52 protein-coding genes and 4 tRNA genes (1 of these 56 cut by a window edge) are annotated in these 56137 nt (G+C 68.5%); 30 read left to right on the forward strand and 26 right to left on the reverse strand.

What is annotated here, in order from left to right; all coding sequences use genetic code 11:
• Window positions 1-187: 187 nt before the first annotated feature.
• The gene (locus WFM69_RS11565) at window positions 188-412 is read left to right on the forward strand and encodes a hypothetical protein (protein ID WP_337004786.1); all 225 of its coding nucleotides are present in this window, start codon (window positions 188-190) and stop codon (window positions 410-412) included.
• 3 nt (window positions 413-415) lie between these two features.
• On the opposite strand, the gene WFM69_RS11570 is transcribed toward WFM69_RS11565, so the two are convergent.
• The 4 genes from WFM69_RS11570 to WFM69_RS11585 form a co-directional block, all read right to left on the reverse strand.
• Window positions 416-964 (reverse strand): HIT family protein, encoded by a 549-nt coding sequence (locus WFM69_RS11570; RefSeq protein ID WP_337004788.1) that lies wholly within the window; start codon window positions 962-964, stop codon window positions 416-418.
• Window positions 961-2886 carry a threonine--tRNA ligase gene (gene thrS / locus WFM69_RS11575; RefSeq protein ID WP_337005292.1) on the reverse strand — a complete coding sequence of 642 codons (1926 nt, stop codon included), beginning with the start codon at window positions 2884-2886 and terminating at the stop codon, window positions 961-963. Before thrS ends, WFM69_RS11570 begins: the two co-directional genes overlap by 4 nt.
• A 149-nt stretch (window positions 2887-3035) precedes the next feature.
• Window positions 3036-3701, reverse strand: coding sequence for a response regulator transcription factor (locus WFM69_RS11580; protein WP_337004790.1), 666 nt, complete (start codon window positions 3699-3701; stop codon window positions 3036-3038).
• Window positions 3698-4858, reverse strand: a complete 1161-nt coding sequence (locus WFM69_RS11585; protein WP_337004792.1) for a sensor histidine kinase — start codon at window positions 4856-4858, stop codon at window positions 3698-3700. Before WFM69_RS11585 ends, WFM69_RS11580 begins: the two co-directional genes overlap by 4 nt.
• Before the next feature lie 164 nt (window positions 4859-5022).
• Here WFM69_RS11585 and WFM69_RS11590 point away from each other — a divergent pair, with 164 nt between their 5' ends.
• The 7 genes from WFM69_RS11590 to WFM69_RS11620 all read left to right on the forward strand — a co-directional run bounded on the left by WFM69_RS11590 (window position 5023) and on the right by WFM69_RS11620 (window position 10918).
• Window positions 5023-5991: an alpha/beta fold hydrolase gene (locus WFM69_RS11590; RefSeq protein WP_337004794.1), complete on the forward strand. Its 969-nt coding sequence runs from the start codon at window positions 5023-5025 to the stop codon at window positions 5989-5991.
• A gap of 9 nt (window positions 5992-6000) precedes the next feature.
• A complete protein-coding gene (locus tag WFM69_RS11595) occupies window positions 6001-6393 on the forward strand; it encodes a DoxX family protein (RefSeq protein WP_337004796.1) in 393 nt (130 codons plus the stop codon).
• A gap of 37 nt (window positions 6394-6430) precedes the next feature.
• Entirely contained in the window at window positions 6431-7780 is a 1350-nt protein-coding gene (locus tag WFM69_RS11600; protein WP_337004798.1) for a cryptochrome/photolyase family protein, read from the forward strand.
• A 28-nt stretch (window positions 7781-7808) separates the two neighbouring features.
• On the forward strand, window positions 7809-8414 hold the full coding sequence (locus WFM69_RS11605) for a hypothetical protein (RefSeq protein WP_337004800.1): 606 nt from the start codon (window positions 7809-7811) through the stop codon (window positions 8412-8414).
• Between the two features lie 118 nt (window positions 8415-8532).
• Entirely contained in the window at window positions 8533-9147 is a 615-nt protein-coding gene (locus tag WFM69_RS11610) for a copper resistance CopC family protein (protein ID WP_337004802.1), read from the forward strand.
• Between the two features lie 11 nt (window positions 9148-9158).
• Window positions 9159-9692, forward strand: a complete 534-nt coding sequence (locus tag WFM69_RS11615) for a copper chaperone PCu(A)C (RefSeq protein ID WP_337004804.1) — start codon at window positions 9159-9161, stop codon at window positions 9690-9692.
• On the forward strand, window positions 9692-10918 hold the full coding sequence (locus WFM69_RS11620) for a Dyp-type peroxidase (protein WP_337004806.1): 1227 nt from the start codon (window positions 9692-9694) through the stop codon (window positions 10916-10918). The genes WFM69_RS11615 and WFM69_RS11620 overlap by 1 nt, the downstream gene beginning before the upstream one ends.
• 18 nt (window positions 10919-10936) lie before the next feature.
• Here WFM69_RS11620 and WFM69_RS11625 read toward each other — a convergent pair whose 3' ends face one another.
• The 4 genes from WFM69_RS11625 to WFM69_RS11640 all read right to left on the reverse strand — a co-directional run bounded on the left by WFM69_RS11625 (window position 10937) and on the right by WFM69_RS11640 (window position 11956).
• Entirely contained in the window at window positions 10937-11512 is a 576-nt protein-coding gene (locus WFM69_RS11625) for a dihydrofolate reductase family protein (protein WP_337004808.1), read from the reverse strand.
• Window positions 11513-11658: 146 nt separating this feature from the next.
• Window positions 11659-11730 (reverse strand) — tRNA-Val (locus WFM69_RS11630).
• Between the two features lie 28 nt (window positions 11731-11758).
• Window positions 11759-11829, reverse strand: a tRNA-Cys gene (locus WFM69_RS11635).
• Window positions 11830-11883: 54 nt separating this feature from the next.
• Window positions 11884-11956, reverse strand: a tRNA-Gly gene (locus tag WFM69_RS11640).
• A gap of 151 nt (window positions 11957-12107) precedes the next feature.
• Between WFM69_RS11640 and WFM69_RS11645 the strand changes: the two genes are divergently transcribed.
• Window positions 12108-12180 (forward strand) — tRNA-Val (locus tag WFM69_RS11645).
• Window positions 12181-12238: 58 nt separating this feature from the next.
• Here the strand turns inward: WFM69_RS11645 and WFM69_RS11650 are convergent.
• The gene (locus WFM69_RS11650; RefSeq protein ID WP_337004810.1) at window positions 12239-13312 is read right to left on the reverse strand and encodes a PQQ-dependent sugar dehydrogenase; all 1074 of its coding nucleotides are present in this window, start codon (window positions 13310-13312) and stop codon (window positions 12239-12241) included.
• 134 nt (window positions 13313-13446) lie between these two features.
• On the opposite strand from WFM69_RS11650, the gene WFM69_RS11655 reads away from it, so the two are divergent.
• Window positions 13447-13902, forward strand: coding sequence for a GIY-YIG nuclease family protein (locus tag WFM69_RS11655; RefSeq protein WP_337004812.1), 456 nt, complete (start codon window positions 13447-13449; stop codon window positions 13900-13902).
• Window positions 13903-13959: 57 nt separating this feature from the next.
• Here the strand turns inward: WFM69_RS11655 and WFM69_RS11660 are convergent, their stop codons facing one another.
• Window positions 13960-14346, reverse strand: a complete 387-nt coding sequence (locus WFM69_RS11660) for an SPW repeat domain-containing protein (protein ID WP_337004814.1) — start codon at window positions 14344-14346, stop codon at window positions 13960-13962.
• Between the two features lie 192 nt (window positions 14347-14538).
• Between WFM69_RS11660 and WFM69_RS11665 the strand changes: the two genes are divergently transcribed.
• Genes WFM69_RS11665 through WFM69_RS11690 form a run of 6 tightly spaced genes read left to right on the forward strand, consistent with a single transcriptional unit; the run spans window position 14539 to window position 20415 of the window.
• Window positions 14539-15600 (forward strand): ABC transporter substrate-binding protein, encoded by a 1062-nt coding sequence (locus tag WFM69_RS11665; RefSeq protein WP_337004816.1) that lies wholly within the window; start codon window positions 14539-14541, stop codon window positions 15598-15600.
• Window positions 15597-16361 carry an ABC transporter ATP-binding protein gene (locus WFM69_RS11670; protein WP_337004818.1) on the forward strand — a complete coding sequence of 255 codons (765 nt, stop codon included), beginning with the start codon at window positions 15597-15599 and terminating at the stop codon, window positions 16359-16361. Before WFM69_RS11665 ends, WFM69_RS11670 begins: the two co-directional genes overlap by 4 nt.
• Window positions 16358-17173, forward strand: coding sequence for an ABC transporter permease (locus WFM69_RS11675; RefSeq protein ID WP_337004820.1), 816 nt, complete (start codon window positions 16358-16360; stop codon window positions 17171-17173). Before WFM69_RS11670 ends, WFM69_RS11675 begins: the two co-directional genes overlap by 4 nt.
• 13 nt (window positions 17174-17186) lie before the next feature.
• A complete protein-coding gene (locus WFM69_RS11680) occupies window positions 17187-18164 on the forward strand; it encodes an Ldh family oxidoreductase (protein WP_337004822.1) in 978 nt (325 codons plus the stop codon).
• A complete protein-coding gene (locus tag WFM69_RS11685; protein ID WP_337004824.1) occupies window positions 18161-19537 on the forward strand; it encodes an acyl-CoA thioester hydrolase/BAAT C-terminal domain-containing protein in 1377 nt (458 codons plus the stop codon). Before WFM69_RS11680 ends, WFM69_RS11685 begins: the two co-directional genes overlap by 4 nt.
• A gap of 2 nt (window positions 19538-19539) precedes the next feature.
• Window positions 19540-20415 carry a DUF1684 domain-containing protein gene (locus tag WFM69_RS11690; RefSeq protein WP_337004826.1) on the forward strand — a complete coding sequence of 292 codons (876 nt, stop codon included), beginning with the start codon at window positions 19540-19542 and terminating at the stop codon, window positions 20413-20415.
• A gap of 16 nt (window positions 20416-20431) precedes the next feature.
• On the opposite strand, the gene WFM69_RS11695 is transcribed toward WFM69_RS11690, so the two are convergent.
• Window positions 20432-21007 carry a type II toxin-antitoxin system PemK/MazF family toxin gene (locus WFM69_RS11695; protein WP_337004828.1) on the reverse strand — a complete coding sequence of 192 codons (576 nt, stop codon included), beginning with the start codon at window positions 21005-21007 and terminating at the stop codon, window positions 20432-20434.
• A 176-nt stretch (window positions 21008-21183) separates the two neighbouring features.
• On the opposite strand from WFM69_RS11695, the gene WFM69_RS11700 reads away from it, so the two are divergent.
• Window positions 21184-22641: a pyridoxal phosphate-dependent decarboxylase family protein gene (locus tag WFM69_RS11700; protein ID WP_337004830.1), complete on the forward strand. Its 1458-nt coding sequence runs from the start codon at window positions 21184-21186 to the stop codon at window positions 22639-22641.
• A 67-nt stretch (window positions 22642-22708) separates the two neighbouring features.
• On the opposite strand, the gene WFM69_RS11705 is transcribed toward WFM69_RS11700, so the two are convergent.
• Together WFM69_RS11705 and zapE are read right to left on the reverse strand one after the other, a co-directional pair.
• Window positions 22709-23947 (reverse strand): ammonium transporter, encoded by a 1239-nt coding sequence (locus WFM69_RS11705; RefSeq protein ID WP_337004832.1) that lies wholly within the window; start codon window positions 23945-23947, stop codon window positions 22709-22711.
• A 134-nt stretch (window positions 23948-24081) separates the two neighbouring features.
• Window positions 24082-25119 carry a cell division protein ZapE gene (gene zapE, locus WFM69_RS11710; protein ID WP_337004834.1) on the reverse strand — a complete coding sequence of 346 codons (1038 nt, stop codon included), beginning with the start codon at window positions 25117-25119 and terminating at the stop codon, window positions 24082-24084.
• A gap of 144 nt (window positions 25120-25263) precedes the next feature.
• Here zapE and WFM69_RS11715 point away from each other — a divergent pair, with 144 nt between their 5' ends.
• Window positions 25264-26157 carry a sulfurtransferase gene (locus tag WFM69_RS11715; RefSeq protein ID WP_337004836.1) on the forward strand — a complete coding sequence of 298 codons (894 nt, stop codon included), beginning with the start codon at window positions 25264-25266 and terminating at the stop codon, window positions 26155-26157.
• Between the two features lie 19 nt (window positions 26158-26176).
• The gene (locus WFM69_RS11720; protein ID WP_337004838.1) at window positions 26177-26608 is read left to right on the forward strand and encodes a SufE family protein; all 432 of its coding nucleotides are present in this window, start codon (window positions 26177-26179) and stop codon (window positions 26606-26608) included.
• Here WFM69_RS11720 and WFM69_RS11725 read toward each other — a convergent pair.
• Entirely contained in the window at window positions 26592-27746 is a 1155-nt protein-coding gene (locus WFM69_RS11725; RefSeq protein ID WP_337004840.1) for an alpha/beta hydrolase family protein, read from the reverse strand. The two genes, WFM69_RS11720 and WFM69_RS11725, sit on opposite strands and share 17 nt — an antisense overlap.
• A 25-nt stretch (window positions 27747-27771) precedes the next feature.
• Between WFM69_RS11725 and WFM69_RS11730 the strand changes: the two genes are divergently transcribed.
• The 4 genes from WFM69_RS11730 (at window position 27772) to WFM69_RS11745 (ending at window position 32968) form a co-directional block, all read left to right on the forward strand.
• A complete protein-coding gene (locus WFM69_RS11730; protein WP_337004841.1) occupies window positions 27772-28353 on the forward strand; it encodes a DUF3000 domain-containing protein in 582 nt (193 codons plus the stop codon).
• The gene (locus WFM69_RS11735) at window positions 28346-29539 is read left to right on the forward strand and encodes a ribonuclease D (RefSeq protein WP_337004842.1); all 1194 of its coding nucleotides are present in this window, start codon (window positions 28346-28348) and stop codon (window positions 29537-29539) included. Before WFM69_RS11730 ends, WFM69_RS11735 begins: the two co-directional genes overlap by 8 nt.
• Window positions 29540-29611: 72 nt before the next feature.
• The gene (locus WFM69_RS11740) at window positions 29612-30817 is read left to right on the forward strand and encodes a thiolase family protein (RefSeq protein ID WP_337004843.1); all 1206 of its coding nucleotides are present in this window, start codon (window positions 29612-29614) and stop codon (window positions 30815-30817) included.
• A gap of 6 nt (window positions 30818-30823) precedes the next feature.
• Complete coding sequence (locus tag WFM69_RS11745; RefSeq protein ID WP_337004845.1) at window positions 30824-32968, forward strand: 3-hydroxyacyl-CoA dehydrogenase NAD-binding domain-containing protein; 2145 nt, start codon at window positions 30824-30826, stop codon at window positions 32966-32968.
• Window positions 32969-33013: 45 nt separating this feature from the next.
• Here WFM69_RS11745 and WFM69_RS11750 read toward each other — a convergent pair whose 3' ends face one another.
• The 3 genes from WFM69_RS11750 to WFM69_RS11760 are packed head-to-tail and all read right to left on the reverse strand — an operon-like array spanning window position 33014 to window position 37158.
• On the reverse strand, window positions 33014-34636 hold the full coding sequence (locus tag WFM69_RS11750) for a GMC family oxidoreductase (RefSeq protein ID WP_337004847.1): 1623 nt from the start codon (window positions 34634-34636) through the stop codon (window positions 33014-33016).
• Window positions 34629-35534 (reverse strand): YegS/Rv2252/BmrU family lipid kinase, encoded by a 906-nt coding sequence (locus tag WFM69_RS11755; protein ID WP_337004849.1) that lies wholly within the window; start codon window positions 35532-35534, stop codon window positions 34629-34631. Before WFM69_RS11755 ends, WFM69_RS11750 begins: the two co-directional genes overlap by 8 nt.
• Window position 35535: 1 nt before the next feature.
• The gene (locus WFM69_RS11760; protein WP_337004851.1) at window positions 35536-37158 is read right to left on the reverse strand and encodes an FAD-binding oxidoreductase; all 1623 of its coding nucleotides are present in this window, start codon (window positions 37156-37158) and stop codon (window positions 35536-35538) included.
• A 20-nt stretch (window positions 37159-37178) separates the two neighbouring features.
• Between WFM69_RS11760 and WFM69_RS11765 the strand changes: the two genes are divergently transcribed.
• From WFM69_RS11765 to WFM69_RS11775, 3 genes are all read left to right on the forward strand, one after another.
• Window positions 37179-37757 (forward strand): TetR/AcrR family transcriptional regulator, encoded by a 579-nt coding sequence (locus tag WFM69_RS11765; RefSeq protein WP_337004853.1) that lies wholly within the window; start codon window positions 37179-37181, stop codon window positions 37755-37757.
• Window positions 37754-39205: a glycerol-3-phosphate dehydrogenase/oxidase gene (locus WFM69_RS11770; protein WP_337004855.1), complete on the forward strand. Its 1452-nt coding sequence runs from the start codon at window positions 37754-37756 to the stop codon at window positions 39203-39205. The genes WFM69_RS11765 and WFM69_RS11770 overlap by 4 nt, the downstream gene beginning before the upstream one ends.
• A 138-nt stretch (window positions 39206-39343) precedes the next feature.
• Entirely contained in the window at window positions 39344-40039 is a 696-nt protein-coding gene (locus WFM69_RS11775; RefSeq protein WP_337004857.1) for an SPFH domain-containing protein, read from the forward strand.
• Between the two features lie 26 nt (window positions 40040-40065).
• Here the strand turns inward: WFM69_RS11775 and dxs are convergent, their stop codons facing one another.
• The 5 genes from dxs to dut all read right to left on the reverse strand — a co-directional run bounded on the left by dxs (window position 40066) and on the right by dut (window position 46936).
• A complete protein-coding gene (gene dxs, locus WFM69_RS11780) occupies window positions 40066-42006 on the reverse strand; it encodes a 1-deoxy-D-xylulose-5-phosphate synthase (RefSeq protein WP_337004859.1) in 1941 nt (646 codons plus the stop codon).
• Between the two features lie 156 nt (window positions 42007-42162).
• Window positions 42163-44997 (reverse strand): aconitate hydratase, encoded by a 2835-nt coding sequence (locus tag WFM69_RS11785; RefSeq protein WP_337004861.1) that lies wholly within the window; start codon window positions 44995-44997, stop codon window positions 42163-42165.
• A gap of 153 nt (window positions 44998-45150) precedes the next feature.
• Window positions 45151-45885 carry a DUF3159 domain-containing protein gene (locus tag WFM69_RS11790; protein ID WP_337004863.1) on the reverse strand — a complete coding sequence of 245 codons (735 nt, stop codon included), beginning with the start codon at window positions 45883-45885 and terminating at the stop codon, window positions 45151-45153.
• Window positions 45882-46469: a DUF3710 domain-containing protein gene (locus tag WFM69_RS11795; RefSeq protein WP_337004865.1), complete on the reverse strand. Its 588-nt coding sequence runs from the start codon at window positions 46467-46469 to the stop codon at window positions 45882-45884. The genes WFM69_RS11790 and WFM69_RS11795 overlap by 4 nt, the downstream gene beginning before the upstream one ends.
• Window positions 46469-46936: a dUTP diphosphatase gene (gene dut / locus WFM69_RS11800; protein ID WP_337004867.1), complete on the reverse strand. Its 468-nt coding sequence runs from the start codon at window positions 46934-46936 to the stop codon at window positions 46469-46471. The genes WFM69_RS11795 and dut overlap by 1 nt, the downstream gene beginning before the upstream one ends.
• Window positions 46937-46948: 12 nt before the next feature.
• Here dut and WFM69_RS11805 point away from each other — a divergent pair, with 12 nt between their 5' ends.
• Window positions 46949-47413 carry a DUF3093 domain-containing protein gene (locus WFM69_RS11805; protein ID WP_337004869.1) on the forward strand — a complete coding sequence of 155 codons (465 nt, stop codon included), beginning with the start codon at window positions 46949-46951 and terminating at the stop codon, window positions 47411-47413.
• Window positions 47414-47488: 75 nt separating this feature from the next.
• On the opposite strand, the gene WFM69_RS11810 is transcribed toward WFM69_RS11805, so the two are convergent.
• On the reverse strand, window positions 47489-47782 hold the full coding sequence (locus WFM69_RS11810) for a DUF4193 domain-containing protein (RefSeq protein ID WP_046747247.1): 294 nt from the start codon (window positions 47780-47782) through the stop codon (window positions 47489-47491).
• Window positions 47783-47980: 198 nt separating this feature from the next.
• Between WFM69_RS11810 and sepH the strand changes: the two genes are divergently transcribed.
• Entirely contained in the window at window positions 47981-49027 is a 1047-nt protein-coding gene (gene sepH / locus WFM69_RS11815; RefSeq protein ID WP_337004872.1) for a septation protein SepH, read from the forward strand.
• A 23-nt stretch (window positions 49028-49050) separates the two neighbouring features.
• On the opposite strand, the gene WFM69_RS11820 is transcribed toward sepH, so the two are convergent.
• The gene (locus WFM69_RS11820; RefSeq protein WP_337004874.1) at window positions 49051-50172 is read right to left on the reverse strand and encodes an alkaline phosphatase family protein; all 1122 of its coding nucleotides are present in this window, start codon (window positions 50170-50172) and stop codon (window positions 49051-49053) included.
• Window positions 50173-50216: 44 nt separating this feature from the next.
• Here WFM69_RS11820 and WFM69_RS11825 point away from each other — a divergent pair, with 44 nt between their 5' ends.
• Window positions 50217-52658, forward strand: coding sequence for a DNA gyrase/topoisomerase IV subunit A (locus WFM69_RS11825; protein ID WP_337004876.1), 2442 nt, complete (start codon window positions 50217-50219; stop codon window positions 52656-52658).
• 46 nt (window positions 52659-52704) lie between these two features.
• Here WFM69_RS11825 and WFM69_RS11830 read toward each other — a convergent pair whose 3' ends face one another.
• Entirely contained in the window at window positions 52705-54831 is a 2127-nt protein-coding gene (locus WFM69_RS11830; protein WP_337004878.1) for a DNA gyrase/topoisomerase IV subunit B, read from the reverse strand.
• 182 nt (window positions 54832-55013) lie between these two features.
• On the opposite strand from WFM69_RS11830, the gene WFM69_RS11835 reads away from it, so the two are divergent.
• Window positions 55014-55232: a DUF7455 domain-containing protein gene (locus WFM69_RS11835; protein WP_047519411.1), complete on the forward strand. Its 219-nt coding sequence runs from the start codon at window positions 55014-55016 to the stop codon at window positions 55230-55232.
• Window positions 55233-55250: 18 nt separating this feature from the next.
• Here WFM69_RS11835 and WFM69_RS11840 read toward each other — a convergent pair whose 3' ends face one another.
• A protein-coding gene (locus WFM69_RS11840; protein WP_337004882.1) for an alanine racemase crosses the window boundary here: on the reverse strand, window positions 55251-56137 show its 3' portion. Its footprint extends 154 nt past the window's final position; 887 of the gene's 1041 nt are visible here — the last part of the coding sequence; the start codon falls outside the window, past its right edge; the stop codon is at window positions 55251-55253.

Raw genomic sequence — 56137 nt, forward strand, 5'->3', positions numbered from 1 at the left:
CTAGGTGATCTCGGCGCAGTAGGAGCCGAAATCGGTGCAGTGAACACTAGCCAAGATCGTCCGGAGCGAGGAAATGGGCCCGCGCGCGTTGCTCGTCATGCACGTAAAGGGCCCGGACCGCGAGAAGGGGACGTTCGAGGTGTAGACAGCCGCCGACGAGCGCGAATGAATCGTGCAGACACCACCCGTGCCGATGAAGGCGAACGGCTCGGGCGACGTCACCGCCGCGCTGTTCACGGCGCACTACGTCGAGACCGGCAGCGCCAAGACGGCACTCGAGCGCACCGCGTCCAGCGTGTACGACCTGCTCAAGGCGACCCTGGAGTCGGGCGAGCGCGAGCTGCAGCTCGTCGAGGCGCAGGAGTTCTACGCGAACCCGCAGCTGCAGTTCACCGCCCGCCAGGTGCGGTGAGCGTCACTCCGGCCAGGCGTTCGCGACGGCCTCCCGCACCTCGCCGAGGAGCTGCGGGAGCGCCTTGGTCTTGGCGATGATCGGGAAGAAATTGGCGTCCGAGGTCCACCGCGGCACCACGTGCTGGTGCAGGTGCGCGTCGACGCCCGCCCCCGCGACCGCTCCCTGGTTCATCCCCAGATTGAATCCGTCGCAGCGTGAAACCTCGCGCAGGACGCGCATCGCGGTCTGCGTGAGCGCGCCGATCTCGGCCACTTCCTCCGGCGTCGCCTGATCGTACGTGCCGATGTGGCGGTACGGGCACACCAGCAGGTGGCCCGAGTTGTACGGGAACAGGTTCAGCAGCACATAGACGGTCCTGCCGCGCGCCACGACCAGGCGCTCCGCATCGGGGAACTTCGGCGCCTCGCAGAACGGGCATTCCTCGCGGAGCGGCTCCGGCCCCGCCTGGATGTACGCCATCCGGTGCGGGGTCCACAGTCGCTGGAACTCGTCCGGCACGCCCGCGAGGCGGCCTGCGTCTTCCAGCGACTGCTCCGGAGCGTCGGTCACGCCAAGTCCCCTGCTGTCTGCACGAGGGCATGGGAGACGATGGCGGCACGGATGCGTGCCACGGCGTCGGCGATCGGGACGCCGTTCTCCTGCGCGCCGTCGCGGAAGCGGAACGAGACCGTGCCGGCGGCACGATCCTGCTCGCCGGCGATCAGCAGCAGCGGCACCTTGCCGGTCGTGTGCGTGCGGATCTTCTTCTGCATCCGGTCGTCGGACACGTCGAGCTCAGCACGCACGCCCTCGGCGCGCAGCGTGTCGATCACCTCGCCGAGGTAGTCGGCGAAGTCCTCCGCGACGGGGATGCCGACCACCTGCACGGGCGACAGCCACACCGGGAAGTCGCCGGCGTAGTGCTCGAGCAGGATCGCGAAGAACCGCTCGATCGAGCCGAACAGCGCACGGTGGATCATGATCGGACGCTTCTTCTGCCCGTCCTTGTCCATGAACTCGAGGTCGAAGCGCTCGGGAAGGTTCGGATCGACCTGCACCGTCGACAGCTGCCAGACGCGGCCGATCGCATCCCGGGTCTTCAGGTCGATCTTCGGACCGTAGAACGCGGCCTCACCGGGAACCTCGGTGAGCTTGAGACCGGACGCCACAGCGACGCGGCGCAAAGCATCGGTCGACGACTCCCAGAACTCGTCGGAGCCGATCCACTTCGACTTCTCGTCGTCCTTCATCGAGAGCTCGAGCTCGAAGTCGCTCAGACCGAAGTCGCGCAGCATCGAGAGGATGAACTCCAGCACCTTGGCGACCTCGGCCTCGAGCTGGTCGGGCGTGACGAACAGGTGCGAGTCGTCCTGGGTGAAGCCGCGCACGCGGGTCAGGCCGTGCAGCGCACCGGAGAGCTCGTTGCGGTAGACCGTGCCGTTCTCGGCGAACCGCAGCGGCAAGTCGCGGTAACTGCGCGCACGCTCCTTGTAGATGAGGATGTGCATCGGGCAGTTCATGGGCTTCAGGTAGTAGTCCTGGCCCTGCTTGGTGATGTTGCCCTCGTCGTCGCGCTCCTCATCCATGACGATCGGCGGGAACATGCCCTCCTTGTACGTGACAAGGTGGTTCGACGTGAGGAAGAGGTCTTCTTTCGAGATGTGCGGGGTGTACACGTAGGTGTAGCCGCCCTCGATATGACGCTTGCGCGCGTGCTGCTCCATCTCGCCGCGGATCACACCGCCGCGCGGGTGCCAGACCGAGAGACCCGAGCCGATCTCCTCCGGGAACGAGAACAGGTCGAGCTCCTTGCCCAGGCGGCGGTGATCGCGCTTGGCGGCTTCCTCGAGGCGGTGCTGGTACTCGCGCAGCTCGTCCTTGGTCGGCCACGCCGTGCCGTAGATGCGCTGCAGCTGCGGGTTCTTCTCGCTACCTCGCCAGTACGCGGCGGCGATGCGGGTGAGATCCCAGCCGTTGCCGATCATGCGCGTGTTGGGCAGGTGGGGACCGCGGCAGAGGTCCTTCCAGACCACCTCGCCGTCGCGGGTGGTGTTGTCGTAGATCGTGAGTTCACCCTCGCCGACCTCGACCGATGCGCCCTCGGCCGCTTCCTTCCCACCCTTGAGGCCGATGAGCTCCAGCTTGAACGGCTCGTTCGCGAGCTCGGCACGCGCCTCGTCGTCGGTCACCACTCGGCGCACGAACCGCTGACCCTCACGGACGATGCGCTGCATCTCCTTGGTGATGGCCTTGATGTCTTCGGGCGTGAACGGGGTCTCGACGCCGAAGTCGTAGTAGAAGCCGTCGGTGATGGGAGGGCCGATGCCGAGGTTCGCCTGCGGGTTGATGCGCTGCACCGCCTGAGCGAGCACATGGGCCGCGGAGTGGCGGAGGATGTTCAGTCCGTCCTGGCTGTCGATCGTGACCGGCTCGACCTCGTCGGTGTCGGTCACGGTCGTGGCGAGATCCTGGAGATCGCCGTTGACGCGCATCGCGACGACGTTTCGGTCAGTGAACAGGGCGAAGCCGTCATTCGGCCGGGCGTTTTCAGGCACAGAAACTCTCCATCTGGGTCGGTACCCAGGTTACTCGCATGATCACCCCGTCCCGACCGCTGCCACGCGGCCCGATCGGTGCGGGTTCAGGCCCCTGCGACGACGATGCCGGCCTCGTAGGCGAGGATCACGAGCTGCGCGCGGTCGCGGGCATCGACCTTCGACATGATCCGGTTCACATGCGTCTTCGCGGTGTGCGGCGAGATCGTGAGCGCGACGGCGATCTCCTGATTCGTGCATCCCGAAGCGACCAGTTCCAGCACCTCGCGTTCACGGGCGGTCAATCGCGCGAGGACCTCCAGATGAGCGGCGGGGATCGGCCGCTCTGCACCGCGCACTGACCGCTGGATGAGAGAACGCGTCGCGGCCGAGGACAGCAGCGACTCCCCCGCGTCGATCGTGCGCACCGCACGGACGATGTCGGCGGGCTCGGCGCCCTTGCCGATGAACCCGCTCGCTCCCGCGCGAAGTGCCGCCACCACGTACTCGTCCTCCTCGAACGTCGTGAGGATGAGCACACGAGGCGGGCCCGCCGGGCGACCGGCGCAGATCTGCGCGGTCGCGTCGATGCCGTCACCGTCCGGCATCCGGATGTCCATCAGGATCACGTCGGGGGCGAGGTCGGCCGAAGCAGCGACGGCGGCTCGACCGGTCGCCGCCTCCCCCACCACTCGCAGGCCGCCATCGGTGAGGATGTCTCGCACGGCCTGCCGGACCAGGGGCTGGTCGTCGACGACGAGGACCGAGATCATGGGGAAGCACTCTCCTCTGCCGGCGGGATACGCACGGTGAGGACGAACTGCGCGCCCGTCCGTTCGGTCGACACGGCGCCGCGCACGGCGGACACCCGCTCGCGCAATCCACGCAACCCGTGCCCGCTCGGAGGAGACGGGCGAATGCTGGTCGACGCGGGATTCTCCACACGCAGCAGAAGCGACTGCCCCTCGTGGGCAACGGTCACGGTGACGGGCCCGGCTGCACCGTGCTTGTGGGCGTTGGTGAGCCCCTCCTGCAGCGCCAGGTAGGCGACGTGGTTCCCCGCGGGCGACATCGCCGGCAGCTCGGGAGACCGCCGCAGGTCGACCGCCAGACCCGCCGCGCGAAAGCCGTCCACGAGGGCATCGAGGTCGGCGAGACCGTGCTGCGGACGCAGATCGGACGTGTCGACGGCATCGTCAGAGCGGAGCAGGGACAGCAGCCCGCCGATGTCGGCGAGGACGGTGCGCGATGCGTGGCGAATGGTCGTCAAAGCCTCCTGCGCACGCTCCGGGCGGGTCTCCAGCGCGGAGGACGCCGCGCCGGCATTGAGGCTGATCACCGAGATCTGGTGGGCGACGACGTCGTGGAGATCTCGGGCGATCCGCACCCGCTCCTCTGCCACCCGTCGTCGCGCCTCGTCGTCGCGGCTCCGCTCGGCCCGCTCCGCGCGTTCCGTCATCGCGACCTCGAACTCCCGTCGCGAACGGGCCGCGTCGCCGAGCGCGCCGGCGAGCAGGATGAACAGCACGAACTGCAGGGCCGTCGCGTCGAACAGTTCACCCCCCAGCGCGAGACCGTTGGAGAAGAACACGACCAGGGCCGCGGTGATCACCGTGACGAGTCCTCTCGGTCGGCCACGGCGGTCGACGACCACGTAGCAGCTGACGGCGGCCGCGAGGAGGGCGCTGGGCGACACGACCGCGACCGTGGCGAGAGCGACCGCACACGCCAGACTCACGCACAGTGCCACGAACGGCAGGCGCCGACGGATGAGCATCGTCACCGCGGGCAGCAGCGCGGGGACGAGGAGCCATCCGGTTGCGCGGTAGGTGGTGTCGGGGAAGGGCAGGACCGCGAAGAGCACGACGACCGCGATGATCACGGCGTCGCGCAGCGGTGCCGCGATCCCAGGACCACGGAATGCCGACATCCCTCCAGTATTCCGCTGCGGTCCGGAGTGCGAATCCTCCGACGGGACGACATGCGTCTACCGCGTTCGCAGTACAGGAGTGTCCACGTCGAGGCGACGCGCTGCCGAGGGGCAGGCGAAACGCTGGATACCTGAGCACAGAGCGTGCTCGAGGGAAGGCATCCATGAAGAAGTTCCTGAAGAGGACACTCGTCACCGTCGCAGCAGTCGGCGCAGTCCTGGGGCTCGGGCTCACGACGACGTCCATCGTCAACGCGGTGGCCACGGGAGCGGAGCAGGAGCGGATCGAGCCCTACGGCGAGACCGTGAGCGTCGACGGCCGCGATATGAACGTGCTCGTCGCAGGGCAGGGCGCGCAGACCGTCGTGTTGCTCCCCGGATTCGGCACCGCCTCCCCCGTGCTCGACTTCGAACCACTCGTGGCCGACCTCGCGAAGGATCATCGTGTGGTCGTGGTCGAGCCGTTCGGGTACGGACTGAGCGACGGCACCGACCGCGAACGGACCACCGCGAACATCGTGACCGAGGTGCATGACGCACTGCAGGACCTCGAGGTGGACGACTACATCCTCATGGGGCACTCGATCGCCGGCATCTACGGCATCGAGTTCGCGCAGCGCTACCCGAATGAAGTGCGCGCCTTCGTCGGCATCGACACGAGCGTCCCCGGCCAGCCCCACATGGACGCAGTGTTCCCGACAGATCTGATGGCCGCGGCGAAGAACCTCGGACTCGTCCGGCTGCTGACATCGTTCGGCGGTTCGGCGTACGATCTGCCCGCGTACTCCGCGCAGGCGCAGGAGCAGCTCGGCCTGATCAGCAACCGCAACTCCCTGAGCCCCACCTACCTGAACGAGATGGCGCATATCCGCACCAACTTCGCCGCCGCGCTCGACACCGCGTTCCCGACGGACCTTCCGCTGCTGCTGTTCGTCGAGGCCGACAACGCGAACAACCCCGACTGGCTCGCGCTCCACGAGCGCCAGGCGGCGGCCGCCACCGACGGCACGGTCATCCCGATCGACGGCGAGCACTATCTCCACCACACCCACTCCGCCGAGATCGCCGACGACTTCCGCGCCTGGGAGCAGGAGCGGAACCTGAGCGGTGACCGCGTCGGTGCTCCCCTGTAGCGTGAGCGGATGAGCAGAACGGTCGCGCGCTGGATCCTCGCCGTCTCCCTCGGCGCCATCGGTATCACGCACTTCGTGAGCACCAGAGGGTTCCGAGTCGTCGTCCCCGACTGGGCGACGCGACTGACGCGTCTCGACAAGGACGCGATCGTGATCGCCTCGGGCGCGGCGGAGGTCGCGCTCGCGGCCGGCCTCATCGCCCTTCCCCGAGAGCGGAGGCGGATCGGCTGGGCGACCGCAGCGTTCTTCGTGGCAGTCCTCCCGGGGAACATCCATCAGTGGCGCACGCGGCGTTCGACGCCGGGGCTCGACACGGATGCGCGTCGACTCGGCCGCCTCTTCCTGCAACCGCTCCTCGTCGCCTGGGCGCTGTGGGCGACCGACGACCGCGACCGCCGCTAGGCCGCCGATGATCGAGCACGTCCGAGAGAATGGGCCGGTGCCCTCCCCTTCGCTCGTCTGGTTCCGCGACGATCTCCGTCTGGCGGACAATCCTGCCCTGCGGGCTGCCGTCGATCGCGGAGCTCCGATCGTGGCGGTGTTCGTGCTCGATGAGGAGTCCCCGGGAATCCGCCCCCTCGGCGGAGCGGCACGCTGGTGGCTGCATCACTCCCTGGCTTCCCTCGGTGCACGGCTCAGGCAACGCGGCGGCGACCTGGTGCTGCGTCGAGGCCCGGCCGACCGCGTGATCCCGCAGCTGGTCACCGATGTCGACGCCGGAGCGGTGTTCTGGAACCGTCGCTACGGCGGTCCGGAGCGCACGATCGATGCGGGGATCAAGAGTGCGCTGCGTGCAGAGGGCATCGAGGTGACGTCGTTCGCCGCCTCACTGCTGCACGAGCCCTGGACCGTCACGACCGGAGGCGGCACGCACTACTCGGTCTTCACGCCGTACTGGCGCGCCTGCCTCGCCCTCCCGGCACCGCGGTCACCGCTCCCCGAGCCGCGCGAGATCCCCGGGGCGAAGCCCGGCACCGCTTCCGACGCTCTCGACGATTGGCAACTCCTGCCCACGGCCCCCGACTGGGCGGGGGGACTGCGTGAGACATGGGCGCCGGGCGAGCCCGCCGCCCGGCAGCGACTGAGAGAGTTCCTGACGGAAGATCTCCCCCAGTACGACCGTGCTCGCGACGAACCCTCCGCAGGAGCGACGTCGTTGCTCTCCCCGCGGTTGCGCTGGGGCGAGCTGAGCCCGTTCACGGTCTGGCACGAGGCGGTCGGCGTCGACGGTGCCGGCGGGTTCCTGTCCGAGTTGGGGTGGCGCGAGTTCGCGTGGCACACGCTGTATCACTCCCCCGACCTGGCGACCGAGAACCTGCGGCCCGCGTTCGACGCGTTCCCGTGGCCGCCCCTCGATCCCGCACGCCTCGAGGCCTGGCAGCACGGAGAGACGGGTGTGCCGCTGGTCGACGCCGGGATGCGCGAGCTCTGGCACACGGGCTTCATGCACAACCGGGTCCGCATGGTCGCCGCGTCCTTCCTCATCAAGAACCTCCTGATCGACTGGCGGCTGGGCGAGCAGTGGTTCTGGGACACGCTCGTCGACGCCGACGAGGCCAACAACCCGTTCAACTGGCAGTGGGTCGCCGGCTCCGGCGCAGATGCCGCGCCCTACTTCCGCGTGTTCAACCCGGAACTCCAGGCGAAGAAGTTCGACCCGCAGGGCCGGTACATCGCCCGGTGGGCGGCTGAGGCGCCGACCGAACCGATCGTCGATCTGGGCGAGACGCGCAAGGCAGCGCTCGCCGCGTACGACATCGTGAAGGGCGCGGGACCGCAGGGCAGGTGACGGACGCGGTCCATGCCAGACTGGTGGCGTGACCGAGTCCAGGAAGCCAGCCGTCATCCGCGGCTTCGCTGCTTCCTCCCTCGCGATCTTCGTCGCGCTCGCCGGCCATGTGTCGGGTGGAGGGCAGATGCCCGGAGCCCTCGGCATCCTCGTCCCGTGGGTGTTCTCCTTCATGATCAGTGTGCTCCTCGCCGGGCGCTCGCTGTCGCTGGTCCGACTCGGCATCTCGGTCGTCGTGAGCCAGTTCCTGTTCCATGCGCTCTTCGTGCTAGGCACAGTCGCCCCGTCCGGGGTAGCGATCCCCCACGTGCACGGCGCACCGCTCGTCCTGCCGGCCTCCGGCACCATCCCCGAAGCGGTGGCCGCTGATGCGTCCATGTGGCTCGGCCATGGCCTCGCCGCGCTGTTGACCGTGCTCGCCCTCTACCGGGGCGAGCGACTGCTCGTCGCGGTATGCGAGCTCGCCGCGCAGCTGGTGCGGTGGGTGCGCCGCCGTGCCGACCTCGTTCTGGTGCTGCCATCGCGCGACACCGCATTCCGCCTCCGTGGTCGGTTCGAGGTGGAGCGCGCCGAAGACCTCATGCTCCTCGCCACCCTTCGGGGTCGCGCTCCGCCTCTCTCCGCAGCGATCTGATCCGCATCCCGGGCGACGTCCGTCCCGGTGATGTGTCTTCCGCGCGCGTCGGACGCGCGCGTGTTCTGCACGCATGCATGCACGTCGCTCGCGCGACGTCTGAAGAGAGGCCATCCCCATGTCCCCTGTCCGCAGGTTCGCGGCCGGGTTGGCGGTGGCGGCAGTCGTGACCTTCACGATCGCCACCCCCGCCTCCGCCCACGATCAGCTGGTGTCCAGCTCGCCCGCCGCCGATGAACAGCTGGCGTCCCCACCCGAGAGCATCACGATGACGTTCTCGGGTGACCTCCTCGTTCTCGACGATTCGCTGACCGGGGCTGTCGTCCTGGTCGTCGATGCGTCGGGCAGGGATTGGGTCTCCGGTGATGTCACCGTGGTGGGCCGCACGGTCACCGCGCCTCTCGCACCTGGGATGCCGACCGCCGGCTACCAGGTGCGCTGGCAAGTGGTGTCCGAGGACGGACACCCGATCGCCGGTGTCGTCCCCTTCACGGTCGGCGATGCCGCACCGATGGAGACGGCCTCGACCGGGGCGACGACGGAGACACCGGCAGCATCCGCAGAACAGACGGATCAGAACGCAGATTCGAGCAGCCCCGTCAGGACGCTGCTGATCGGCGCGGGCGGGGCGGCGCTTGCCGTCCTGGCGCTCGTGCTCCTTCGTTTCCTTCGTCGTCCTCGGACGGCAGCCGCCCCGCCGGAAACCGGCGGTTCCGCGGCAGATGACCTGTGAAAGGCACCATTGTGAACACCCTCAAAACCCTTCCCCGCCTCGCCGTCGTGATCGCGGTCTCGCTTCTCGCTCTGACCGGATGTGCGGGAGAGCAGGCCCCCGCAGACACGGTCACGGCCCCGGCCGGCGACGTCGTCACCATTCAGGACGCGTGGGTGAAGTCCGCCGCGGAGGGCATGTCCGCCGCATTCGGCACCCTCTCGAACACCGGAGACGAGGATGTGACCGTCGTCTCGGTCGCGTCCGAGGCCTCGCCCATGATCGAGCTCCACGAGACGGTCGAGAACGACGCCGGCGAGATGGTGATGCGCCCCATCGAGGGCGGATTCGTCATCCCGGCCGGCGGGAAGCTCGCCCTGGAGCCCGGAGCGAATCACATCATGCTCATGGATCTCGCCGCCCCGCTGACCGCGGGCGGCGAGGTCACGTTCACGCTCACCTTCTCCGACGACTCGACGTACGAGTTCACCGCCCCGGTCAAGGACTACTCGGGCGCGAACGAGAACTACGAGGGCGGCGAAGAGCACCAGGGTATGGACCACTGATGCCGGCGCCCGTCGAGGGCGCCCGCTCCCGTCGTGCCGGGTCGACCCGGCGACAGTTCCTCCTCGGAGGAGCTGTCGCCGGAGTCGGCGCGGTCGCGGCCGTCGGAGCGGACCTCGCCCTGAATCGTGCGGACCCCGATCCCGCACCGACCTCGACACCGATGAACGGCGAGCAGACCGTCCCATTCTTCGGCGTGCATCAAGCCGGGGTCGATACCGCGGCGCAGGCGCACGGCGTCTTCCTCGCTCTCGATCTGCACGACGATGTCGACCGCGATGCTCTCACCCGGCTGCTGCGCATCCTGACCGACGATGCGGCACGACTGACCCAGGGGCGGCCGGCTCTGGCGGACTCCGAGCCGGAACTCGCCCTGTCGCCGGCACGCCTCACGGTCACGTTCGGGTTCGGCCCCGCCCTGGTGGCGCGAGCGGGCGCGACGGGTCCCAGCTGGCTCGGTCCGCTCCCCGCCTTCCGGGTCGATCAGCTGCGTCCGGAGTTCTCCGATGGCGACCTGCTGCTGCAGGTCGCCGGCGACGATCCGCTGACGGTCGCCCATGCGACGCGCATGCTGTTGAAGGATGCGCGCGGCTTCACGAGCGTCCGCTGGACGCAGCAGGGGTTCCGGCGCGCATACGGCACCGAACGCCCCGGCACGACCATGCGCAACCTGTTCGGCCAGGTGGACGGCACGACCAACCCGGAGCCGGGCACCACGGACTTCGACCGAGTGGTGTGGGGCGATGAGGGATGGCTCGCTGGCGGCACCGGGATGGTTGTCCGACGTATCCGCATGGATCTCGACAAGTGGGACCGCCTGGATCGCAGCGGGCGGGATGCTTCTGTCGGCAGGACGCTCGCCAACGGCGCCCCGCTCACCGGCAGTGAGGAGTTCGACGAGCCGGACTTCGGGGCCACGACGGCGATCGGCTTCCCGGTGATCCCGCAGTTCGCGCACATCCGTCGTGCCCGAGGGGACGGCAAGGAGCGCATCTTCCGACGCGCGTACAACTACGACGAGAGACCGCTCGGCGGCGAGGTGTCGGAGTCGGGGCTGATCTTCGTGTCGTTCCAGGCCGACATCGAGCGGCAGTTCGTGCCGATGCAACGGCGACTCGATGAGCTCGACCTGCTCAACGAGTGGACCGTGCCGATCGGCTCGGCGGTCTTCGCGATACCACCCGGATGCGAGGAGGGCGGATTCATCGGGGAGACGCTCCTCGCCTGAGTCGGTGTGCGAGGCGGGTCACGTCATCACGCGGGCGGGTCGGTATCTCAGGGCGAACGCCCCCGACCCGAACGCGTGGTGGGCGACGAGCTCGAGCGGGATCCGCTCCCGCAACCCGGCGAGGAGCGTCGGGCCGTGCCCCGCGACCACCGGTTGCACGAGGAACTCGTACTCGTCGATGAGGCCGAGGTCGGCCAAGGCCACAGGAAGCGTCACGCCGCCCACCCACAACCTCTCGCCGGTGTCGTGTTTGAGGCGCTCGACGGCCTGGCCCAGGTCGCCGCGCACCAGCTCGGCGTTCCAGTCGACGTCGCTGTCGCTCAGTGTGCTCGAAACGACGTGCTTCTTCGCCGCGTGGATGGCTTCGGCGAACGGCACCTCCCAGTCGCTCATCCAGTCCGGCCACACGCCGGAGGCGGGTTTCCGCCACGCTTCCTGCATCATCTCGTAGGTGACCCGGCCGAAGAGCAGGGCGTCCGCCTGCTCCATCTCCGCCGTCCAGTAGCGCATCGACTCCTCGTCCGGTGGAAGCCCCGCCTCGTGGTGGCAGCAGCCGTCGAGCGTGACGTTGATCGAGTATCGGAGTGTGCTCATGGTCGATCTCCCTGCGGCAAGCCCGCATCGTCGCGGATCGCCTCACCCTAACGCGGTGGTCTCGCCCTCGGATAGAGGATCGAGGCGCCACCGGTGCGGATGCCCGCAACCACGAAAAAACCCCCGGAGAACCGGGGGTTTGTCTGTGCGCGATACTGGGATCGAACCAGTGACCTCTTCCGTGTCAGGGAAGCGCGCTACCGCTGCGCCAATCGCGCCCGTTGGGGCTTATTCAGTTTTCCCGTGAGGTGGCGACGGGATTCGAACCCGTGTAAACGGCTTTGCAGGCCGGTGCCTAGCCGCTCGGCCACGCCACCGTGTGGATTGACCCCACGTGCTGCAGATCTTCCGAAGAAGAACTACTTCACTCGAGCGGATGACGAGACTCGAACTCGCGACCCCAACCTTGGCAAGGTTGTGCGCTACCAACTGCGCTACATCCGCATTTCGTTCCCGGTTGTCCCGGGCACTCATGAAACATTAGCCGATGATCCGCCCTCCGCCAAACCGGCAGCGAATCTCGCGCGTGTCTCCCCGAGTGGTCCGCACACCCTCCGAGCGTCCGGTAGTATCGGTTGACGTACCCCGCGGGTATGGGCGATTGGCGCAGTTGGTAGCGCGCTTCCTTCACACGGAAGAGGTCATCGGTTCGAGTCCGGTATCGCCCACTCAGAACCTCCGATTCGTTCGGAGGTTCTTCTGTTTCAGGAGCGTCCGCCCGTCGCGCTAGTCGACAGGGATGCGGATGATCCGATCGTCGCCCGCCTGCGGATCCCCCCGGCCATCCGTGTTGTTGGTGAGCACCCAGAGCGCACCATCCGGGGCCACAGTGACGTCGCGCAACCGCCCGAACGTGCCGGAGAGGTATTCGGCGGAGACGGCCACATCGTCGAGGGGCACCTCTCGCAGGCGTTCGCCCCGTAGGTTCGCGATGAAGATCGACCCCGCTGTGATCGCCACGCCACTGGGGCTCGCCGTGGCCGGAGCCCACTGCTGCACCGGGTCGACGAAGCCCTCCGCGCTCGCGACGCCCTCCACGTCCGGCCAGCCGTAGTTGCTCCCCGGCTCGATCACGTTCAGCTCGTCCCAGGTGTCCTGCCCGAACTCGCTCGCATACATGCTGCCGTCGTCATCCCACGCGATGCCCTGCGGGTTGCGATGTCCGAGACTGTAGATCGGAGACCCCTCGAACGGGTTGTCCGTCGGGATCGCGCCGTCCGGGGTGAGTCGGAGGATCTTGCCCGACAGGGAGTCCGGGTCCTGCGCACTCTCACGATCCCCGGCATCGCCGACCGTCACGTAAAGCATTCCGTCGGGCCCGAAGGCGATCCTGCCGCCGTTGTGGTTCGTCGAAGCGGGAAGTCCCTCGATGATCGTCTCGCCCGGTCCGATCGAGGTCTCACCGGGATTGCCCGCCAGCCTGTAGCGCTCGACGCGGTTCTCTCCCGCAGCAGTGAAGTACGCATAGAGGTCGCCCTCCCGCACCGCGATGCCGAGGAGACCGCCCTCCCCACGCGGCTCCGCGCCGTCGATCACCGCGACCTCGCGTGTGGAGCCGTCTTCCGAGACCTCCAGGATCCGGGCCGTGTCGCGCTCGCTGACAAGCGCGACGTCGCCGTGGAACGCGAGCGACCACGGCACTTCGAGACCTTCCACCAACACGCTCGGCTCCCCCAGCTTGCGGTCAGCGAGGGGTGCCGACGTCGGCGCCGGAGGCATCGGCGATGAACACGACACCAGCACCACCGAGACGAGGAGCGCAGCGAGAGGCAGGAGACTGCGCCGGATGATCCGTGACATGATCACTCCTCTGCTCGCCGGAAGCCGATTTCCTCTTCGACACTATGCGCGTCACCGCCCTCACAGAAGCCCGCCTCCATCTGCGCGCCGACGCCATCTGCCTCACTGTCGGAGGGCGCGCGTAGTCTGCCTCGGTGCCGACCACACGCGCCCTTCCCGGCCCCTGCTCCCTGTGCGGTGGAGCCCAGGGCGTCCGCTCCCGCGATGCGTGGAGCTGCGCGACGTGCGGGTGGCGCTACGGCGACGCACCCGACCCCGATCTGCCACTCTCCCGTGTCGACATCGTCTACTACATCCGCTTCGACGCACGGGTGAAGATCGGAACGAGCAGGCGGCCGCGTCAGCGCCTCTCGAGCATCCGGCACGAGGAGCTCCTGGCTTTCGAGCGGGGCGACCGCGCCGTGGAGCAGCAGCGACACCGCGAGTTCGCCGCCGTACGCGAGGGCGGCGAGTGGTTCACCCTCACGGATGAGCTCCGTACCCACATCGCCTCGCTGCGCAGAATGGGCGATCCGTGGGAGCTCTATGCGCGTTGGCTCAGCAGTGCGCTGCGCGGCGACGACGGCTCGCTCGACGACGAGCAGACATGACGATGCCGGGTGACTGCTTCGGGAAGTCCAGTCACCCGGCATCGCGTCTCGGGGAGGTCACGCCGTCGCGGCACGACCCCGGGTGGTCGCCGGCTGCGGCTGCGAGAACAGCACGACGAGGATCACGGCCACGCCGACCACGACATGCGGAAGCCACACGTTGAGCGCCTCACCCGAGAATCCGAAGATCCACGGCGACAGCGCGAGGAACAGGCTGGCGACGATGTCGAACACCAGGTGGACCGGCATCGGGATGAAGCCGAAGGGGCCCCACTCGTACTTGGTGAACAGGCTGTAGACGATGAGCCCGACGCCGAGGACGATCGGGATGATGACGGCTGCTCCGCCCACACTGGCGAAGCCGAACAGCCAGGGCGCGGCGATCAACGCGATGCCGACGATGTAGTCGAGGGCTCCGTGGACCTTGGTGGGGATGAAACGCATGATTCCTCCTTGTGTGGCGCCGCTGATCGCGACTCACCAGTGGTTCGACGCCCTCCTCGGATCGGATTGCTCCTCTCGGATCTCCGTCGGTGACGGAATATGACGAAAGCGAAATATTGGTATGCCGAACACTCGATAGATTCGAGAGCACGTGCTTCCCGCGCACATCACCCGAACCCCTGGAGCAAGATCATGACCTCTCGTCGCCGTGCCCTCGCGGGCGCCGCTCTCGTCCTCGCCAGCGCGTTCCTGGTGACCGCCTGCAGCTCGTCCGGATCGGGCGACGCGGCGACCGAGACCGCCGAGGACGCACCCAAGATCACGTTCCTCTACTCGCCCTACGCCGACTACGCCCCGTTCTTTCTCGCCGAGGAGAAGGGCTACTTCGAAGACGCCGGACTCGACGTCGAACTCGTCGCCAAGGGCGGCAGCTCCGGCGAGACGTACCAGCAGGTCTCGACCGGCAACATCACCGCCGGTGGAGCGACCTGGGGCGCAGGGCTGTTCAACGCGACGAAGGCCGGCGCATCGATCTCCGTGATCGCCAGCGTCTCGCGCATCCCGGAGTCAGGTCCCAACCCGTCGCCGCTGATCGCCTCCACCTCCTCCGACGTCGAGGAGGCCGCAGACCTCAAGGGCAAGAAGATCGGCATCCCCGGCGACGGCGGCTTCGGCATCTACTCCGTCGCACTGGCGCTGGAGTCGGCCGGGCTGAGCGTCGACGACGTCGACCTCGTGAACCTGAGCCCCGGCGACATCCCCGCTGCTCTCGCCAACGGCTCGGTGGACGCGAGCTGGTCGATCGAGCCGATCTCCTCCGCCGTCATCTCGAAGGGCATCGCCCACGAGCTGCTGCCCATCGACTACCAGGCTGGCGTCGAGCTCGGCGCCATGGTCTTCAACACCGAGTACGTCGAGAAGCACCCGGCCGCCGTCACCGCCTTCACCGCCGCCTACCTGAAGGCGGTCAAGGAGCTCGAGGACGGCGGATGGCAGGACCCGGCCACGCAGAAGATCATCGCGGAGTACACCGACCTCCCCGTCGAGACCCTCACCTCGATCGCCCTCACCACACAGGACCCGAGCGGCGCGATCGACTGGACGGATGTCGCCCGCCAGGAGAAGTTCTTCCGCGATCGTGGCGCGCTCGAGTTCGACGGCGACTCGGGCATCGAGGACATCTACCGCGAAGACATCCTGAAGGACGCGATCGCGCTGCAGGAGAGCGGCGACCTGGCGTCCTCGAAGAAATGACCGGGCTCCGCGTCCAGGGACTCTGGAAGGCCTACCCGAACGCCGAGCGCAAGGACGAGCTGCTCGTGGCCCTCCAGGACATCGACCTGGAGATCGCCGACAACGAGTTCGTGTGCGTGCTGGGGCCTTCGGGATGTGGCAAGAGCACCCTGCTGCGCCTGGCCGCCGGGCTCGAGAAGCCGAGCCTCGGCACGATCGAGACCTCGAGCCGTCCGTCCGTGGTCTTCCAGGAGCACGGTGTGTTCCCGTGGCTGACCGTCGCGCAGAACATCGGATATCCGCTCAAGCTGCGCGGGCTCTCGAGGGCACAGCGGACGGAGCGGGTGGATCAGCTGCTCGACCTCGTCGGTCTGTCGGACTTCGGGAGCTACTACCCCGCCCAGATCTCCGGCGGCATGCGCCAGCGCACCTCGGTCGCTCGCGCACTCGCCGACGACGGAGATCTGCTGCTGATGGATGAGCCGTTCGGCGCCCTCGACGAGCAGACCAGGGTCACGCTTCAGCAGGAGCTCCTGGAGATCTGGGAGCGCACCTCCAAGGCGGTCATGTTCATCACTCACAGCGTCGATGAGGCACTGATGCTCGCTGACCGCGTGGTCGTGATGTCCCACCGTCCCGGTCGGATCATCGACGACATCGAGGTGCCGTTCGCACGCCCCCGCGACATCGCCGGTCTGCGCCGCGACCCCCGGTACGGCGAGATCACGGCACGGCTGTGGTCGCTGCTGGAGAATGCGACCGCAGAGGAGCTGGCCTCATGAGCACGATCGCCGACCCGGACATCGAAGCCCAGCTCAAGGAGGCCGTGAAGGCGGAGCGCGGATCCGTCTGGGTGCGCCGACTCGGTCCGTACACCCCGCTCCTGATCCTGATCGTCTGGGAGATCGCGAGTCGCACCGGCCTCCTCGACGCCCGGTTCTTCCCCGCCCCGACCTCGATCATCGAGACGTTCTTCGGGCTCCTGATCTCGGGCGTGCTCCTGGAGAACATCGGGATCACACTGTCGCGCATCGCCATCGGATTCGTGCTCGGCGCGATCCCGGGGATCGTGCTCGGCGTCCTGCTCGGTTCCGTGCGTACCCTGCGACTGCTCCTCGAGCCGATCTTCTCCGCGCTGCTGCCGGTGCCGAAGGTCGCCATCTTCCCGCTGCTGCTGCTCATCTTCGGACTCGGCGAGACGAGCAAGTACGTCATCGTCGCGATCGGGGTCTTCTTCTACCTGCTCTTCAACACGCTCGGCGGAGTGATGCAGACTCCACCGCTGCTCAACGACGTCGCCAACGCGAACGGTGCGACGCGGGTGCAGCGCTGGATGACGGTGTCGTTCCCCTACGCGCTTCCGTCGATCTTCACCGGCATCAAGCTCGCCACCGGCGGTGCATTCGTGATCATCGCGGCCTCGGAGTTCGTGGGCGCCAACAGCGGACTCGGCTACATGATCTGGAGTTCATGGGGCACGTTCGCGGTGTCGAAGATGTATGTCGGCATCGTCACGATCTCGGTCCTCGGCTACGGCGCCACCGCACTGTGGGCGCTCCTCGAACGTCGTGTCGTGCCCTGGGTGAAGTACTGAACGAGGAATCCTCATGATCGTCGAGACCTCAGCGGCCCTCTCCGCCCTGCACCGGAAGCTGCATGCGGCTGTGCCGTCCGGGAGCCCGGATGACCTCGCCCTCGCGGCGCTCTGGCTCATCCAGGCGGAACAGCTCGGGTTACCCGAGTTCGGTGTCCGGATGCTGATGCGTGACCTGGAACGCCTCGCGGGAACGGGCGAGGCTGCGGCAATCGACACCGCCGACGAGGGATCCGCGATCGGCGCGGTCGATGCGACCGGCGTGCCCGGAGTCGTCGCCCTCGCGACGGCGGTGCGGCAGGCGGGACAGGCCGTCGACGCGCACGGTCTCGCGATCGTCGGCGTCCGTGGCGCAGGAGCCCTCGGCATCCTCGGTCTCGCCGCACGCGTGCTCGCATCACGCGGAGCGGTGGCGCTCATCGCCGCGCAGTCGCCGCCCGCCGTCACACCGTGGGGTGCGCGCGCCGCCGCGATCGGCACGAATCCGCTCGCGGTGGGAGTCCCCCGGGCCGAGGCGCCTCCCCTGGTGATCGATTACGCCACCTCGTCCCTCACGCTCGCCGCTGTCCGTGAGGCGCGCAGTTCCGGGGCCTCGCTTCCTGAAGGGGCGGCACTCGACAGCGCCGGCGCGGCGACCACCGACCCCGCAGCGGTCGCCGCCCTGCTGCCGACCGGTCTCGTCGGCTCGCTCACGGGCCTGGTGGTCGAGGTCCTTGCGGGGGTCGCCGTCGGCGGACGTGTGACCGACCCGAGCGCTCCCTCCACCCGCGGTGCCGTCGTCATCGCGTTCGACCCCGCCCGAGCCGGTGGAGCAGACGCGGCGGCCTCGGCATCCGTCCTCGACCGCGATTGGCGGGCCGCCGGCGGGCATCTCCCCGCACGCTTCGACGTGCTCTCGGACGATCCGGCGCACCTGCCCACGTCGATCGAGCTCGCCGACGACGCGCTCGCGTGGCTCGGTCAGGGCATAGACGACGGGCCGTCACGATGACCCAGGGCCTCGCACTCGTGGTGACTCCGCCGATCGGACCCCTGTGGGAGCGCCGGTCGATCGCGGTGACCGGCGCCGTACCGGGGTCTCTCGTGACCGTGCGCGCGGTGACCGGGAGGGATGGCGGCGCGTGGACCGCCCAGGCGACGTTCCTCGCCGACTCCGACGGCCGCATCGACGTCACGACGCAGGCGCCCGTCTCCGGCGACTACCGCGTGGCCGACGCCATGGGCTTGTTCTGGTCGCAGCGCCGTGAGCCGGGCACCACCGGCTCCGCCGAGCCCGCCGATGTCACACGGCCGCTCGTCACCGTGTTCACGGCCCGGACCGAGCCCGGGACGGGGTACCTCGACGTTCCCGGCGATGGCGCTCCCGAGGCGGAGGCTGCCGTCGAGGTCACGCAGTGGCTCCACACCGACGAGGCGGAGCGCATTCCGGTTCGCGCACACGGACTCGTCGGCACGCTCTTCCGTCCCGCCATCGATGGGCCGCTCCCCACCGTGATCGTGCTCAACGGCTCCAGCGGCGGCATCAACGAGGCGCGCGCCGCCCAATATGCCTCCCGCGGCATTCAGGCTCTCGCTCTGGGCTACTTCCGGGCGCCTGGGCTTGCTGACCACATCTCGCGCACACCGCTCGAGTACTTCGAACGAGCACTGCGGTACGTCTCGACCGACCTCGATCCTCGTGGCGGGCGTGCGATCGTGAGCGGGCAATCCCGGGGTGGAGAGCTCTCCGTCCTGCTCGCGGCGACCTACCCCGACCTCGTCCTCGGAATCGCGCCCTTCGTGCCGGGAGCCTTCGCGTTCGGGGCACAGGGCGCCGCTGATCCCGCCGAGGGATGGAACGGCCCGACCTGGACGCGCGGCGGCGAGCCGCTCGAGCATCTCTGGCACGACAACGCGGGTGTGACCTGGCACCCATGGAACGACGACCCTGCGCCCACACGCCACTGCGACGTGTACATCGACGGCCTGCACGACCGTGATCTGGCTCGCGCTTCCCGCATCCCGATCGAACGGTTCTCCGGACCGGTGGCCTGCGTCTCCGGACTGGACGACCGCGCCTGGCCGTCCAGCATGGCGTCGCGCATCGTGCTGGACACCCTCCGTCGTCACGGTCACTCCGCGGAGCGACTGCACCTCGACTACGAGGAGGCGGGCCACGGCATCGCTCTCCCCCATCTGCCCAGCACAGACATCGAACGCATCCACCCGGTCTCGGGCGTCCACTACTCGAACGGCGGGACGCCGCGAGGCAACGCCGCCGCGAGCGAGCAGTCGTTCGAACAGGTCTGTGCTTTCATCCACCGCACCGCCGACGCGGCTTCCGCCGCCGGCGGTGCGACCCCCTCCCACGAAGAAGGACGGTAGCCATGCCCGCGACGGAGCATTTGGAAGGCCAGTGGCGCGAGTGGCGGCACGCCCGTGTCTCGGAGCTCTCGCGCCCCTACGGGTGGACGGCCCTCGTCGCCCAGCATTGGCTGCGCGAGGGGGAACAGGCCCTCACGCTGGACGGTCTTCCCGGTACCTGGGGTGTGTCCGACGGCAAGGTCCTGTACACGCCCCCACTCGACGGTGCGAACCTCGTCGTCGATGGCGAGTACCCCACATCGCCGGTGGAGATCGTGCCGGGTCGTAATCAGACCTACGGTCATGGGAAGAGCGTGCCGGTGTACTTCGGCGAGAGCGAGGTCGAGACGATCCCCCGCACGACCGATGACGGCGATCGCATCTTCGCCGTGCGTGTGCGCGATCCGCGGGAGTCCGCCCGCAAGGACTTCTCCGGTCTCGCCGCCTACGACTACGACCCTGCCTGGCGCCTGCCCGCGCGCTTCACCCAGGCCGCCCGCGAGGACGTGGAGCAGATCACCGTCGAGACCGGTGTCCGCGAGACCACCGCACGCATCGGCACCCTCGCGTTCGAGTATGACGGGCGCACATATGAACTCGCGCTGATCGGGAAGGACGCCGCCTACGGCGTGCAGCCTGTCGCGCACATCCGTGACCTGACGAGCGGAAAGACCACATATGGCGCCGGGCGGATCGTCGAGCTCCAGTTCTCCGACGCCACCGGCGAGACGATCGATCACATCGACTTCAACTACCTGACGGCGCTCCCGTGCGCGTTCACGAACTTCGTGACATGCCCGCTCCCGCCGAGCCAGAACCACCTGGACTTCGAAGTCGCCGCCGGCGAGAAGAAGCCCGACACCGATATCGACCGGGTTCTCACGTTCCAGAGCACCTGAGCCGCGCGGCGCAGCCTCAGCTCGACACCGACCACCCGTAGCGCCGCGTGAGCGCTGCTCCGACGCGCTCATAGCGGGCGCGATCGAGCACGGCGGCCTCCCGGCGCAGTCCCCGTTCGTGCACGCTGTAGAGCTGTTCGATATCCACCCAGGACTCGCGGCCCTGGGAGTCCCACGCCCCGCTGCCGATCGGCAGGTAGTCGCGGTCCGCATCGTGGGCTTTGCTCGTCAGCCGCACCGCGTACACACGGTCGGCGGACTGCCGACCGATCACGAGCACCGGGCGATCCTTGCCGCGCCCGTCGTTCTCCTCGTACGGCACCCACGTCCACACGATCTCGCCGGCATCCGGTGCACCGTCCCGCTGCGGCGCATAGTCGACGCGCAGATCACGGACGCGGTCGGGGTCGAGTTCGACCGTCTCGGTGCCGCGACCGCGCCCTGCGTCCGTGCTCGATGCGGTCGTATCCTCTGCGGTCCGCAGACGCGCGTCCGGGTGTCTCGGAGCCGAGGGCCGAGAGGTCCGATCCGACCCCACCGCCTTGAGCAGGATCGCCGCGAGTGATGCCAGGATGCCGTTGGTCTTGCCCACACGGTCACCCTAACCGGAGATCGTGATCCATCGGACACGCCCGACGCGAAGCCGCTCATCGGCCGGCCGGCACAGCGCAGGTACTGTGGCACCAGCCGTGCGTTCCGCGCGTCCCGTGGCACCGGTCGCGACGGGGGCCGTCACTGCCGGCGGACGCACTCGAACAGGAGACATCGATGTCGGACTTTGACTCTGCGGCGATCCTCGCGAAGCTCGCCGCGTTCCGCGCAGCGGATGCGCCCACCCACGGAGGGCGTGTCCTCAGCTACGTCTACGACCCGGGCCTGGATGAGCTGGACGAACTCGTCGCGGATGCCGTCCGCCTGTTCCAACCCGTCAACGGTCTGGACCCGACGACCTTCACCTCGGTGGCTGCGTTGGAGTCGGAGGTTCTCGGTTTCGCCCGAGACCTCCTGCACGGAAGCGGCGACGTCGTCGGCAACGTCACGTCCGGTGGCACGGAGTCCTGCCTGCTCGCCGTCAAGACCGCCAGGGACCTGTGGCGATCCGCCGGCGGCATGGGTCGCCCCCGGCTGCTGGCACCGGCGACCGTGCACGCCGCCTTCCACAAGGCCGCCCGCTACTTCGACCTCGACCTCGACCTCATTCCCGTGTCGACGGAGACAGGCGCCGTCGACGCCGCCGACATGATCGCCGCACTCGGCGACGATGTCGCGCTCGTCGTCGTCTCCGCGCCCTCGTACCCGTATGGCGCACTGGATCCTGTGGCCGACGTGGCGGCAGCCTGCGCGGATGCCGGGATCCCGCTCCACGTCGATGCGTGCATCGGAGGGCTCATCCTGCCGTTCTGGGGCGGCGACGACGTGTGGGACTTCAGGATCCCGGGCGTGACGAGCATCTCGGCCGACCTGCACAAGTTCGGATACGCCCCGAAGGGTGCGAGCGTCCTCGTTCATCGCGGCCGCGACCGGCACCGCAGCCAGTACTTCGTGACGATGGGCTGGGCCGGCTACCCGGTGATCAACCCCACGATGCTCGGATCGAAGTCCGCCACGGCGCTCGCCGCATCCTGGTCGATCATCCAGGCGCTCGGCACCGCGGGATTCACCGAACTGGCGCAATCCTGCCGACGTGCGACGGCGGCGCTGGCCGCCGCGATCCAGGGCATCGAAGGTCTGCGCGTGTTCGGCGACCCGACCGGCCCGCTTCTCGCGATCGCCGTCGACGATGCGGCGGAGCCCGAGCGGCGCGTCGACCCGCATCTGCTCGCGGATCAGGCTCGGCTGCGAGGGTGGGGGCTTCAGCTTCAGCCCGGCCTCACCCAACGCGACGGAAGCCGCCTTCCCCACACGACCCATCTGACGATCACTCCGGTCACCGAGGCTCGAGTCACCGAGCTGGTCGCCGACCTCGTCGCCTGCGCCGATGCCGTGCGTGGCGTCCCTCGTCCCGATGTGACTGCGTTGCTGGGTGCGCTCGGTGGACTCGCCGGCGACGGACCCATCGACTCGGAGACGGCGGCGGCGATCCTCGGCCACATCGGCATCACACCTGATTCCCCGTCGCTGCCCGGTGATCAGGCGACCCTTCTCGCCCTCATCGAGAGCCTGCCGCGGCCTCTCACCGAGCGGCTCCTCGTCGAACTGCTGGCCCGCGTGATCGAACCTCGCTGAGCCACCGGACACGGGAAGGGCCCGAGCGAGACGATCTCACTCGGGCCCTTCTCGTCGTCAGACGGGATCAGGCGTCCGCGAGCGCGTAGCCCTCCTCGCCGTGCACGACCTGGTCGACACCGGCGATCTCGTCCTCGTTGGTGATGCGGAAGCCGATCGTCTTCTGGATCGCGAAGCCGATGATGAAGGCCACGACGAACGAGTAGATCAGCACACCGAGCGCCGCGATCAGCTGCACCGCGAGCTGGCGGAAGTCGCCGCCGACGAAGAGACCGGTACCGGTGGCGAAGAAGCCGAGGTAGAGCGTACCGATCAGACCGCCGACGAGGTGGATGCCGACCACGTCGAGCGAGTCGTCGAAGCCGAGACGGAACTTCAGCTCGACCGCGAGGGCGCAGACGATACCGGCGACGGCGCCGAGAAGCAGAGACCAGCCGGGGGTCAGGTTGGCGCAGGCCGGGGTGATCGCGACGAGACCCGCCACCGCGCCGGAAGCCGCACCGACCGAGGTCGCCTTGCCGTCCTTGATGCGCTCGATGAGGATCCAGCCGAGGATCGCGGCCGCCGTGGCGCCCAGGGTGTTCAGCCCGATGAGGCCGACGCCGCCCATGTCCTCCGCGAGCCATTCCGCGCCCGCGTTGAAGCCGAACCAGCCGAACCACAGCAGGGCGGCACCGAGGAGCGTCAGCGGCACGTTGTGCGGCTTGAGGATGCCCTTCTGGAAGCCGATGCGCTTGCCGAGGACGAGCGCGAGGGCGAGAGCTGCGGCACCCGCGTTGATGTGCACCGCGGTTCCACCGGCGTAGTCGATCACGCCGATCCCGCTGTCCTCACCGAAGAGCGTGGTGCCGAGGTTCATGATCCAGCCGCCGCCCCAGACCCATGCGGCGACCGGGAAGTAGCCCACGGTGGCGAAGATGCCGGCGAAGATGAGCCAGCTGCCGAACTTCGCGCGGTCGGCGATGGCGCCCGAGATCAGGGCGACGGTGATGATCGCGAACGTGGCACCGTAGGCGACGCCCAGGAGCGCGACGTTCGAGCCCTCACCGGCGGCCAGGCTCGAGAGCCCGAAGTCGGCGAACGGGTTGCCCGCGAAGGCGGTCGGGCTGTCGACGGCGCTCATCGAGAAGCCGTAGAGAATCCACAGCACGGCGACGAGACCGATGGAGCCGAAGCTCATCATCATCATGCTGACGACGCTCTTCGCCTTGACGAGACCGCCGTAGAAGAAGGCGACGCCGGGCGTCATGAGCAGCACCAGCGCTGTCGCGGTGATCGCCCACGAGATGTTGCCGGGAGCATCCATAGGAAAACCTCACATCCGAAGTAATTGAGAGCTTCAGTGTGGGGCCCGGTGGTTTCGTCAATGCGTGAGGTTTGTTTCCCCGCTGTTACAGCGCGGCTCGGCCTGTGAACATCGCGTTACGTGGATCTGCGGGCTTACGCAGAATGTGTCAGCGCATTGAGCCGCGACACGGCTCGCAGGTACTTCTTCCGGTACCCGCCGGCGACCATCTCGTCGGAGAACACCGAGTCGAGACCGAGGCCGGTCGCGAAGATCGGGATCTGCGCGTCGTACACGCGGTCGACGAAGGCCACGAAACGGAGTGCCTCCGACTGGTCGGTGAGCTGACGGACACCGCGGAGTCCGACCCCGGTGAGTCCGTCGATGAGGCGGATGTAGCGCGAGGGATGCACCTGGGCGAGGTGCCGGATCAGGTCGTCGAACGCGTCGTCGGAGAACGCTCCGGTGGCGGCGCCGGCCTCGGCGGCCTGCGCGTACGCCGCGTCGTCGAGCACGACGGCGTGCCCGTCGAGCGCGCGCTGACGGAAGTCGACCCCGTCGATCCGCAGAGTCTGGAAGCTGTCCGACATCGCGTGGATCTCGCGGAGGAAGTCCTGTGCGGCGAAGCGTCCCTCGCCGAGCGCGTTCGGCGGGGTGTTCGAGGTCGCGGCCAGGCGTGTGCCGGACGGGACGAGCTCGCCGAGGAGCCTGGTCATCACCATGGTGTCGCCCGGATCGTCGAGCTCGAACTCGTCGATGCACAGCAGGTCCGCGCCCTTGAGCAGATCGACGGTGTTCTTGTAGCCGAGCGCTCCGACGAGCGCGGTGTACTCGATGAACGACCCGAAGTACTTCCGGCGGGCCGGCATCGCGTGGTAGATCGATGCGAGCAGGTGCGTCTTGCCGACGCCGAATCCACCGTCCAGATAGACGCCGGGCTTGAGTTCCGGCTCCTTCTTCGCACGGCTGAACAGGCCACCGCGCTTCGCCGGCGTCCCACGGCCGGCGAAGCGCATCAGCGTCTCCTTCGCCTCCTCCTGCGACGGGTACGCGGGATCCGCGCGGTAGCTGTCGAAGGTCGCGGTGTCGAACTGGGGCGGCGGCACCAGGCTCGCGAGCATCTCGGGTCCGGTGACCGTCGGCTGACGCTCGGTGAGGTGCACGATTCCCGTGCGGCTGGTCGTGTCGGTCATCACGGTCCTGAATCGGGTGCTCGCCTGTGTCGAAGTCTTACGAATCGGGCGCAGGGTGCTCGGCGGGGATCTATCGTCGAAGGGACGGATCAACACTACGCCGTCCGCACCGCCCCCTCGTCCGCTCACCGCTTCGGAGATCCCATGGCCATCGAGTTCGATTCCTCCTCCCCCAAGTTCGCCGAGTACGCCGAACCCGGCCGCCTCGTCACCACGGAATGGCTGGCGGAACGTCTGGGAACTCCCGGACTCGTGGTCGTCGAATCCGACGAGGACGTGCTCTTGTACGAGACCGGCCACATCCCGGGCGCGGTGAAGGTGGACTGGCACACCGAGCTCAACGACCCGGTCGTGCGCGACTACGTGGATGGCGAGGGCTTCGCCGCGCTGCTGAGCCGCAAGGGCATCGACCGTTCCGACACGGTCGTGATCTACGGCGACAAGAACAACTGGTGGGCCGCGTACGCGCTCTGGGTGTTCTCCCTGTTCGGGCATGAAGACGTCCGGCTGCTCGACGGCGGCCGCGACCGCTGGATCGCGGAGGGGCGCGAGCTCACACGCGAAGCCGCGAACCGCCCGGCGACGGAGTACCCGGTCGTCGAACGTGACGATTCGGTCATCCGGGCCTACAAGGAGGATGTGCTCGCCCACATCGGCAGCCCTCTGATCGACGTGCGCTCGCCCGAGGAGTACAGCGGTGAGCGCACCACGGCTCCGGCCTACCCCGAGGAGGGCACGCTCCGTGCCGGCCACATCCCCACCGCGCAGAGCGTGCCGTGGGCGAAGGCCGTCGCCGAGGACGGCGGCTTCCGCAGCCGCGCCGAACTCGACGCCATCTACCGCGACGGCGCGGGGCTCAACGACGGGGACGACGTCGTCGCGTACTGCCGGATCGGTGAGCGCTCCAGCCACACCTGGTTCGTGCTCAAGCACCTGCTCGGATTCGAGAACGTGCGCAACTACGACGGATCCTGGACCGAGTGGGGCAGCGCCGTGCGGGTGCCGATCGTCACCGGCTCCGAGCCCGGGTCCCTCTGACCGTGTGACAATGACAGGGATGAGCACCAGCGCCGTTCCCGACATCCTCGCCGACATCCGCGACAGCTTCCTGGAGACCCCGGAGGCAGACCGTCTTCTGCTGCTCCTCGAGTTCGCTGACGAACTCCCGGCGGTATCCGACGAGGTCGCGAACCATCCCGAGATGTGTGAGCGGGTGGCGGAGTGCCAGTCCCCCGTCTACATCTACGTCGAGGTGAACGACGGCGTGGTCACGATGCATGCCACGGCCCCGCCCGAGGCGCCCACCACCCGTGGGTTCGCCAGCATCCTCGTGCAGGGCATCACAGGGCTCACGCCCGATGAGGTGCTTGCGATCCCCGAGGACTACCCCCAGTCGATCGGCCTGACCAAGGCGGTGTCCCCGCTGCGGATCGGCGGCATGACCGGCATGCTGATGCGCGCGAAGAACCAGGTCAGGCAGAAGCGCTGAGGCCCTGCGCATCCAGCCACTCGGTGATGGCGGTGCTCCAGCCGGTCTGGTCGTAGTTCCAGAGCTTGGTGTGACGCGCCACGGTGAATCGCGGCATGGTCACGAGGTCTGGCCGCGCCTCCTGCAGCGCATGCGAGGCATCGGCGGGAACGAAGCCGTCGTCGTCGCTGTGCAGGATCAGGATCGGTGCGGTGAGTTCATCCGCGCGGGCCACCATGTCCAGCCGATCGAACGCGATCGCCTCATCCGCGCCGCTGAGGCGTGCGGTGAGCGGGATCTGCAGCGCGCCCATGGCCAGCTCTGGAAGCGGTGCCCGCACCCCGGCGAGCTGCGCCTGGAACCGCAGCACCGTGCGCCAGTCCACGACCGGAGACTCGAGGATGACGCCGGCGATGCGGTCACGGTTCCCCGATGAGACGGCGGCCTGCAATGACACGGCGCCTCCCATCGACCAGCCCATGAGGACGACGCGCTCCGCCCCGTGCCGGAGCGCATACGCGATCGCGGCATCGACATCGCGCCACTCCGCGGCACCGAGCGCGTAGGCGCCGGCCCTCGTGCGCGGCGCCTCACCGTCGTTGCGATAGGACACGACGAGGTTCGGCAGTCCGGCCGCATGCAGGACGGGCACCGCCCGCAGACATTCCGCTCGGGTCGCGCCGCGTCCGTGCACCTGAATCACCCACGTCGACGACGTCGCGGGGAAATACCAGGCCGGGCACGGTCCGGCAGGAGATCCGATGAGCACGCTCTCCCAGCGCAGGTGCAGTTCGCTCGGTGAGGAGTAGTAGTAGCCGCTGAACGTGGCATCACGGTCGATACGGGCGCCGGGCTCGATCTGGGTCAGCAGCTTCCGGCGCACACTCGAGCCATCGGCGCTGAGCACGGCGCCGAGCTTGACGTATCCGTAGGTGCCGGTCGTGAACAATCCGTAGCGGCCAGGCAGCTCGGAGTCGAGGGTGCGCTGCAGCTCGATGGTCTGGGCGCCCGTGTCGACGGCGAGGATCTCGGTGTCGGTCGTGCGACGCATGGGCGTCACCACGCGGCGGGCGACCGCGAGCACGACAACCGAGAACGCGACCCCGAGTGCGAGCAGCGCGGGGACAAGGAGCGTAACGGCGTGCCTGAGACTCTTCATCGCTTCCTGACTCTAGCCTGTTGCCGTGACCGCACACCCCGATGCCGGGACGCCCTTCGAGAGCGCCGTGGCCGAACTGCGCGAGACCGAGTTCCGCGACGACATCGTGGTGCGCGAGATCGCCACTCCGCAGGGCCTCGCTCCGTTCGCGATCGCGCTCGCCGCCGACGTTCGACCGGACGGCGAGGGCGAGTCCGTGTACGGCACGGGTCGGTTCGTCCTGCTCCACGACCCGGACGAGCCCGGATCGTGGGGCGGCGCCTGGCGGATCGTGCTCTTCGCCCAGGCTCCGTTGGAGACCGAGATCGGCACGGATCCCCTCCTCGCGGATGTGACCTGGTCCTGGCTCGTCGATGCTCTCGACTCCCGGGAGGCCGTGTACCACTCGGCGTCGGGCACCTCCACGAAGACACTGTCGAAGGGATTCGGGGGGCTCGCCATCGAAGGCGACGGCGCCCAGATAGAATTGCGGGCGTCCTGGACTCCGGAAGGCCCATTCCGACCGCACGTCGAAGCATGGGCCGAGCTGGTCGGAATGCTGGCGGGGCTTCCGCCGGGTTCCGAGGGCATCGCCGTGATCGGCGCGCGAAAGGCTGTACGTGACTGAATACTCCGTGATCTCCGACATCGAGGAGTTCCGCGCGGCATGCGCTGCGCTCGCCGCAGGCACCGGCCCCGTGGCTGTGGATGTGGAACGCGCATCGGGGTTCCGATACTCGCAACGCGCCTACCTCGTGCAGGTCTACCGTCGCGAGGCCGGGGTCTTCCTCTTCGATCCGCCGGCGATCGGCGACTTCGCCGCGCTGCAGGAGGCGATCGGAGACATCGAGTGGGTGCTCCATGCCGCGAGCCAGGACCTGCCCTCCCTTCGGGAGCTGCACCTCGAGCCCCCGATGATCTTCGACACGGAGCTGGCGTCGCGACTGCTCGGGCATGAACGCGTCGGCCTCGCCGCCGTCGCGGAGGACACGCTGGGCATCACCCTCAAGAAGGAGCACTCCGCCGCGGACTGGTCGACACGGCCGCTGCCCGACTCGTGGTTGGAGTACGCGGCGCTCGACGTGCTGCATCTGGTCGACGTGAGAGATGTGCTGGTGCTCGAGCTCGAGGAGCAGGGCAAGACGGAGTTCGCGGCGGAGGAGTTCGCCGCCACGCTCGCCCGTGCCCCCAAGCCGCCGCGCGAGGACCCGTGGCGTCGACTCAGCGGTCTGCACCAGGTGCGCGGCGCCCGCAACCTAGCCGTCGCCCGCGCCCTCTGGCAGGCCCGTGAGGCGTACGCCCAGGAGCAGGACGTCTCCCCCGGCCGCCTCGTGCCCGATCGTTCGCTCGTCGCGGCCGTCATGGCGAATCCGTCGTCGAAGCAGGTGCTGGCCGGCACCAAGGAGTTCCAGGGCCGCGCGAGCCGCTCTCAGCTCGACCGCTGGTGGCAGGCGATCGTCGACGGCCGCGCCACCGAAGAGCTGCCCCGTGAGCGCGTCCCGAGCGACACCCTTCCCCCACCTCGCGCGTGGGCGGATCGCAACCCTGAGGCGGATGCGCGACTGAAGGCGGCACGCCCTGCCGTGGAGGCCCTGGCCGAAGAGCTCGGGATGCCGACCGAGAACCTGCTCACCCCGGAGTATCTGCGGCGCATCGCCTGGGATGCCCCCGGCGAGACCGCTGAGGAGATCGGCGCCGCGCTCGCCGCCCTCGGCGCACGTCCGTGGCAGATTGAACAGACTGCACAGAAGATCGCGGCCGCCTTTGTAGAGGCCGCGCAATCGCCCGACACCACGTCCGCACCGGCTTCGTAGGTTCGATCCAACCGATTCCTCCCTGTTTCCGAGGCTTCATAGACTGAGGCCACGCACAAACTTGGAGGCAGAGTGGCCGAGATCTCGGACGTCTTCTTCGTCGATGGAGTGCGCACCCCCTTCGGGCGCGCCGGCGAAAAGGGCATGTATTGGAACACCCGCGCGGATGACCTCGCGGTCAAGGCGACCATCGGCCTCATGGAGCGCAACGCGGCCATCCCGGCCGACCGCATCGACGATGTCGCGATCGCCGCGACGAGCCAGACCGGAGACCAGGGTCTGACCCTCGGCCGTTCGGTCGCGATCCTCGCCGGGCTCCCGCAGACGGTCCCCGGACTCGCGGTGGAGCGCATGTGCGCCGGCGCGATGACGAGCGTCACCACCATGGGCGCATCGATCGGTGTCGGCATGTACGACTTCGCCCTCGCCGGCGGCGTCGAGCACATGGGACACCACCCGATCGGCGGCAACGCCGACCCGAACCCACGTTTCGTGGCCGAGCGGATGGTCGACCCCGGCGCCCTCAACATGGGTGTCACCGCCGAGCGCATCTTCGATCGGTTCCCGCACCTCACCAAGGAGCGCTCCGACCGGTTCGGCATGCTCAGCCAGCACAAGGTGCAGGCCGCGTACGACGCCGGCAAGATCCAGCCCGACCTGGTGTCCGTGGCGATCAAGGGCGCCGACGGCGCGTGGGGTCTTGCGACCGAGGACGAAGGCCGTCGCCCGCAGACGACGATGGAAGACCTCGCGGCCCTCAAGACGCCGTTCCGCCCACACGGTCGTGTCACGGCCGGCACCTCCTCGCCGCTCACCGACGGCGCGACGATGTCGCTGCTCGCCGGTGGCGGTGCCGTCAAGGAGTTCGGCCTGGCTCCGAAGATGCGCATGGTCTCGTTCGCCTTCGCCGGCGTGCAGCCCGAGATCATGGGGATCGGACCGATCCCGTCCACCGAGAAGGCCCTGAAGAAGGCCGGACTCACCATCGACGACATCGGCCTGTTCGAGCTCAACGAGGCCTTCGCGATCCAGGTCATCTCGCTCCTCGACCACTTCGGGATCGCCGACGACGACCCCCGCGTCAACCAGTGGGGCGGCGCGATCGCGCTCGGACACCCGCTCGCGGCATCCGGCGTGCGCCTGATGATCCAGTTGGCGGCGCAGTTCGCCGAGCGTCCCGACGTCCGCTACGGCCTCACCGCCATGTGCGTCGGACTGGGCCAGGGCGGTTCGGTCATCTGGGAGAACCCGCACTACGACGGCAAGAAGAGGAAGTAAGCCGCGATGACGAACTACGACGAGATCGACTTCTCCCCCATCCAGGCGCTCACCGAGGGCGAGGTCATCACCCAGTCGCCTGTGCGCGACATCCGTCTCGCCTCCGGCAAGGTTCTCGCGCTGATCACGCTCGACAACGGTCGCGATCACACCCGGCCGAACACGCTCGGACCGGCGACGCTGACCCAGCTCGGCGAGACCCTCGACGGCCTCAAGGCGCGCGCCGCGTCCGGTGAGATCCAGGCCGTCGGCATTACCGGCAAGCAGTACATCCTCGCGGCCGGCGCCGATCTGTCCGACATCAGCAAGGTCGGCTCGCGCGACAACGCCCGTCTGATCGCGCAGCTCGGTCACAAGGTGCTCGGCAAGCTCGGTGAGCTGGGCGTCCCCTCCTTCGCCTTCGTGAACGGCCTCGCCCTGGGTGGCGGCCTGGAGATCGCGCTGAACTCCAGCTACCGCACGGTCGACGCCTCCGCCGCGGCGATCGCGCTGCCCGAGGTCTTCCTCGGGATCATCCCCGGCTGGGGTGGCGCCTACCTGCTGCCGAACCTCATCGGCATCGAGAACGCGCTCGAGGTCGTCATCTCGAACCCGCTCAAGCAGAACCGGATGCTCAAGCCGCAGCAGGCGTTCGACCTCGGCATCTTCGACGCCATCTTCCCCGCTGCCAACTACCTCGAGAACTCGCTCGCCTGGGCCGACGCCGTGCTCGGCGGCAAGAAGGTGGAGCGCAAGAACGAGCCCGGCAAGATCGAGCGCCTCACCAAGTGGCCGATCGCCATCAAGATGGCCCGCGGGATGCTCGAGTCGAAGATCGGCACCATGCCGAAGTCGCCGTATGCCGCACTCGACCTGCTCGACAAGGCCAAGAGCGGCACGAAGGCGGAGGGCTTCGCACGCGAGGACGAGGCCCTCGCCGAACTCGTCACCGGCGATCAGTTCGCCGCATCGATGTACGCGTTCGACCTCGTGCAGAAGCGTGCGAAGCGCCCGGTCGGCGCCCCCGACAAGGAGTTGGCGAAGAAGGTCACCAAGGTCGGCATCATCGGCGCGGGGCTCATGGCGAGCCAGTTCGCGCTGCTGTTCGTGCGCAAGCTGCAGGTTCCCGTGCTGATCACCGACCTGGACCAGGCGCGCGTCGACAAGGGCGTCGCCTACATCCACGAGGAGATCGGCAAGCTCGAGGCCAAGGGACGGCTCGACTCCGACACCGCGAACAAGCTGCGCGCCCTGGTGACCGGCACCACCGACAAGAGCCTCTACGCCGACTGCGACTTCGTGATCGAAGCCGTGTTCGAAGAGGTGGGTGTCAAGCAGCAGGTGTTCGGCGAGATCGAGAAGATCATCGCGGAGGACGCGATCCTCGCGACCAACACCTCGTCGCTGTCGGTCGAGGAGATCGGCTCGAAGCTCGCGCACCCGGAGCGGCTGGTCGGATTCCACTTCTTCAACCCGGTCGCGGTCATGCCGCTGATCGAGATCGTGAAGACGCCCGCCACCGCGGACGCCGCACTGTCGACCGCCTTCGTCGTCGCGAAGAACCTCGGCAAGAACGCCGTCCTCACCGCGGACGCGCCCGGCTTCGTCGTGAACCGACTGCTCGCCAAGGTGATGGGCGAAGCGGCACGCGCCGTCTACGAGGGCACGCCGATCGCAGATGTCGAGAAGGCCTTCGGCCCGCTCGGCCTGCCGATGGGCCCGTTCCAGCTGATCGACCTGGTCGGCTGGAAGGTCGCCGCCCACGTGCAGGACACGATGGTCAAGGCCTTCCCCGATCGGTTCTACGCCAACGAGAACTTCCACGCTCTCGCCGAGCTCGATGCGGTCGTGGAGAAGGACAAGGGCGGACGTGTCGTCGGTTGGAGCAAGCAGGCCGAGAAGGTGCTGAAGCCTGCCGTGGGCAAGACGCCGGCATCGGCGGCGACGATCCTCCAGCGAGTGCAGGACGGTCTGGCGCAGGAGATCAAGCTCATGCTCGACGAGGGCGTCGTCTCGGAGGTCGAGGACATCGACCTGTGCCTGATCCTGGGTGCGGGATGGCCGTTCATCGACGGCGGTGCGTCTCCGTATCTCGACCGCGAAGGCGCCTCGGAGCGCGCATTCGGCGGATCGTTCCACACTCCGCAGATCCGCGGCGTCGCCAGCCGCTGATCCTCTGAGAAGGGGCCGCATCTTCGGATGCGGCCCCTTCGTCGTCTACGGCGTCGGCCGAGGATCCGTCTCCCCGGATCGCGGCCAGTACGACAGCGCACGCTCCGCCAGCGCGGTGATCGTGAGCGAGGGGTTCACACCCGGGTTCGCAGGAATCGCGGCGCCGTCGACGACATGCAGCCCGGGGTGTCCCCAGACGCGGTGGTACGCATCGATGACGCCATCGGCGCGGCTGGCGGAGATCACTGCGCCGCCGAGGAAGTGCGCCGTCAAGGGGATGCCGAACACCTCGGGCCACGACCCCCGCGCTTCGGCGCTCACACCGCCTTCGCGTTCGACCCTGGCGGCGATCGCCGCGGCCGCGGTGTGCGCCTGCGGGAGGTAGCTCGGATTCGGTTCGCCGTGCCCCTGCGCACTCGTCATCACCAGGCGGCCGAAGCGTCGGCGCAGTGACAGGGTGAGCGAGTTGTCGGCGTTCTGCATCACCAGGGCGATGATCCCGCGTTCGCTCCATCGACGCAGCGTCCCCAGCCGGAACTGTCGCACCGGAGAGCGGAGCACCTGGACGAGGAGGCTGCCCAGCCGTCTCCCGATCCGCCGATCACCGGGGACCAGGACGGTCGCCAGCGCGCCCATGAGGTTCGACCCCGGACCGTAGCGGACGTTCTCGACATGGGTGTTCTCGTCGACGTGGAACGACGTCGTGATGGCGACCCCGCGGGCGAGTTGAAGCGCCTCGGGAACCCGGGTCGCGACGGCGCCGTCGAGGGCCTCGGAGTTGGTGCGAGTGAGGCGCCCGACTGCATCGGACACGCGCGGCAGCGCGCCCGATGCCTTCATCCGGTGCAGCAGCTGCTGCGTCCCCCAGGTGCCGGCCGCGAGCACCACCTGCCGGGCGGTCACCGTGCGTCGCGCGTGACGCATCCACGCACCGCTCCGCTGCGTCGTCACGGTGAACCCGCCACCGGGAAGCTCCCGCACCTCGGTGACCGTGCGCAGGGGCTCGATGCGCACACCACGACGTTCCGCGAGCGCCAGGTAGTTCTTCATGAGCGTGTTCTTCGCGCCGACCCGGCATCCGACCATGCAGTTGCCGCACAGCGTGCACCCCGTCCGGTCGGGCCCCTCGCCACCGAAGAACGGATCGGGCGTGCGCTCTCCCGGCTTCCCGAACCACACCCCCACCGGTGCGCGGCGGAACGTGTCGCCCACGCCGAGGTCTTCTGCCGCGCCCGCCATGATCCGCTCGACCGGGCCCGTATGCGGGTAGTGCTCGACGACTCCCAGCATCCGCTTGGCTGTGGCGTAGTGCGGCGCGAGCTCGGACTCCCAGTCGGCGATCCCTCGCCACTGCGGATCCTGGAAGAAGACGCTGCCAGGCTGGTAGAGCGTGTTGGCGTAGTTGAGCGAGCCGCCGCCCACTCCGGCACCGGCGAGGATCATCACGTGAGGAAGCCGGTGGATGCGCTGCACTCCCTGGCATCCGAGCCCCGGCGCCCACAGGTAACGGCGGAGGTTCCAGTTCGTCTTCGCGAAGTCGTCATCCTCGAAGCGTCGACCCGCCTCGTACACACGTACCCGGTAGCCCTTCTCGGCCAGGCGCAGAGCGGCGACGGAACCGCCGAATCCCGATCCCACGATCACGACGTCTTCGTCGAACTCACTCATGGCTCTCCTTCGGGACCAGCATCGTGAACGCCGAGGGCAGGACGGCGATGGTGCACTCGTCCTCGCCGATGCGCTCGCCGTCCGCATAGATCACGAGGCCCGGGGCGGAGACGGTGACCGTCCGCGCACGACGATGCACGACCTCGGCTCGACGCAGATGTGTCCCCCGCAGCAGCAGTGGGAACAGTCGCAGCAGCCGCAACCGCGTGAGCGGGGCCACTTGCACGACGTCGAGCAGACCATCGTCGGGCAGCGCGCCGACGCAGACCGGCATCCCGCCTCCGTAGCTCGACGTGCTGCCGACCGCGATCAGCGTGCCCGGCGTTCGCGTCATCGGCTCGCCGTCGACCGCGAGAGTGAAGTCCATCGGACGGAGGCGTGCGAGTTCGATCAGCAGGGCGAGGTAGTAGCGCAGCGCCCCGTGTGGCCAACGCAGCCGGTTCGTGCGGTCGCTGACCTTCGCGTCGAACCCCAGCGCGGCGATCGTGAGGAACTTCCGGGCGCCGCTCGCGGATCGCACCTCGCCGACGTCGATCGATCGCGGCACACCGGTCAGAGCGAGCTCCGCAGCCTGCGCCGCATCCCGACGCGGCAGATCGAGGGCCCGCGCGAGATCGTTGCCCGTGCCAGCCGCGACCAGGACCACCGGAACCGATGCCGCGCACACGGTGTCGAGCACCCCCGACAGTGTGCCGTCGCCGCCGACCACGACGAGAGCGCGTGGGGCATCCGCCAGGGCGGTGACGGCGAGCCGTGCGGTGTCGGCCGCAGAGGCTCCGGCGTAGGCGCGCACCTCGGCCCCGCGGGCGCGGAGATGCCGGACCGCGGTCTCCGCAGCTCTTCCACCCCGCCCCTTCCCGGAGAACGGATTCGCGAGCACCGCGATGTGGTCGGCCATGTCAGCGGGTCCGTTCGCTGGGGATGACGGCACCGGGATTCAGGATGCCGGTGGGATCGAGCTCGCGCTTGATCGCCGCGAGGATGCGAATGCCGGTGTCGCCGATCTCCTGCCCCAGCCAGGCCGCATGATCGCGCCCGACGGCGTGATGGTGGCTGATCGTGCCGCCGGCCGCGATGATCGCGTCATTCACGCGCGCCTTGACCGGGTCCCACGTCCCGAGCGGATCGGAGCGGACGCCTGCGAGCACTGTGAAGTAGAGCGATGCCCCCGTCGGATAGATGTGGGAGACGTGGCACATGATGTACGACTTCGCTCCCGCATCCGCGAATCCGGACTTCAGCGCGGATTCCACCGCCGACCGCAGGGCCTGCAGGTTCGACCAGGTGGTCGCTGTCTCGAGAGTCTCGCAGAACACGCCCGCGTCGAGCAGCGAGTCCCGCAGATAGGGCCCGTCGAACCGGCCCTCGAGCCATTCCTCCGCCGCGCCCTCGCCCGCCGAGGTGCCTCCGGCCGCCGCGAGCAGCGCGGTGGTGCGTGCGCGGCGCTCCCCGATCCCCGCTCCCTCGTAGACGGTCACGACGCTCGCGCCCTTCGCCATCGCCTTGCCGATCCTGCCGACCTGGGCGAGACTCACGGCAGTCTCCGCTTCATCGGACAGGCGGATGACGGTGGGACCTCCGCCGTGCTGAGCTACTTGACGGAGCCCTTCGGCACCGCTCGCGAAGTCGGGGAACGACCACGACTCGAACACGCGCTCATGCGGGATCGGGTGCACGCGCACGCGCACCTCGGTGATGACGCCGAAGATGCCCTCTGAGCCGAGGAACACCCGGATCAGGTCGGGCCCCGCGGCGGACCCGGGTGACCGCCCGAGCTCGAGATCTCCGGTCGGGGTCGCGACCCGGATGCCGGTGACCATGGTGTCGAAGCGCCCGTTGCCTGCCGAGTTCTGTCCCGACGAGCGGGCGGCCGCGAAGCCGCCGATCGTCGCATAGCGGAAGCTCTGCGGGTAGTGTCCGAGCTCGAATCCCTGCGCGGCGAGCAGGGCCTCGGCCTCAGGACCGGTCGTGCCCGCGGCGATGACGGCCTCTCCGCTGATCACGTCGAGACGGAGGAGCCCCGAGAGTCTGCGGAGGTCGAGGCTCACGACCGCGTGATGGGAGCCGCGCTCCGGATCGAGCGCCCCCACCACGCTGGTCCCGCCGCCGAAGGGGATCACCGCGATGCCCCGCTCGGTCGCGAGGTCGAGGCAGGCGCGCACCTCGGCGTGATCGCCGGGTCGGAGCACCGCATCCGGAGCCTCCTGCTCCGCCAGCCGTCGCCGCAGCAGGTCGGGGGTCGAGCGTCCACCCGCGTGGCGGATACGCGCTTCGACCGAGAGGTCGACGTGTTCCGCCCCGATCACGTCGCGGAATGCGCCCAGGTCGCCCTCGTTCAGCGCCGACGGGGCGACGCGCACTGCGGCGAGTTCGACCGCGGGCTGCGGCTTGCGGATCCGACCGAGAAGCAACGGCAGCAGCGCGCGGACGGCAAGGGGGAGCTCCTTCGCCTTCGAGGGGTCGCCCCACCCGTTCCATCGCATCGACGGGTCGCCGTCGACCCTGCCAGAATTTTGGCTCATGCGTTACAGTGTGACAGATCATGGAAGAACGTCAACCAGCGTGGGATGCCACGCAGACACGAATCCTCGACGCCGCCGACGAGTTGATCGAGCGGCGAGGAGTGCACGGGGTGACGATCGCTGAGCTCGCCCGCCGCGCCGAGCTCAGCCGTCCGACCATCTACCGCAACTGGAGCGATGCCGACGATGTCGTCCGCGCCGCGCTGCTGCGTCGCGTCGAGAGCATCCTGAACGCGTTCCCGGATCCCGCGCGCACCCGCGTCGGACTCGTCGACGACGTGCTCCGCTTCACGGCGCTCTTCCGGTCCGATCCGCTCTACGCGCGACTCCTCGATGACGAACCCGAGGCATTCACCCGGTACACCCTCCAGCGGGTCGGGTCGAGCCAGCGGATGATCCTGAACTGGCTCGCCGCCGCCATCGGCGCGGCCCAGTCCGAGGGGAGCATCAGGGATGGGGCGCCACAGGAGATCGCCGTCATGCTGTTGCTCATCGCCCAGTCCGCAGTCCTCTCGCACGGCACGGTCGCCGAGCTCATCTCCGAGTCCGCCTGGGAACGCGAGCTGCGGGCCGCACTCGACGGGCTGCTGCGCCCATGACTCGGGGATCATCCGCGCTCGACGTCGCGCGACGGAGGATCGATCTGCTCCGCACGGCGGATGAGCGCGTCGACGTCCTGGTCGTCGGCGGCGGCATCACGGGCGCCGGCTGCGCGCTGGATGCCGTCTCACGCGGACTCAGCGTCGCGCTGATCGAGGCGGAGGACCTCGCGTTCGGTACCAGCCGGTTCAGTTCCAAGCTCGTGCATGGCGGCCTGCGGTATCTCGCGACCGGGGATGTCGCGACCGCGAAGGAGAGCGCCCTCGAACGCCACCTGCTCATGACGACGATCGCCCCGCACCTGATCCATCCGCTCGGACAGCTGCTGCCGTTCACTCCGGGTGTCACGGCACGCCAGCGCGTTGCGGGGGCGATCGGCATGGGGATGGGCGATCTGCTGCGCATGCGGGCGCGCACCCCGCGGCGGGTGCTGCCTGCACCACGGCTGGTGTCGGCGCGGACGGCCGCACGACTCGTGCCCGCACTCGCGACACGCGGCCTGCGGGGCGGCATGTTGTCCTACGACGGTCAGCTCGTCGACGACGCGAGGCTCGTCGTCACGGTGGCACGCACGGCCGCCGCGCTCGGCGCGCGGATCCTCCCCCGCGTCCGCGCCATCGAGCTCCGCGGCGACGGCGCGAGCGTCGAGGACACCGTCACCGGAGAGCACTTCGAGCTCCGTGCCCGCGCCGTCATCAACGCGACCGGAGTGTGGGCGGGCGCCCTCGACGAAGCCATCCGGGTACGCCCGAGCCGCGGGACTCACATCGTCCTCGACGCGGAGGACCTCGGCTCCCCCACGGCCGCGCTCACTATCCCGCAGGAGGGTTCGATCAGCCGGTACGTGTTCGCGCTGCCGCAGGCGTACGGTCGGGTGCTCGTCGGGTTGACGGATGAAGATGCCCCTGGCGCAGTCCCCCGTGTGGCAGCCCCCACCGAGCAGGAGATCGCGTTCCTCTTGGAGAGCCTCAACCGGGTCATCACCACGCCCGTCAGCCGGTCGCAGGTGCGTGGTGCGTTCGCGGGGCTGCGTCCGCTCGTCGACAGCGACTCCGACGTCACGGCCGATGTGTCACGCCGGCACCTCGTGGCGGCGTCGGAGGGCGGATTCGTCACGGTGCTGGGCGGGAAGCTGACGACGTACCGTCGGATGGCCGAGGACGCCGTCGACGTTGCGCTGCGGATGCGCGGGCTGCCGTGGGCACCGTGCCGCACCGCCTCGCTGCGGCTGGTCGATCGCACGATCACCTCGACCGGCGAGCTGCTCGACGAGAGCACCGGGTTGCATCGTGGAGAGGTCGAGTTCGCGGTCCGCGCGGAGGGGGCGATGACGGCGGAGGATGTCCTCGACCGGCGCACGCGCATCGGTCTCGTCGAGGCCGACCGAGCACGCTGCCGAGCCGTCGTCGAGAAGATCGTCGCCGAAACGCTGGCGGAACTCCGCTGAGAGATCCGGCCGCCTCCCGGACCTTCCCGTCCCCACGATGCGGCGGAGTGGAGAACGCAGCAGGAACAGCGCATGAACTCCCCCTGATCCGCCGCGGTGACGGCGTCGTGACACGTGCCGGCACGGCACAGTGGTGTCATGGACATGCTCTTCACAATGCTGGGCGGTAAGGGGATGTCGGGGCTGCTGAAGACCGGTACCGCGGTCCTCACGACCCTGCTGATCCTGCCGGCACTCCTGAAGCTCTTCGTCGTCACGGTGGACGAGGGCTGGGCGGCGATCAGGACCCGGAACGGCAAGCCCATCATCCGCAATCGTCCGCAGCGACGCCCGCGCAACCGTGGCGGTGCCGTCGGAGAGGTCGTGGTCCTCGACCCGGGCTCGCACGGTGCGTTCCCCCTGTTCTACTGGTACCGGCTCATCGACGTACGCTGCCGGGCGACCGATCTCCCCGCGCGCGAGATGAGCGGAGCCGCAGGTCATCAGCACAGGGTGCATGCGTCGTTCGAATGGCGCCCGATACCGACCGGCCAGGATCTGCGCGTCTTCGAACTCGACGTGGTGAATGTGCAGGAACGTGCGTCGAACATCGTCGGAGCCGCACTGCGCGACGTGATCCGCGGACTCGAGGGCGCGGAGCTGCCCCACAACGACGAGATCAACACCAGGGTGATCGCAGCCAGTGCCGATGACGTCCGCCGCGCGTGCGGTGTGGAGCTCGTCCGTGTGATGGTCACCGGCGATGCCCTCACCGACGGCTACCTGCTGTCCACCGCCCTGCGGGACACGGATCGCGGCGCGCAGACCGTTGCAGCGCTACACGCCTTGAACTGACGTCCCCCGCGCCGCGGGTCGATGCGTCAGCGTCGTTGGTGCAGGGGAAGGTCGATGGTTCCGGTCTCGCCCGCGTGCCGCGCCTTGGGCACCCGCGTCCCGAGCACCTGAGCCACGATGTCCTGTGCGATCTTCGGCGCGGTGAGCCCCGCGTCCGCCAGGATCTGATCGCGGGACGCATGGTCGATGAACTCGTCCGGGAGGCCCAGTTCGTCCACCGCCGTGTCGATGCTGGCCTCACGGAGCACCTGCCGCACGCGCGTCCCGATCCCGCCGACTCGGATGCCGTCTTCGAGGGTGATCACGAGTCGATGATGCGCAGCGAGTTCGACGATCGACGGCTGCACGGGGATCGCCCAGCGCGGGTCGATCACGGTCGCTCCGATCCCCTGCGCGCGCAGGCGGTCGGCCACGTCCAGAGCGAGTGCCGCGAACGGGCCGATCGCGACGATGAGGACGTCCTCGGACTCACCGCGCGCCAGGACGTCGACGCCGTCGGCCAGCCTCTCGATCGCGGGAAGATCCTCCGCCACCTCCCCCTTCGGGAAGCGGATGACGGTCGGGGCGTCATCCACGGCGACGGCCTCTTCGAGTGCCTCGGTCAGCCGCGCGCCGTCCCGCGGAGCGGCGATGCGGATGTGCGGGACGATCTGCAGCATCGCGAGGTCCCACATGCCGTGGTGGCTGGGGCCGTCAGGTCCGGTCACGCCCGCACGATCCAGCACGAATGTGACACCGGCCCGATGCAGGGCGACGTCCATCAGCACCTGATCGAACGCCCGTCCCATGAACGTGGCGTACAGCGCCACGACGGGATGCAGGCCGCCGAACGCGAATCCTGCTGCCGATGCCACGGCGTGCTGCTCGGCGATGCCGACGTCGTACACCCGATCGGGGAAGCGCTCGGCGAACGGTGCGAGACCGGTCGGACGGAGCATCGCTGCCGTCATGGCGATGACGTCGTCACGACGCTCTCCCACCGAGACCAGGGCATCCGAGAAGACGTCGGTCCACCCACGTCCGCCCGACGACAGCGTCTCGCCCGTCGTCGGATCGATGCGTCCGACGGCGTGGAACTGATCGGCGTCGTCGTCGCGTGCGGGCTGGTATCCGCGGCCCTTCTCCGTGATGGCGTGCACGATTACCGGAGCACCGTACGACTTCGCCAGCTCCAGTGTCTCGAGGAGGGCCGGGAGGTCGTGACCGTCGACCGGTCCGAGGTACTTGATGTCGAGGTTGGAGTACAGCGCCTCGTTGTTCGTGAAGCGCGACAGGAAGCCGTGCGTACCGCCACGGACGCCACGGAACACGGCACGCCCCACGGGACCGAAAGCGCGGAACAGTCGATCGGAACGCTGGTGGAGGTCCTTGTATGCGGCCGCGGTGCGCACCCGGTTGAGGTACCGCGACATGCCGCCGATCGTCGGGGCGTACGACCGCCCGTTGTCGTTGACGACGATGACCAGATTGCGGTCGTTGTCGTCGGAGATGTTGTTCAACGCCTCCCAGGTCATGCCTCCGGTCAGCGCGCCGTCGCCGACGACCGCGACCACATGACGGTCCGCACGACCCGTGGCGGTGAGAGCACGGGAGATCCCGTCCGCCCAGCTGAGGGAGCTCGACGCATGCGACGACTCCACGACATCGTGTGCGCTCTCGCCGCGCTGCGGGTATCCGGCCAGGCCGCCGCGCACGCGCAATCCGGAGAAGTCCTGACGACCGGTGAGCAGCTTGTGCACGTACGACTGATGCCCGGTGTCGAAGATGAAGGGGTCGTCCGGCGAGGAGAACACGCGGTGCAGAGCGATCGTCAGCTCGACGACGCCGAGGTTCGGGCCCAGGTGGCCACCGGTCCGCGACACGTTCTCGACGAGGAACGCGCGGATCTCCGCAGCGAGTTCGGCAAGCTGATCCGTGGACAGCGCGTCCAGATCACGGGGTCCTGAGATGCTCGGAAGAATGGGCATCTGCACCTCCTCACAGGCTCCGTCAGAAGCGCCCGACGACGGTGCGGGCGCCCTCTGATCCTACCCCGCGATGCTCGGCGAGCACCGTGAACGCGGCCCCCTTGACAACGACGGAGGGGCCCGGATCCGAAGACCCGAGCCCCTCCGTCTGTCCGATCAGACCAGCGAGCGCAGCACGTACTGCAGGATGCCGCCGTTGCGGTAGTAGTCCGCCTCACCGGGGGTGTCGATGCGGACGACCGCGTCGAACTCGACCGACTGCTTGCCCTCGGGCGAGTTCTCGCTCGGGGTCGCCGTGACCTTGACCGTCTTGGGGGTGACGCCGTTGTTGAGCTCCTCCAGGCCCGAGATCGAGACGATCTCGGTGCCGTCGAGGCCCAGCGACTCCCAGCTCTCGCCGGCGGGGAACTGCAGCGGGACGACGCCCATGCCGATCAGGTTCGAGCGGTGGATGCGCTCGAAGCTCTCGGTGATGACGGCCTTGACACCCAGCAGGCTGGTGCCCTTGGCCGCCCAGTCGCGCGACGAGCCGGAGCCGTACTCCTTGCCGCCGAAGATGACCAGCGGCGTGCCCTGCTCCTGGTAGTTCATGCTCGCGTCGTAGATGTACGACTGCGGGCCGCCGGGCTGGGTGAAGTCGCGGGTGAAGCCACCCTCGATCACCTGCCCGTCGTTGACGGCCGAGACCATGAGGTTCTTCAGGCGGATGTTCGCGAACGTGCCGCGGATCATCACCTCGTGGTTGCCACGACGCGAGCCGAAGGAGTTGAAGTCCTTGCGGTCGACACCGTGCTCGGTGAGGTACTGCGCCGCGGGGGTACCGGGCTTGATGTTGCCGGCCGGCGAGATGTGGTCGGTCGTGACCGAGTCGCCGAGCGTCGCCATGACACGGGCGCCGTGGATGTCCTTCACGGGGGTGAGTTCCATCGTCATGCCGTCGAAGTACGGGGCCTTGCGGACGTACGTCGAGTTCTCGTCCCACTGGAAGATCGCGTCGTCCGGGGTGGGCAGGCTGCGCCAGCGCTCGTCACCGTCGAAGACCGTCGCGTACTGCTTGATGAACTGGTCGCGCGAGATCGACGAGTCGACGATCTCCTGCACCTCGTCGGGCGTGGGCCAGATGTCCTTGAGGAACACGTCCTGACCGTCGGAGCCCTTGCCGAGCGCGTCGTTCTCGAAGTCGAAGTGCATCGACCCGGCCAGCGCATAGGCGATCACCAGCGGCGGGCTGGCGAGGTAGTTCATCTTCACGTCGGGGCTGATGCGGCCCTCGAAGTTGCGGTTGCCCGAGAGCACGGCGGTCACCGCGAGGTCGTGCGAGTTGATCGCCTCCGACACCTCTTCGATGAGCGGACCCGAGTTGCCGATGCAGATCGTGCAGCCGTAGCCGACGGTGAAGAAGCCGAGGCCCTCGAGGTCCTTGTCGAGACCGGACTTCTCGTAGTAGTCGGTGACGACCTTCGAACCGGGGCCGAGCGTCGTCTTGACCCAGGGCTTCTGCTTCAGGCCCTTCTGCAGCGCCTTGCGGGCGACGAGACCGGCCGCGATCATCACGGACGGGTTCGACGTGTTCGTGCAGGAGGTGATGGCCGCGAGGGTCACAGCGCCGTTGTCGAGGATGTACTTCTCTCCCGACGGCGTCGTGACCGGCACCGGCTTCGAGGCGTTCGCCGGGGCACCGCTGTTGATGTGTACCGGACGCGTGGTCGGCTCCTCGTCGCCGGGGACCTGACCGGGGTCGGACGCCGGGAAGGAGTGCTTCGACTCGAGGTCCACGATCGAGTCCGAGGTGGTCGGGGTGGCGTAGTTCAGGATGTCCTGCTCGAACTGCGACTTCGCGTCGGAGAGGAGGATGCGGTCCTGCGGACGCTTCGGACCCGCGATCGACGGCACGACGGTGCCGAGGTCGAGCTCGAGGTACTCGCTGAAGACCGGCTCGTGGGCGGCGTCATGCCAGAGCTTCTGCTCCTTCGCGTACGACTCGACCAGCGCGACGGCCTCCTCGCTGCGACCCGTGAGGCGCAGGTAGTCGAGGGTGACGTCGTCGATCGGGAAGATCGCGGCGGTGGAGCCGAACTCCGGCGACATGTTGCCGATCGTGGCGCGGTTAGCGAGCGGAACCGAGGCGACGCCCTCACCGTAGAACTCGACGAACTTGCCGACGACGCCGTGCTTGCGCAGCAGGTCGGTGATCGTGAGCACGACGTCGGTCGCGGTCACACCGGCGGGGATCTCACCGGAGAGCTTGAAGCCGACCACGCGCGGGATGAGCATCGACACGGGCTGGCCGAGCATCGCAGCCTCGGCCTCGATGCCGCCGACGCCCCAGCCCAGCACGCCGAGGCCGTTGACCATCGTGGTGTGCGAGTCGGTGCCGACGCAGGTGTCGGGGTAGGCGCGGAGCACGCCGTTCACGTCGCGGTCGTAGATGACCTTGGCCAGGTGCTCGATGTTGACCTGGTGCACGATGCCGGTGCCCGGGGGGACGACCTTGAAGTCGCTGAACGCGGTCTGGCCCCAGCGCAGGAACTGGTAGCGCTCACCGTTGCGCTCGTACTCGATCTCGACATTGCGCTCGAGCGCGTTCTCGGATCCGAAGAGGTCGGCGATGACGGAGTGGTCGATGACCATCTCGGCCGGCGAGAGCGGGTTGATCTTGTTGGCGTCGCCGCCCAGCGCCGTCACGGCCTCGCGCATGGTGGCGAGGTCGACGATGCAGGGAACACCCGTGAAGTCCTGCATGACCACACGGGCCGGCGTGAACTGGATCTCGGTGTTCGGCTCGGCCGCGGCATCCCACGAGCCCAGCGCCTCGATCTGCGCCTTCGTCACGTTCGCGCCGTCCTCGGTGCGAAGCAGGTTCTCCAGGAGGACCTTGAGACTGAAGGGGAGCTTCTCGAAACCGGGCACCGTGTCGATGCGGAAGATCTCGTAGTCGGTGCTGCCGACTGTCAGGGTGCTCTTGGCACCGAAGCTGTTCACCGTGGACACGAATCCGTCTCCTTCTATTCGGATGGGAGCGACAGGCGCCTCCATCTTGCTCGCCAGCGAGCCCCGGCGGCTAGCAAGGCGGACCTAACCAGTCTGCTCCGCTCGGGTCGCCGGCGAAAGCCTGCGATTTATCTTGATGTCAAGATAAATCTATCACGCCTCGGTGGTGTCCTCGCGCGCAGGCTGTCGAGGATGCAGCGCTCGCACCACCAGCCAGGTGACGGCGATGAGCGGCGCGAACAGCGGCAGTCCCATGATGAGCTTGAGGGTGCCGAGCGCCGTGACATCACCGGCGAGGTAGAGCGGCAGCTGCACGGCGAGGCGTGCGAAGAACAGGGCGGCCCAGGCGATGCCGAGCCAGAAGTATGCACGGCGCTTGCGGCGATCGTTGCGCCACGTCGTGCCCTCTCCCATCAGGAAGCCGACGGCCAGTCCGATCAGCGACCAGCCGATCAGGGCCGACACCAGGATGACGGATCCGTAGACGGCGTTCGTGATGAGACCGGGGACGAAGTTGTCCGCGCCGCGTCCGGTCCACAGGGCCAGCGCTGCGGCCGCGACGGCGGCGACTAGGCCACCCAGCGCGGCGGACGGAGGCGACTTCTGCACGAGACGCACGACGGTGAAGACCGCGGCCAAACCGACCGACACACCGAGCGAGAGGATGAGCGGCTCCGGCTTGATCGTGAACAGGACCACGAACGCGAGGCTCGGCAGCACCGATTCCAGGATGCCGCGCCATCCGCCGATCGCGGACCACACCATCCGGTGTGTGCTGGCGCCCTCCGCCGGGTCGAGGCCGGCGCGGCGCGCGGCACTCCCGAGAGCCTCCCCGAGGATCTCGGAGGCGGTCTTCTCGCGTTCGGGCTCCGACTCCGGCGCGCTCACGCCGAACCTGGAGTCGCAGGCATCTTCAACGGGATCAGGTCACGCGGAGGCATCGGCGACCCGCCGCGCACGACGACGATCGAACGGAAGAGGTCCTCGATCTTGGCGGCGGCCTCGGGATCCGAGGCGCCGGCCCCGCCGATCACCCCGCGGAGGAACCAGCGAGGGCCGTCGATCCCGACGAACCGGGCGAGTCGCAGTCCGGAGCCCTCGGCGGCCGTCGCCGGCACCTCGGCGAGCAGCTCCTTTCCGAGTGCACCCTCGCGCTCCTCGACCCGACCGCCCTGTGCCTTCACCTGATCACGCAGCTGCACGCGGGTCTCATCCCACAGCCCTCCCGTGCGCGGCGCCGCGAACGGCTGCACCTGCAGCGACGAGTCGGCGTAGTCGAGTCCGACCGCGACGATCCGCTTGGACTGCTCCTCCACCTCGAGGCGAAGGTTCAAGCCCTCACGCGGCAGGATCTTGATGCCGCCGAGGTCGATGTACGGGCGGACCGGGTTCGCCTCGGAGTCGTCGAAGGGTCCCTCGGTGGCGCGATTCACGGGCGCCGACTTCGAAGGAGTCTCGTTGTTTTCTGTCATCAGCTTCGTCCTGCTTCGTTCTGGTGGAGCCCTGCCTGGTAGCCGGTGGAGCCGAAGCCCCCGTCGCCGCGGACGCTGTCCGGCAGCTCGTCGACCGGGATGAACGCGGCGCGCGTGACCGGCATGATGATGAGCTGCGCGATGCGATCGCCGACCGCCACATCGTACGCGCTGTTGATATCGGTGTTGATCAGGCTCACCTTGATCTCGCCGCGGTACCCGGCATCGACCGTGCCCGGCGAGTTCACGATCGAGATCCCGTGCTTGGCGGCCAGCCCACTGCGAGGAACCACGAACGCCGCGTAGCAGTCGGGCAGAGCGATACGGACACCGGTGGCCACGAGCGCCCGCTCCCCCGGCTCGAGATGCACGGCCTCGGCTGCGACCAGATCGGCGCCCGCATCTCCCGGATGCGCGTACCCGGGGACCACAGCGGCGATAATGGGGACATCAACGGAATCGGTCACCCCATGAGGCTAATGCAGAACCCCGCCACAGACGCACGTCCGCGCTACCGCGAACGGCTCGCTCCCAGCCTCTGGCTGCTCGTGACCGTGGCGGTGGCGGGACCGATGGTGTCGCTCGTCTTCGTGCCGATCGGCTCGACGATCGCACTCGTCCTCGGCGCCGCCGTCTCGGCGCTCCTCGTGATCGGCTTCATCGCCGCGACACCGGTGGTGTCGGTCGAGGGCACGGAGCTGCGTGCTGGCCGTGCGCATATCGACGTGTCCTTCCTCGGCCATCCCCTCGCGTTGACCGGCGCTGACGCCCGCGACGCCCGAGGTCCCGGACTCCCGGCCCGCGGCTGGCACCTGATCCGAGGCGGCATCGACGGTGTCGTCGTGGTGCCGAACATCGACCCGGACGATCCGATCGATGCCTGGACCATCTCGACGCGCACACCGGACCGCCTGGCAGCCGCGATCCGCCGCGCGCAAGGGTGAACACACGCCCGCAGACGACAGCGCGCCCCTGACCGGTGCGGTCGGGGGCGCGTGATACGTCGCTCGGAGGACTGCTTACGCAGCGCACTCCTTGCAGATGGGCCCGGATGCGCCCTCGTGGTCGAGCTGCGAGCGGTGCTTCACGAGGAAGCAGCTCATGCACGTGAACTCGTCCTGCTGCGCGGGCAGCACGACGACATCGAGCTCGAGGTCGGAAAGGTCGGCACCCGGGAGGTCGAAGCTCGACGGGTTGTCGGAGTCCTCGTCCCCGCTTGAGCCGGAGTTCTTGTCCGGCACACGCTCCTTGAGGGCTTCGATCGACTCGGAGTCGTCTTCGCTCTTTCGGGGGGCGTCGTAATCGGTTGCCATGCGGTAGATCTCCACTTTCATGGTGCGAGTGGGTGGTGCGCCGTCGGGTATTCGGCGGCCATAGTTTGCACGACCCAACGGCATAACGCAAATGCTGTGGCGTGCGACAGAGCAAACTCACGGCACGCCCACCGTATTCCCGGTCTCGACGCCGCACGCGTGACACCATGAACGGACACCCACCAGAGGGGCATTCGCATGGAAAACGTCACCATCGTCGGCACAGAAGCAGGAGTCCTCGTACTCGCGACCGAGTCGGGCGAGCGGTTCGCGCTGCCCATCGACGACATGCTGCAGCGGGAGATCCGCCGTGCCACCCGGCAGGCCGAGCCCACCGCGCAGAAGCTCGCCGCGAGCCCCCGTGACATCCAGGCGCAGATCCGCGCGGGACTCACCGCTGCCGAGGTCGCCGAGCTGCTCGGAATCAGCGTCGACGACGTCGCCCGCTTCGAAGGCCCGGTCCTCGCCGAACGCGAGCACGTGATCGGGCAGGCTCTCGCGGTGCCGGTGCTGATCGGCAGCGAGGTCGAGCCCGACGCGCAGCCCACCTTCGGCGCGGCGGTGCACGCCAAACTGGCCGAGGTCGCCGCGACCTCGGAACGATGGGCCAGTTGGAAGGAGGACTCCGGCTGGACGATCAAGCTCGAGTTCACCGCCAACGACGTCGACCACGACGCGCGCTGGAGCTTCGACCCGCGCCGCAGTGCGCTTGCGCCCCTCAACGCGGACGCCACCCAGCTCTCGCGCCAGGGATCCCTGCCCGAGGGGCTCATCCCGCGCCTGCGCGCCGTGGACGCGGATCGTGCCACGTCGCCGTACAAGGACGAGAGCCGCTTCGACTCCGGTGCGTTCGGGCCGCGCCTGCTCCCCGCACCCGAGGCGGAGGTCGAGGACCCGACGCTGCCCGCGCGGTCTGACGCCGCCGCACAGGACGCCGCGATCAAGCGTGCGCCTGAGAATCAGACCACTAGCCCGGAGACGGCCGACCTGCTCGAGGCGCTTCGTCGTCGTCGTGGACAGCGCGAGACGGCACCGCTTCTCGAGGATGCCGTCGATGACGACCGTCCGGAGCCGAGCCCCATCTCCCTGTTCGACGCACTCGATCAGCCGGCCGATGAACCGGAGCCGACTCCGCCCGCCGCCCCGGCCTCTTCGGAGCCCGCCGACTCTCCCGGGCGTCGACGCCGCCGCAATGCCATGCCGTCGTGGGACGAGATCGTCTTCGGGGCACGTACCGACGAGTGACCTGACGGGCACCACCGGCTGAGTCAGCGCGCGAACGCTCCTAGCCGGATCAACGGAACCTGACGCTCCTCCGGAGTGATCGCTCCATGCTGGCCGATCATCCCTCGCCCCCGCTGGTCCGCAGCCGTCCCGTCGTACACGGCCCAGGAGCCGCGAGCGATGGCCATCAGGTCACCGATCCGCGACGCGGCCGCATCCGTGACAGTGGGCCCGAACAAGCCGCCCCGGATCGCCTCGTTACGCGTGACCACGTCTGCCACCCCGTCGAGGTCGGCGCGCCAGCGGGCGACGACCTCCGCGCCATCATGCGAGGGGTCGAGGTGAACGTGGAGCATGCGCGGCTCTCCCCCGACGTGGCGGACGCCCACGAGATGCTGCTCCTCGAGCACCACCTGCCGGTTCGTCGGCACATCGACCATCCCGTGATCGGACGTCACGAGCACACCCACCCCGGTCGGCACGCGGACCGACAGCGCGGCATCGACATCCTCCAGCGCCGCCACCCATTCCCCGGACGCGACACCGTGCTTGTGACCGGCCTTGTCCACCTCGGGGAGATAGCAGTAGACGAACGAACCCGGATGGGTGCGGGCGAGCTCGTACGCCACCTGCACCCGCTCAGCGGCCGTGGCGGCGGCGACGAACTCCGCACCGCGCAGTGTCGCCTTGGTGAAGCCGCTGTGCGCGTAGGCGACGAGCCCGACGGCGAAGCTCTCGTGGCCTCGCTCGACCGCCTTCTCGAAGATGGTCCGGGCCGCCTGCCAGGTCAGTGGGTCCAACCCGTCGGTCTCCCACCCGCTCAGCTGGTTGACCAGCACGTCCCTCCGCGCATCGAGCACGCGATATCCGACGAGCCCGTGCTCGCCCGGCCAGACTCCGGTGACGATGCTCGTGAGGGCTGCCGCCGTGGTCGAGGGGAAGACGGAGTGGGCGACGTCCTTCTTCGCCATCCCCGCCGTCAGCGCACGGGCGTGGCCGCTGTGCGCGCGCAGACCGATCGCCCCCAGACCGTCGATGACGACGAGTACCACCGATTCGGCGCGAGGCAGCACTTCGGATTCACCGCGAAGCGCCGCGAACAGGTCGTCCGCCACCCCGACGACGCTCCGGGCGCTCGACGACTCGGACGGTAGCATGAGGGACATCCGAGCCAGTCTGACACAGGCTCCCGTACGCCCTCAGGAAGTCCATGCCGAAAACGCCGCCGCCCGAGCCTGTCGAGGAGCGCATCCAGGACATCGATCTCTCCTCGGAGATGCAGGGTTCGTTCCTCGAGTACGCGTACTCGGTCATCTATTCCCGTGCCCTGCCGGATGCCCGCGACGGACTGAAGCCCGTGCAGCGTCGCATCCTGTTCCAGATGGCCGAGATGGGCCTGCGCCCCGACCGCGGACACGTCAAGAGCGCCCGCGTGGTCGGCGAGGTGATGGGAAAGCTCCACCCGCACGGCGACTCCGCGATCTACGACGCGCTCGTCCGCCTCGCGCAGGAATGGGCCCTGCGCGTTCCCCTGGTCGACGGACACGGCAACTTCGGCTCCCTCGACGACGGCCCCGCTGCGGCGCGATACACCGAGGCGCGCCTCGCCGCCGCGGCCCTCGCACTCACCGAGAACCTCGACGAGGACGTCGTCGACTTCATTCCCAACTACGACGGCCAGTTCCAGCAGCCCGCGGTACTGCCGGCCGCGTTCCCGAACCTCCTGGTCAACGGTGCGAGCGGCATCGCCGTCGGCATGGCCACGAACATGGCCCCGCATAACCTCATCGAGGTCGTGGCCGCTGCCACCCACCTGCTCGAGAACCCGGACGCCACGACCGAAGAGCTGATGGAGTTCGTCCCCGGGCCCGACTTCCCCTCGGGCGGCATCCTGATGGGACTGGACGGCGTCAAGGACGCGTACGCCAACGGCCGCGGCGCCCTCAAGGTGCGCGGAAAGACCTCGATCGAGCCCCTCGGCCCTCGACGCACGGGCATCATCGTCTCGGAGCTGCCGTACATGGTGGGCCCGGAGCGGCTGATCGAGAAGATCCGCGACGCGGTGCAGGCCAAGAAGCTGCAGGGCATCAGCGATGTGACCGACCTCACCGACCGCAACCACGGACTGCGTGTCGCGATCGGCGTCAAGACCGGCTTCGACCCGAACGCCGTGCTCGAACAGCTGTACCGGCTCACGCCGCTCGAGGACTCCTTCAGCATCAACAACGTCGCGCTGGTCGACGGACAGCCGCGCACGCTGGGTCTGAAGGAGATGCTCAGCGTCTACGTGGGGCACCGCCTCGAGGTCATCACGCGCCGCAGCCGCTACCGGCTCGCGCGCCGCGAAGAGCGCCTGCACCTGGTCGAGGGTCTGCTCATCGCGATCCTCGACATCGATGAGGTCATCCAGGTCATCCGTTCGTCCGATGACTCGGAGCAGGCGCGCAGCCGCCTGCGCTCGGTGTTCGACCTGAGCGAGCTGCAGGCCGAGTACATCCTCGAACTCCGCCTGCGCCGACTGACCAAGTTCTCCCGCATCGAGCTGGAGACCGAACGCGACGCGCTCCTCGCGGAGATCGCGGCCCTGCGCGAGCTGCTCGGCAGCCCGGCACTGCTGCGCGCGGCGGTCGCCCGCGAACTGGATGCCGCGGCCGACGCGTACGGCACCCCGCGCCGCACGCTCCTGATGAATGCCGCGCCGCCCAAACCGCGCGCGACCAAGGGAGCTGTCGACCTGCAGATCGCCGATGCGCCGACCGTGCTGGTGCTCTCGACCACCGGCCGGACGGTGCGGGTGGATCTCGGGGAGGGCCAGGAGCTGACACTCCCCGCACGCCGCAGCAAGCACGATGCGATCCTGACGACCGTCGAGACCACGGTCCGCTCCGAGCTCGGCGCGCTCACGAGTCTCGGTCGCGTCATCCGGTTCTCCCCCGTCGACCTGCCCTCCGTGCCGTCGACGTCCGTGCAGCTCGCCGCAGGAACTCCTCTCCGCGACTACCTCGGCATCACGACCAAGGGCGAGCGTGTCCTCGGGTTCGTGCGCTTCGACAGCGACATCCCGATCGCACTCGGCACGGCACAGGGAACGGTCAAGCGCATCGTCCCGTCGGCGCTGCCGGTCCGCCCCGACCTCGAAGTCATCGGCATGAAACAGGGTGACACGGTCGTGGGTGCCGCAGAGGCACCGGACGACGCCGAACTGGTCTTCATCACGACCGATGCGCAGTTGCTGCGCTTCGCCGCCTCGACGGTGCGACCGCAGGGCGCACCCGCCGGCGGCATGGCGGGCGTCAAGCTCGGTGCCGGGGCATCCGTGCTCTTCTTCGGCGCCGTCGATCCGGCGGCAGACGCGGTCGTCGCGACCGTCTCCGGCGGCGACAGCATCCTGCCGGGCACCGACCCCGGACGCGCGAAGGTGTCGTCGTTCGCCGAGTACCCGGCGAAGGGCCGCGCGACGGGCGGCGTCCGTGCCCACGCGTTCCTGAAGGGCGAGGATCGGATCACCGTCGCCTGGGTGGGTCCGAACCCGCCGCTGGCCGTCGACCCGACCGGCGCGGTGCGCAAGCTCCCTGAATCGGGAGCACGTCGTGACGCCTCCGGTCAGCCGATCGACGGCGTGATCGGCAGCATCGGCCGCACGCTGGTCTGAGTCGCGAAAGGAGGCCGACGGGTGCACCGTCGGCCTCCTTTCGCTGTCAGGCGTCGATCGACTCGCGCGACAGCCGGTCCGAGGAGTCGATGATGAACTCGCGCCGCGGGGCCACCTCGTTGCCCATCAGCAGCTCGAACACACGGCCCGCGGCCTCGGCGTCCTCCATGCGCACTCGGCGCAGCAGACGTCCGGAGCGGTCCATGGTCGTGTTCGCCAGCTGCTCGGCATCCATCTCGCCGAGACCCTTGTAGCGCTGGATCGGCTCGTGCCAGCGCTTGCCCGCCTTGCGGAGCTTCGCCAGCAGGGCGTGCATCTCCTGCTCGCTGTACGTGTAGATCGTCTCGTTCGGCTTCGAACCGGGATTCATCACGATGATGCGATGCAGTGGCGGGACGGCCGCGAAGACGCGGCCGTGCTCAATCAGCGGGCGCATGTACCGGAAGAACAGCGTGAGGAGCAGAGTGCGGATGTGGGCGCCGTCGACGTCGGCATCGCTCATCAGGATCACCTTGCCGTAGCGCGCCGCATCGATGTCGAACGTACGGCCGGAGCCGGCACCGATCACCTGGATGATCGAGGCGCATTCGGCGTTCGACAGCATGTCGCCGACCGAGGCCTTCTGCACGTTGAGGATCTTGCCGCGGATGGGCAGCAACGCCTGGAACTCGCTGTTGCGTGCGTTCTTGGCCGTGCCCAGAGCCGAGTCTCCCTCGACGATGAACAGCTCGCTGCGCTCCACCTCGTTGGTGCGGCAGTCGACGAGCTTGGTGGGCAGCGTCGAGGATTCCAGCGCGTTCTTGCGCCGCTGCGTCTCCTTGTGGGCACGTGCGGACACGCGCGCCTTCATCTCCGAGACGATCTTGTCGAGCAGTTGCGTCGCCTGGCTCTTGTCGTCGCGCTTGGTCGAGGAGAAGCGGGCCGCGAGGTCCTTGCGGATGACCTGCGCGACGATCTGCCGGACGGCCGGAGTTCCGAGCACTTCCTTGGTCTGACCCTCGAACTGCGGCTCCGGCATGTTGACGGTGAGCACCGCGGTGAGTCCGGCGAGGACGTCGTCCTTCTCGAGCTTGTCGTTGCCCACCTTGAGTCGGCGGGCGTTCTGCTCCACCTGCGTGCGGAGCACCTTGAGCAGCTCCTGCTCGAAACCCTGCTGGTGCGTGCCGCCCTTGGGCGTGGAGATGATATTGACGAACGAGCGGATCTTGGTGTCGTAGCCCGTGCCCCAGCGCAGCGCGATGTCGACGGCGCAGACGCGCTCGACCTCGGTGGCGACCATGTGACCGTCGGCCTGCAGGACGGGGACGGTCTCCTTGAACGTGCCCTCCCCCTGGATGCGCCAGTTGTCGGTGACCGGCGGATCGACCGCGAGGAAGTCCACGAACTCGGAGATCCCCCCCTCGTACAGGTAGGAGGTCTCGGTGGGGCCGAGCGTGATCGTCTCGCCATCCGAGTCCGGGACCGGGACGACCTGCCCGGCCGCGCGTTCGTCCTTGACGAGGATCTCGAGCCCCGGCACGAGGAATGCGGTCTGACGAGCGCGCGTCTCGAGCTCACTCAGCTGGAACGCCGCGTCCTTGGTGAAGATCTGCCGATCGGCCCAGTAACGCACCCGAGTGCCGGTGACCCCGCGCGGAGCTTTGCCGATGACGCGGAGTTCGCTGTTGTCCTCGAACGGCGTGAACGGTGCGTCAGGGCGCTTCTCCCCGGAGTCCGTGAAGATTCCGGGCTCGCCACGGTGGAACGACATCGCGTAGGTCTTGCCTCCGCGGTCGACCTCCACGTCGAGACGCTCTGAGAGCGCGTTGACGACCGAGGCACCCACACCGTGCAGACCGCCGGACGCGGCGTAGGAGCCGCCACCGAACTTCCCACCGGCGTGCAGCTTCGTGTAGACGACTTCGACACCGGTGAGACCGGTGCGCGGCTCGACGTCCACGGGGATGCCGCGACCGCGGTCGTGCACCTCGACACTGCCGTCGGCGTGCAGGATGATGTCGATCTTCGAGCCGTTGCCGGCGACGGCCTCGTCGACGGAGTTGTCGATGATCTCCCAGAGGCAGTGCATGAGGCCCGGAGAGCCGTTCGAGCCGATGTACATGCCGGGGCGCTTGCGCACGGCCTCGAGGCCTTCAAGCACCTGGAGATGATGGGCGGAGTACTCGGCATTCACAATCTCCGAGTCTATTCTCGGCAGCCTGCTCACCTCCGCAGACACTCCCCGCGGAAGCCCACTCGGAGCCGCGCCCGTACGCGCTGAGCGAAACACGCCGCAAACCGGGCATGCGTACAGGTGCAGCGTGGTTGTATTGACCAAATCCCCCAAGCGAAGCCGACACCCGAGGAGGCACCGAGATGAACGCAACGACCGAACGTGACACCTCCACCGTCGAGTTCCGCCTGACCGCCATGGATCGTTGCGATTCGTGCGGTGCTCAGGCGTACATCGCCGCGGAGGTCAACGGGTCCGAGCTCCTGTTCTGCGCCCACCACGGACGCAAGTACGAAGAGAAGCTCCGCTCTGTCGCCACGAGCTGGCACGACGAGACCGCACGACTCATCGAAGCGGTCTGAGCGGACCACTGACTCCGGTCAGTCGACGACGACTCTGCGCACACGCGGCGTGAGCCGGGTGAGGATCTCCTCGCCGACGGTATCGATCCGCTCGGCGAGGGTCGTCGCCGAAGACTCTCCGTGCTCGCCCGGGCCGAACAGCACGACCTCGTCACCCACTCGTGCGCCCGTCCACGACTCGACGATCGACGAAGTGTGGGCGATCTTCCGAAGCACTCGACCTCCGGCGGGAGTCCCGACGATCGCACCGCTGAGCGTCGAGGGAATGCCGTCGAAGCTGCCGATGCCGATCACCACCTCATCACCGACCACAGCCGTGACGGTCGCGACGAGACTCGCGACCGGACGGATCCCGTCGAGTTCGGGTCCCTCAGCGGAACGGATCCCGTAGCAGAACGCGCCGATGCGTGACAGCGTCCCCCGCAGCTCCGGTCGCCACCACGACGCCGCGGAGGCGGTCAGATGCAGCGCCTCGGGGACTGCGCCGGATCCCCCGACGACCTGGATGGCGTCGAGGAACACCTGCCGAGCGGCGTCGTCCTCGGCGTCGCTCGCCTCCGCGATGTGACTCCAGACGCCGTCGAGCTCGACGACACCCGCCCGCTCGGCCGCGCGGGCCTCGGACACCGCGGCAGACCAGTCCTCGGGGAGGATGCCGTTGCGATGCAGACCCGTGTCGATCTTGAGGTGGACGCGTGCACGGGTGCCGAGCGCCTCGGCACGAGCGATGATCCTGCGCAGGTAGTCGACGGTTCCGACGCCGAGATCGATCCGATGCAGCAGCGCGTCATCGATCTCCGAGTCCGTCGAGGTCACCCAGGCGAAGATCCTGGCGTCGCCCCCGGCCAGCCTGCGGATCTCGACCCCGCTGCGGATGTCGTAGCTCCCGAACCACTCGATGCCAC

Source organism: Microbacterium sp. LB12 (assembly GCF_037150835.1).
Lineage (GTDB): Bacteria > Actinomycetota > Actinomycetes > Actinomycetales > Microbacteriaceae > Microbacterium.

Excerpts from the sequence above, each read along its gene's own strand:
- WFM69_RS11595 (WP_337004796.1), top strand. The coding sequence starts at position 6,001 with ATGAGCAGAACGGTCGCGCGCTGGATCCTCGCCGTCTCCCTCGGCGCC.
- sepH (WP_337004872.1), top strand. The coding sequence starts at position 47,981 with ATGGAAAACGTCACCATCGTCGGCACAGAAGCAGGAGTCCTCGTACTC.
- WFM69_RS11810 (WP_046747247.1), bottom strand. The coding sequence starts at position 47,782 with ATGGCAACCGATTACGACGCCCCCCGAAAGAGCGAAGACGACTCCGAG.
- zapE (WP_337004834.1), bottom strand. The coding sequence starts at position 25,119 with ATGACCGACACGACCAGCCGCACGGGAATCGTGCACCTCACCGAGCGT.
- WFM69_RS11700 (WP_337004830.1), top strand. The coding sequence starts at position 21,184 with ATGTCGGACTTTGACTCTGCGGCGATCCTCGCGAAGCTCGCCGCGTTC.
- dxs (WP_337004859.1), bottom strand. The coding sequence starts at position 42,006 with ATGCCCATTCTTCCGAGCATCTCAGGACCCCGTGATCTGGACGCGCTG.
- WFM69_RS11625 (WP_337004808.1), bottom strand. The coding sequence starts at position 11,512 with ATGAGCACACTCCGATACTCGATCAACGTCACGCTCGACGGCTGCTGC.
- WFM69_RS11715 (WP_337004836.1), top strand. The coding sequence starts at position 25,264 with ATGGCCATCGAGTTCGATTCCTCCTCCCCCAAGTTCGCCGAGTACGCC.
- WFM69_RS11580 (WP_337004790.1), bottom strand. The coding sequence starts at position 3,701 with ATGATCTCGGTCCTCGTCGTCGACGACCAGCCCCTGGTCCGGCAGGCC.
- WFM69_RS11760 (WP_337004851.1), bottom strand. The coding sequence starts at position 37,158 with ATGAGCCAAAATTCTGGCAGGGTCGACGGCGACCCGTCGATGCGATGG.
- WFM69_RS11820 (WP_337004874.1), bottom strand. The coding sequence starts at position 50,172 with ATGTCCCTCATGCTACCGTCCGAGTCGTCGAGCGCCCGGAGCGTCGTC.
- WFM69_RS11685 (WP_337004824.1), top strand. The coding sequence starts at position 18,161 with ATGACCCAGGGCCTCGCACTCGTGGTGACTCCGCCGATCGGACCCCTG.
- WFM69_RS11585 (WP_337004792.1), bottom strand. The coding sequence starts at position 4,858 with ATGTCGGCATTCCGTGGTCCTGGGATCGCGGCACCGCTGCGCGACGCC.
- WFM69_RS11720 (WP_337004838.1), top strand. The coding sequence starts at position 26,177 with ATGAGCACCAGCGCCGTTCCCGACATCCTCGCCGACATCCGCGACAGC.
- WFM69_RS11660 (WP_337004814.1), bottom strand. The coding sequence starts at position 14,346 with ATGCGTTTCATCCCCACCAAGGTCCACGGAGCCCTCGACTACATCGTC.
- WFM69_RS11805 (WP_337004869.1), top strand. The coding sequence starts at position 46,949 with ATGCAGAACCCCGCCACAGACGCACGTCCGCGCTACCGCGAACGGCTC.
- WFM69_RS11755 (WP_337004849.1), bottom strand. The coding sequence starts at position 35,534 with ATGGCCGACCACATCGCGGTGCTCGCGAATCCGTTCTCCGGGAAGGGG.
- WFM69_RS11620 (WP_337004806.1), top strand. The coding sequence starts at position 9,692 with ATGCCGGCGCCCGTCGAGGGCGCCCGCTCCCGTCGTGCCGGGTCGACC.
- WFM69_RS11765 (WP_337004853.1), top strand. The coding sequence starts at position 37,179 with ATGGAAGAACGTCAACCAGCGTGGGATGCCACGCAGACACGAATCCTC.
- WFM69_RS11750 (WP_337004847.1), bottom strand. The coding sequence starts at position 34,636 with ATGAGTGAGTTCGACGAAGACGTCGTGATCGTGGGATCGGGATTCGGC.
- WFM69_RS11670 (WP_337004818.1), top strand. The coding sequence starts at position 15,597 with ATGACCGGGCTCCGCGTCCAGGGACTCTGGAAGGCCTACCCGAACGCC.
- WFM69_RS11665 (WP_337004816.1), top strand. The coding sequence starts at position 14,539 with ATGACCTCTCGTCGCCGTGCCCTCGCGGGCGCCGCTCTCGTCCTCGCC.
- WFM69_RS11650 (WP_337004810.1), bottom strand. The coding sequence starts at position 13,312 with ATGTCACGGATCATCCGGCGCAGTCTCCTGCCTCTCGCTGCGCTCCTC.
- WFM69_RS11745 (WP_337004845.1), top strand. The coding sequence starts at position 30,824 with ATGACGAACTACGACGAGATCGACTTCTCCCCCATCCAGGCGCTCACC.
- WFM69_RS11590 (WP_337004794.1), top strand. The coding sequence starts at position 5,023 with ATGAAGAAGTTCCTGAAGAGGACACTCGTCACCGTCGCAGCAGTCGGC.
- WFM69_RS11705 (WP_337004832.1), bottom strand. The coding sequence starts at position 23,947 with ATGGATGCTCCCGGCAACATCTCGTGGGCGATCACCGCGACAGCGCTG.
- WFM69_RS11825 (WP_337004876.1), top strand. The coding sequence starts at position 50,217 with ATGCCGAAAACGCCGCCGCCCGAGCCTGTCGAGGAGCGCATCCAGGAC.
- WFM69_RS11795 (WP_337004865.1), bottom strand. The coding sequence starts at position 46,469 with ATGACAGAAAACAACGAGACTCCTTCGAAGTCGGCGCCCGTGAATCGC.
- WFM69_RS11610 (WP_337004802.1), top strand. The coding sequence starts at position 8,533 with ATGTCCCCTGTCCGCAGGTTCGCGGCCGGGTTGGCGGTGGCGGCAGTC.
- thrS (WP_337005292.1), bottom strand. The coding sequence starts at position 2,886 with ATGCGCGTCAACGGCGATCTCCAGGATCTCGCCACGACCGTGACCGAC.
- WFM69_RS11690 (WP_337004826.1), top strand. The coding sequence starts at position 19,540 with ATGCCCGCGACGGAGCATTTGGAAGGCCAGTGGCGCGAGTGGCGGCAC.
- WFM69_RS11775 (WP_337004857.1), top strand. The coding sequence starts at position 39,344 with ATGGACATGCTCTTCACAATGCTGGGCGGTAAGGGGATGTCGGGGCTG.
- WFM69_RS11725 (WP_337004840.1), bottom strand. The coding sequence starts at position 27,746 with ATGAAGAGTCTCAGGCACGCCGTTACGCTCCTTGTCCCCGCGCTGCTC.
- WFM69_RS11675 (WP_337004820.1), top strand. The coding sequence starts at position 16,358 with ATGAGCACGATCGCCGACCCGGACATCGAAGCCCAGCTCAAGGAGGCC.
- WFM69_RS11835 (WP_047519411.1), top strand. The coding sequence starts at position 55,014 with ATGAACGCAACGACCGAACGTGACACCTCCACCGTCGAGTTCCGCCTG.
- WFM69_RS11770 (WP_337004855.1), top strand. The coding sequence starts at position 37,754 with ATGACTCGGGGATCATCCGCGCTCGACGTCGCGCGACGGAGGATCGAT.
- WFM69_RS11680 (WP_337004822.1), top strand. The coding sequence starts at position 17,187 with ATGATCGTCGAGACCTCAGCGGCCCTCTCCGCCCTGCACCGGAAGCTG.